Source organism: Kitasatospora sp. NPDC096204 (assembly GCF_044763205.1).
In the GTDB taxonomy this organism is placed as follows: domain Bacteria; phylum Actinomycetota; class Actinomycetes; order Streptomycetales; family Streptomycetaceae; genus Kitasatospora.
Genome location: NZ_JBIWFT010000036.1, coordinates 1 through 57,213, shown reverse-complemented (window position 1 = coordinate 57,213; position 57,213 = coordinate 1). Strand labels below are relative to the sequence as shown.

The window sequence follows — 57,213 nt, the reverse complement described above, 5'->3', positions numbered from 1 at the left end:
GCCGACGTGCCGGGCCGCGGTGTCGCCGACCAGGGCGCCGACCGTCGCGTAGAGCAGGGTGGAGGCGACCGCCGCGCCGCCGACCACGAGCAGCGAGCCGGCCACCGAGCGCTGGCGGCCGTGGTCGGGGCGCAGCAGTCCGGCGGCGTAGCCCATCAGGCAGAGCACCAGCGCGTAGCGGCCGATCGCGTGGTCGGAGGGCGGCGCGAGGTCGGCCAGCAGGCCTCCGAAGAAGCCGACCAGGCAGCCGCCGGTGGGCCCGTAGACCATGGCGAGGCCGACCACGACGAGCAGCAGTATGTCCGGGGTGGCTCCCGGGAGCTGGAGCCGGCCGAAGACGCTGACCTGGAGGATCAGGCCGAACAGGACGAGGCCGGCGGAGACGGGGATGCGGGCGAGGCGCATGGCTCAGTTCCCCCCAGTGGGCTGTGCGGGCGGGGCGGCGGGCGCGACGGCCGGGGCCTGGCCGGGGAGCGCGGCCGGGACCTGGCCCGGCGCGGCGGCCGGCTGGCCCGGGGCGGGCGCCGGCGGCAGGACGGCGTCGCGCGGGTCGGTGCGCGGCGGCACGACCACCACGCCGACCAGGTCCAGCCGGGTGAACTGGACGAAGGGCTCGACCAGGACGGTCTTGGTCAGCTGGCCGGCGTTGGCCTGGACCTCGGTGACCTTGCCGACCGGGACGCCGGGCACGAACGGACGGCCGCTCTGCGAGCCGAAGGTGACCAGCCGGTCGCCGGCCTTGACCTGGGCCTTGCCGTTGAGCAGGGAGACCTTCATCGGGCTGTCGCCGCCGCCGGAGGCGAAGCCGATCTCGCCGGTGCCCTCCAGCCGGGTGCCGGCCGAGAAGCCGGGGTCGGAGGCGAGCAGCACGGTGGCGGTGGTCGGGGCGACGGTGGTGATCCGGCCGACCAGGCCCTGGCCGTTGATCACCGTCATGTCGCGGGTGAGGCCGTCGTCGCTGCCGGCGTCGATGGTGATGGTCCAGGAGAAGCCCTGGGCCGGGCCGATCGCGATGACCTGGGCGGCCTTGACGGTGTAGCCGCCGGAGCCGGCGGTGCGCAGCAGGTCGTCCAGTTGCTTGGTGCGCCCGGTGGCCATGTCGGAGGAGGCGAGCTTCTGCCGCAGTTCGGTGTTCTCGCGGGCGAGCTGGTCGGTGCGGCCGCTGTCGGTGGCCGCGTCCCGGAAGGCGCGGACGGTGTCGGCGACCGGGTCGACGACGGTGGCGGCGCCGCGCTCGACCGGTCCGAGGACGCCGGCGGCGGCGTGCCGGGCCGGGCCGAGCGGGGAGTCCTCACCGCCCTTGATGTCCACGGTGATCAGCGCGAAGGCGACGGCCACCAGCAGGATCAGCAGCAGCCGGCTCTCTCGTGTGTCCCTCACGGTGCTGGTACTGCCCCTTCGTACCCGGTCGCCGCCCGGGGCTGTGGGGCCCGGGCGGCGACCCGTTCAGTCGAGTGTCGGATGTGACGCGTGGTACCGGTGGTGCGGCGGCCTGTCAACGACGCGGCGAGGCGTCGAGTACCTGCTGGAGCGCCTCGAACTCCTCGACGCACTTGCCGGAGCCGAGCGCGACGGAGTCGAGCGGGTTCTCCGCGATGTGGATCGGCATGCCGGTCTCGCGGCGCAGCCGCTCGTCCAGTCCGCGCAGCAGGGCGCCGCCGCCGGTGAGCACGATGCCCCGGTCCATGACGTCGCCGGCCAGCTCGGGCGGGCACTGGTCGAGGGTGGTCTTGACCGCGTCGATGATCGCGTTGACCGGCTCGTCGATGGCCTCGCGGACCTCGGCGGCGGAGATGACGACGGTCTTGGGCAGGCCGCTGACCAGGTCGCGGCCGCGGATCTCGGCGTGCTCGTCCTTCTCGCCTTCGAGGCCGAAGGCGCTGCCGATGCTCATCTTGATCTGCTCGGCGCTGCGCTCGCCGAGGAGCAGCGAGTATTCCTTCTTGATGTGCTGGACGATCGCGTTGTCCAGTTCGTCGCCGGCCACCCGGATGGACTGGGCGGTGACGATGCCGCCGAGGGAGATCACGGCGACCTCGGTGGTGCCGCCGCCGATGTCGACGACCATGTTGCCGGTGGCCTCGTGGACGGGCAGGCCGGCGCCGATGGCGGCGGCCATCGGCTCCTCGATGATGTGCACCTGGCGGGCGCCGGCCTGGGAGGAGGCCTCGATGACGGCGCGGCGCTCGACGCCGGTGATGCCGGAGGGCACGCAGACCACGACGCGGGGGCGGGCGAGGTAGCGGCGGCGGTGGATCTTGAGGATGAAGTACCGCAGCATCCGCTCGGTGATCTCGAAGTCGGCGATCACGCCGTCCTTGAGCGGACGGATGGCGACGATGTTGCCCGGGGTCCGGCCGATCATCTTCTTGGCCTCGGCGCCGACGGCGAGGATCCCGCCGGTGTTGGTGTTCACCGCGACGACGGACGGCTCGTTCAGGACGATGCCCTTGCCCCTGACGTACACCAGCGTGTTGGCTGTTCCGAGGTCGATCGCCAAGTCGCGGCCGATGAACGACAGGTTGCTCGCCATGGGGTGTGGGTGCCTTCCCGGGCTCGGAGTTCATGGGGGGGTGGACGAATGCGCGCCCACGCTTGGGCGGAGACCAGCTGAGCTGCCTTACCGGGCCCTTGAGTCGCGTCCATCGTAGTCACGCCGCGCGGTACGGACGTCGACGTGGGGCATACCGTCCATTGTCCGGGGCCTGATCGCTTCTCCGAGGATTGGGACGCCGTGTCGGCGCTGCCAGTTCCCTATTTCACGATAAGAATGCCCCGGCCGGGCCAATGGTCCCGACCGGGGCGGTACTAACGTCCCCCCGGGCGTGTCGCCCGGTTCCGGCTCGCCGGATCAGGCGTGCGCGGGGAAGAAGATCTTGATCTCGCGCTCGGCGGACTCCGGGGAGTCGGAGGCGTGGATCAGGTTCTCGCGGGTGATCGTCGCGTAGTCGCCGCGGATGGTGCCGGCCCCGGCCTCCAGCGGGTTGGTGGCGCCGGCCAGCATGCGGATGCCCTTGACGACCTCCTCGCCCTCGACGATCAGCGCGATCGACGGACCGGAGGTCATGAACTCCAGCAGCGGCTCGTAGAACGGGCGGCCGACGTGCTCCGCGTAGTGCTGCTCCAGCGTCGCCCGGTCGAAGGTGCGCAGCTCGATGGCGGCGAAGCGCCAGCCGGCCTTGCGCTCGATGCGGCTGATGATCTCGCCGGCCAGGCCGCGGCGGACGGCGTCGGGCTTGAGCAGGACGAGAGTGCGCTGGGACACGGTGCGTCTCCTGGGGATTCGGTTCGGCAGACAGTCGGGTCGACAAGCGGTGCCGACAGGGCAGAGGTTACCTTGCGTACACGGCGTGTCGGTCGGCCGGTCCGGGCCTCAGGCGTGTACGGCGGCGGCCTCGGCGGCGGCCCGGGCGGCCTTGAAGTCGTCCACCTTGCGGCCGTAGTGAACGGAGCACCACCACAGGCCGGCGAAGACCACACCGAGGCCGAACATGGTCGGCAGGATGAAGCCGGCGGCGATCAGTCCGATCTGCAGCGCCCAGCCGATCTGCACCGCGCCGGGGCGGTTGATCATGCCGCAGAGCGCGATGCACAGGGCCATCGCGATGCCGCTGACCGTCCAGATCTCCCCGGTGGAGACGTCGGAGAGCCGCATCGCGACCAGCGCCGCGAACATGATCAGGAGCGCTTCGCCGATCAGCGTCGAGGAGCAGAGCGTCCTCATGTCACTTCCTCCCGAGCAGCAGGCGGGCCTCGCCCACCGTGATGACCGAACCGGTGACCAGCACCCCGGCGCCACCGAGGTCGCCCTCCTCCTCGGCGAGGGTGACGGCGGCGGCGATGGCGTCGTCGAGCCGGGGCTCGACCTGGACGCGGTCCTCGCCGAAGACCTCGACGGCCAGGGCGGCGAGCGCGTCGACGTCCATCGCGCGGTGGGTGGAGTTCTGGGTGATGACGACCTCGGCCAGGATCGGCTCGAAGGCCTCCAGCACGCCGGCCACGTCCTTGTCCCCGGAGGTGCCGATCACGCCGACGAGCCGGGTGAAGCCGAAGGACTCGGTGAGCGCGGCCACGGTGGCGCGGGCTCCGTGCGGGTTGTGGGCGGCGTCCAGGACGATCGTGGGGCTGCGGCGGACGACCTCCAGGCGGCCCGGCGAGGAGACGCCGGAGAAGGCCTGGCGGACCTTCTCCACGTCCAGCTGTCCGCCGCGCGCGCCGCCGACGCCGAAGAAGGCCTCGACCGCGGCGAGTGCGAGGACCGCGTTGTGCGCCTGGTACTCGCCGTGCAGCGGGATGAAGACGTCCTCGTACTCCTCGCCGCCGAGTCCGCGCAGCGTCACCAGCTGGCCGCCGACGGCGAGTTCGCGGCGGATCACGCCGAACTCCATGCCCTCGCGGGCGACCGTGGCGTCCACCTCGACGGCGCGGCGCAGGATGGTCTGGGCGGCGTCCAGCTGCTGCTGGGCGACGACGGCGACGGAGCCGGACTTGATGATCCCGGACTTCTCGCCCGCGATCTCGCCGGTGGTCTCGCCGAGCTTGTCGGTGTGGTCCAGTCCGATCGGGGTGATCACCGCGACGGCGGCGTCGATGACGTTGGTGGCGTCCCAGGAGCCGCCCATGCCGACCTCGACCACGGCGACGTCCACCGGGGCGTCGGCGAAGGCCGCGTAGGCCATGCCGGTCAGCACCTCGAAGAAGGACATCGGCACCGGCTGGGCCGCGTCGACCATCTGCACGTAGGGCTCGATGTCGCGGTAGACCTCGACGAAGCGCTCGGGGGTGATCGGGGCGCCGTCCAGGCTGATCCGCTCGGTGACGGACTCCACGTGCGGGCTGGTGTAACGGCCGGTGCGCAGCTCGAAGGTGTTGAGCAGCTGCTCGATCATCCGGGCGGTGGAGGTCTTGCCGTTGGTGCCGGTGATGTGGATGGAGGGGAAGGACCGCTGGGGCTGGCCCAGGATGTCCATCAGCGCCTCGATCCGGTCGAGCGAGGGCTCCAGCTTGTTCTCCGGCCAGCGCTCGGAGAGCTCCACCTCGACGTCGCGCAGGGCGTCGCCGGTGCCGCCGTCGGCGGGGCGGATGGTGTACGGGTTCGGGTCGGCCTTGTCGCTCACGACCACAGTCTACGGAGCGCCGACGGATCCTCCTCACGGGGTGAGAACGACCACTTTGCCCGTTCTTTCCCCTGATCATCTAGTTTCGCCCCTTTACTATTGATTTAGCGACTCGACCCGCAATGAGGCATCGATTTGCAGCCAATAGGGGCTTTTGGCCTTTGTTTGCGAGGAGCACCTCGCCACGGGTCGCCGGACTGATCCCACCGACCTCGTCGGCCATCCCGAGCCCGTACGGCGACAGCCCGGCTCGGCCCGGATCGCCGCGCCGACCGCGCCGACCGCCGCGCCGGAATGGGCCGAGGTCGAGCCGGCGGCCGCCCGGGTCCTCTTGACAGCGGAATTGGTCTACTCCACCTTGTGAGGCAAGTCTCCGTTCCCGACCGGGACTTGAGTTGTCGGTAGCTCCCGCAAGCGCACCATCGACACCCCGGACGGCGTTCCTCCCCCACGAGGCGCCGCCGGGCCTCCCCCACTGGAGATGGAGTCATGCCACCTGCCCGACACCGGCGCACCCGCGCCGTCCACTCGCTGCTCGCCGGTGCGAGCGCCCTCGCCGTCGGCCTGAGCGGGCTCGTGCTCGCCGGCGGCACCGGAGCCCACGCCGCCGACACCGACCTGATCACCAACGGCGGCTTCGAGACCGGGAACCTGTCCGGCTGGACCTGTTCGAGCGGCACGGTCCAGAGCACCACCACCCACTCCGGCGCGTACGCCCTGCAGTCCACCCCGGGCGGCGGCGACACCGGCGAGTGCACCCAGACCGTCCCGGTGAAGCCCTCCTCCTCGTACACCCTGAGCTCCTGGGTCCAGGGCTCGTACGTCTACCTGGGCGCCCGCGGCACCGGCGGCACCGACCCGAGCACCTGGACCCCCGGCGGCACCGGCTGGACCCAACTGAGCACGAGCTTCAGCACCGGCCCGAACACCACCAGCGTCACCGTCTACCTGCACGGCTGGTACGGGCAGCCGGCCTTCGCCGACGACGACGTCTCACTGCTCGGGCCCGGCGGACCGCAGCCGTCCCCGAGCCCGACCGCCACCGCCTCGCCCAGCCCGACGCCCACCGCCACGGGCACCGGCAGCCCCTCCCCCACCGCCACGTCCACCGGAAGGCCGCCGAACCTGCCCAAGCACATCCTCACCGGCTACTGGCAGAACTTCGACAACGGCGCCACCGTCCAGCGGATCAGCGACGTCCCGGCCGCCTACGACATCATCGCGGTCTCCTTCGCGGACGCCACCGCCACCCGCGGCGGCCTGAGCTTCACCCTCGACCCCACCCTCTCCTCCCGCCTCGGCGGCTACACCGACGCCCAGTTCAAGGCCGACATCGCGGCCAAGCGGGCGGCCGGGAAACGTGTGGTGCTCTCCATCGGCGGGCAGAACGGCACGGTCTGGGTGGGCGATTCCGCCTCCGCCGCGAACTTCACCAGCACCGCCTGGACGCTGATGCAGAGTTACGGCTTCGACGGGATCGACATCGACCTGGAGAACGGCATCAGCTCCACCTACATGGGCCAGGCCCTGCACGCCCTGGCGGCAAAGGCGGGGAGCGGGTTCATCCTCACCATGGCCCCGCAGACGATCGACATGCAGTCGACCGGCATGGAGTACTTCAAGCTGGCGCTGAACGTGAAGGACATCCTCACCATCGTCAACATGCAGTACTACAACTCCGGTGCGATGAACGGCTGTGACGGGAACGTCTACTCGCAGGGCACCGAGAACTTCCTCACCGCGCTGGCCTGCATCCAACTCAAGGGCGGGTTGCGGCCCGACCAGGTGGGCCTCGGGGTGCCGGCCTCCACCAGCGCCGCGGGCGGCGGGTACCTCGCCGCCGGCACGGTCAACAGCGCGCTGGACTGCCTCGCCTCCGGCACCAACTGCGGCAGCTACAAGCCGGACACCACCTGGCCGGGCATCGGCGGCGCGATGACCTGGTCGACCAACTGGGACGCCAAGGCGGGCAACCCGGTCGCGAACACCGTCGGTTCGCACCTGCACGCCATGCCGTAACCGGCGCGACCGGCCTGCCGGAGGCCCGGGGTCAGACCCCGGCCCGGGCCTCCGGCACGTGCGCGGAACCGCCGTGCCGACGGCGCAACTCGGCTGTGATCTCGGCCAGTTCACCGTCGGGCAGCAGCGGCAGCATCATCGCGACGCCCTGCAGCAGACCGCCCAGCAGGAAGGTGGTGTCGGGCGTCGCCGCCACCAGGCCGCGGACCTCGGCCACCTCGCCGGCCGCCACCGCCTCGATCAACTGGGCGGCGTTCGCGGTCTCCTCGTCCACCTCGACCGCGCCGGTGTCCTCGGGGGCGCGCCGGGCCATCGCCCGCAGCACCTTGTCGCCGACCTCGGGGGCGTACGCCTTGCGGACGGCCTCGGCGGCGATCCAGGCGAGCAGGGTGGCCACCTCGCGCTCGGCGTGCTCGGCGAACAGCAGGTCCAGCTCGTGGTCGAACGCGACCTGGTTGCCGTGCCGGAACGCGAGCAGCAGGGTCGCCGCCCTGGCCTTGGCCTCCTCGACCGCCTCGGCAGGCAGTTCGTCGGCCAACTCCTCGGTCACCACCACGCCGTGCCCTCCCGTCCGTCGCTCAGCAGGAACGCTCAGCGGAAACGCCCATTCGGAAACTCCGTGCACACGGTACACAGCTGACCTGCAAACTTCCGCGAACGCGCGCGGGCAAGACCGGAATCAATTCGCTCGGAATAGGACCTCACCCGGTCGCAGGATGATAATTCGCCGGAAGGGAGCAATGTTGCTGGGCTATTAGGCGTAGTGAAAGCGCCCCGGAAGGCGGCCTCGGAAGGCGGCCCCGGAAAACGCCGGGGGCCGCACCCCGCGCGTCGCGGAGTACGGCCCCTTCGGCGGAACCGGCGGCTCAGCCCTGCGGCAGCGCCGCGAGCTGGGCGGTGATCCGGGCGATGTCGGCCTCGGCGGCCTCCTGACGGCCCCGGATCTTGGCGACCACCTCGTCCGGCGCCTTGGCGAGGAACGCCTCGTTGCCGAGCTTGGCGGTGGTCTGGGCCTTCTCCTTCTCGGCGGCCGCGAGGTCCTTGGCCAGGCGCTTGCGCTCGGCCGCGACGTCGATCGTGCCGGAGAGGTCCAGCGCGACGGTGGCGCCGGCCACCGGCAGCGAGGCGGTGGCCGCGAAGCCCTCCTCCGGGACGGTCAGCCGCAGCAGCGAGCGGATCGCGTCCTCGTGGACGGCCAGCACGGTGCCCGCCAGCTCCAGCCGGGCCGGGACGCGCTGGCCCGGCTTGAGGCCCTGGTCCGAACGGAACCGGCGGACCTCGGTGACCACCTGCTGCAGCGTGGCGATCTCGGCCTCGGCCGCGGCGTCACGGTAGCCGCTGTCCTGCGGCCAGTCGGCGATGACCACCGACTCGGCGCCGGTCAGCGTGGTCCACAGGGTCTCGGTGACGAACGGCACGATCGGGTGCAGCAGGCGCAGCGTGACGTCCAGGACCTCGCCGAGCACCCGGCGCGCGGCGTCGGCCTGGGGGCCGCCCTTGGCCAGGGTGGTCTTGGAGAGCTCGACGTACCAGTCGAAGACCTCGTCCCAGGCGAAGTGGTACAGCGCCTCGGAGAGCTTGGAGAACTGGTAGTCCTCGTACAGCGCGTCCACCTCGGCGACGGTGCTGTTGAGGCGCGACAGGATCCAGCGGTCGGTCGCGGTCAGCTCCTCCGGCGCGGGCAGCGGGCCCTCGACGGTGGCACCGTTCATCAGTGCGAAGCGAGTGGCGTTCCAGATCTTGTTGGCGAAGTTGCGGGCCGCCTGGACCCAGTCCTCGCCGATCGGCACGTCGACACCCGGGTTGGCACCGCGCGCCAGCGTGAAGCGCAGCGCGTCGGAGCCGTACTTGTCCATCCAGTCCAGCGGGTTCACCACGTTGCCGAAGGACTTCGACATCTTCTTGCCGTTCTGGTCACGGACCATGCCGTGCAGCGCGATGGTGTGGAACGGCGGGGTGCCGTCCATCGCGTAGAGGCCGAACATCATCATCCGGGCGACCCAGAAGAACAGGATGTCGTAGCCGGTGACCAGGACGGAGTTCGGGTAGAACTTCGCGAGGCTCTCGGTCTGCTCCGGCCAGCCGAGCGTGGAGAACGGCCACAGGCCGGAGGAGAACCAGGTGTCGAGGACGTCGGTGTCCTGGTGCCAGCCCTCGCCGGTCGGCGGCTGCTCGTCGGGGCCGACGCAGACGATCTCGCCGTTCGGGCCGTACCAGACCGGGATGCGGTGGCCCCACCACAGCTGGCGCGAGATGCACCAGTCGTGGAGGTTGTCGACCCAGTCGAAGTACCGCTTCTCCATCTCCTGCGGGTGGATCTTGACCTTGCCGTCGCGGACCGCGTCGCCGGCGGCCTGGGCCAGCGGGCCGACCTTGACCCACCACTGCATGGACAGCCGCGGCTCGATGGTGGTCTTGCAGCGCGAGCAGTGGCCCACCGAGTGGACGTACGGGCGCTTCTCGGCGACGATCCGGCCCTCGGCGCGCAGCGCGGCGACGATCGCCGAGCGGGCCTCCAGGCGGTCCAGGCCGAGGAACGGGCCGTGCACGGTGATGACGGCGTGCTCGTCCATGACGGCGATGTTCGGCAGGTTGTGCCGCTGGCCGATCTCGAAGTCGTTCGGGTCGTGCGCGGGCGTCACCTTGACGGCGCCGGTGCCGAACTCCGGGTCGACGTGGGCGTCGGCGACGATCGGGATCCGGCGGCCGGTCAGCGGCAGCTCGATCTCGGTGCCGACCATGTGCTTGTAGCGCTCGTCCTCCGGGTGGACGGCGACGGCGGTGTCGCCGAGCATCGTCTCGGCACGCGTGGTGGCGACGACGATGGAGTTCTCCCCCTCGCCGTAGCGGATCGAGACCAGCTCGCCGTCGTCGTCCTGGTACTCCACCTCGATGTCCGAGATGGCGGTCAGGCAGCGCGGGCACCAGTTGATGATGCGCTCGGCGCGGTAGATCAGCTCGTCGTCGTAGAGCTTCTTGAAGATGGTCTGGACGGCCTGGGACAGGCCCTCGTCCATGGTGAAGCGCTCGCGGGACCAGTCCACGCCGTCGCCCAGGCGCCGCATCTGGCCGGAGATCTGGCCGCCGGACTCCGCCTTCCACTTCCAGACGCGCTCGACGAAGGCCTGGCGGCCCAGGTCGTGGCGGGACTTGCCCTCCTTGGCGAGCTCGCGCTCGACCACGTTCTGGGTGGCGATGCCGGCGTGGTCCATGCCGGGCTGCCACAGGGCCTCGTAGCCCTGCATGCGCTTGCGGCGGACCAGGCCGTCGATCAGCGTGTGCTCGAAGGCGTGGCCCAGGTGCAGGCTGCCGGTGACGTTCGGCGGGGGGATGACGATGGTGAACGGCGGCTTGTCGCTCTTCGCGTCCGCGGCGAAGTACCCACGCTCCACCCAGCGCTCGTACAGCTCGCCCTCTACGTCCGCGGGGGTGTAGGTCGTCGGGAGGGTTGCTGCTTCGTCCCCGGCAGAGGTGCTCACGGGGCGCTGGTTCGTCGTGTCGGTCACGACGCACAGTTTACGTAACGGGGGGGAGGGTGACGAAACGGCTTTCGGCGCGCCCGGGCGGGCCGCCGCCGGACGGCCCCCGCCCGGCACCCGTGCGGTAGCGTGCCCGAAAACCCGTCCGGTGGACCGGACGGGTCCGGAACGACCGGACACCACGACAGGCCGCGGGTGCGGCGGGGGAGCACGAACGCAGATGTACGGCCAGGGACAGCAGTACCCGCAGGGACAGCCGCAGCCTTACGGCGGTCAGCCGCCGCAGTACGGGGGGCAGCCGCCCCAGTACGGTCAGCCGCCCCAGCAGGCCTACGGCGCACCCCAACAGCCGTACGGCCAGCCGCAGTACGGTCAGCCGCCGCAGCAGCCCTACGGCGCGCCCCAGCAGCCGTACGGTGTGCCGCCGCAGGCGCCGTACGGCCAGCCGGGCTACCCGCCGCCGCCCCAGCAGCCCAAGGGCAAGGGCGGCCTGGTGATCGGGCTGGTGGTCGGCGCGCTGGTGCTGGGCGGCGGCGGCTTCGCCGCCTGGAAGTTCCTCGGCGGCTCCGGCGGCAGCGACTCCGGCGGCAGCTACAAGATCTCCACCCCGCAGAACCTCCCGGAGGGCTACGTCCAGAAGACCGCCAAGGAGGAGGCCGTCGACCCGTCCAAGCCCGACGCGAAGGACGCCGACAAGTACGGCAGCAACCTCAACGTCGTGGTCGCCACCTACAACAAGGGCGGCGACCCGACGGACGGCATCTCGGTGGCCGGCCTGTACGGAACGATCAACGACCCCGACCAGATCATCGAGGACTCCAAGAAGGGCGGCTCGGGCCTCTCCTGGAGCACTCCGCTGGCCGACTTCCCGGCCCAGGACGGCCACGCCTCCAACGGCCGGCTCTCCTGCGGCGTCTACACGCTGCAGGCCCTCAAGACCCAGTCCACGGTCTGCATCTGGGCGGACAAGTCGACCTACGCCCGGGTGACCTTCACCAAGGTCTCCGCCGGCGGGGGCGCCCAGGCCCTCACCGTCACCCAGGCCGCCGAGCGGACCCGGGCGATCCGGGACGCCATGAAGGTCGCCAGGTAGCGCCCGCGCGCACGAGGAGGGGCCCCACACCGGATCCGGTGCGGGGCCCCTCTCGTCTGCGGGTCTTCGGGTCAGGCGCTCTTCTCCCGGCGCTCGCGCTTGATCATGTCGCGCGGCACCAGGGTGGGGATGGCGTGCTTGGAGACCACGTCACCGGTGACCACCACGCGGGCGACGTCCTGGCGCGAGGGGACCTCGTACATCACGGACATCAGCACCTCCTCCATGATGGCCCGCAGACCGCGCGCGCCGGTGCCGCGCAGGATCGCCTGGTCGGCGATCGCCTCCAGCGCGTCCCGGGAGAACTCCAGCTCCACGCCGTCCAGTTCGAACAGCTTGCGGTACTGCTTGACCAGCGCGTTGCGCGGCTCGGTGAGGATCTGGAGCAGCGCCTCGCGGTCCAGGTTGTGCACGCTGGTGATCACCGGCAGACGGCCGATGAACTCGGGGATCATGCCGAACTTCACCAGGTCCTCGGGCATCACCTGGCGGAAGTGGTCGCTGGCGTCCGACTCCCGCTTGGAGCGGATGTTGGCGCCGAAGCCGATGCCCTTGGCACCCGCGCGGCCCTCGATGATCCGCTCCAGGCCGGCGAACGCGCCGCCGACGATGAACAGCACGTTGGTGGTGTCGATCTGGATGAACTCCTGGTGCGGGTGCTTGCGCCCGCCCTGCGGCGGCACCGAGGCGGTGGTGCCCTCCAGGATCTTCAGCAGGGCCTGCTGCACGCCCTCGCCGGAGACGTCCCGGGTGATCGACGGGTTCTCGCTCTTGCGCGCGACCTTGTCGATCTCGTCGATGTAGATGATCCCGGTCTCGGCCTTCTTGACGTCGTAGTCGGCCGCCTGGATCAGCTTGAGCAGGATGTTCTCGACGTCCTCGCCGACGTAGCCGGCCTCGGTCAGCGCGGTGGCGTCCGCGATCGCGAACGGCACGTTCAGCATCCGGGCCAGGGTCTGCGCCAGCAGCGTCTTGCCGGAGCCGGTGGGGCCCAGCAGCAGGATGTTGGACTTGGCCAGCTCGATGGCGTCCTCGCGGCCGTTGCCACCGCTGCGGCCCGCCTCACCGGCCTGGACGCGCTTGTAGTGGTTGTAGACGGCGACCGACAGCGCCTTCTTGGCGAGGTCCTGGCCGACCACGTACTGGTCCAGGAACTCGTAGATCTCGCGCGGCTTCGGGAGTTCCTCGAAGCGCACCTCGGAGGTCTCGGCGAGTTCCTCCTCGATGATCTCGTTGCACAGGTCGATGCACTCGTCGCAGATGTACACGCCTGGGCCGGCGATCAGCTTCTTCACCTGCTTCTGCGACTTGCCGCAGAACGAGCACTTGAGCAGGTCGCCACCGTCTCCGATGCGTGCCACGAGGTGCTTCCCCTTCGCCAGGGGCCCCGCAGGGTTCCGGGGCCTGGTGCTGTGGACCGTCAACGCCGACGGCGCTCGGTCTCGCTATCCGACGGTACTCTGCCGGGCCCGTGATTCCGTCCTCTTCGCCAGGTCTGCCCTACGCCCTGGGCGAATTGATACCGAACAGATGCCGTCGCACGGGCCCGAGGATGGGCCGGGGCGGGGTGCGCACCCGGGTGCGCACCCCGCCCCGACGCGCCCCTCCCGACCCGCTCGCGGGCCGGGAGGGAGCCGACCTCAGGAGGTCAGCGAGGTCTTGCGGGTGGAGATGATCTGGTCGACCAGACCGTACTCGACGGCCTCCTCGGCGGTCAGGATCTTGTCGCGCTCGATGTCGTCGCGCACCTGCTCCGCCGACCGGTTGGAGTGCTTGGAGAGCATCTCCTCCAGCTGCTCGCGCATCCGGAAGATCTCCTTGGCCTGGATCTCCAGGTCGGACACCTGGCCGCGGCCGGTCTCGGTGTACGGCTGGTGGATCAGGATGCGGGCGTTCGGCAGCGCCATCCGCTTGCCGGGGGTGCCGGCGGCGAGAAGCACGGCCGCGGCGGAGGCCGCCTGGCCCATGCAGACCGTGGTGATGTCCGGCTTCACGTACTGCATGGTGTCGTAGATGGCCGTCAGGGCCGTGAACGAGCCGCCGGGCGAGTTGATGTACATCTGGATCTCGCGGTCCGGGTCCATCGACTCCAGGCACAGCAGCTGCGCCATGATGTCGTTCGCCGAGACGTCGTCGACCTGCGAGCCGAGGAAGATGATGCGCTCCTCGAACAGCTTGGCGTACGGGTCGTACTCGCGGATGCCCTGCGTGGTGCGCTCGACGAAGCGCGGGACGATGTAGCGGCCCTCGGCGCGCATGTCCTCGACGCGGGCCTGGGCGGCCGACAGGCTGGGGATGTTCATGGGGGTCCTTGTCCTCCGGGGCGTTGGGGCTGTGGTGTCGCGGGCCGGGCCGAGGCTCAGGCAGCGCCCGTGCCGCCGCCGCCGGGGACGTCCGCGGCGCTGTGCATGATCGCGTCGATGAGGCCGTACTCCAGGGCCTCCTCCGGGGTGAACCAGCGGTCGCGGTCGGAGTCGGCGGTGATCTGGTCGAAGGACTGGCCGCTGTGGTGGGCGATCAGCTCGGACATCCGCTTCTTGGTGCGGAGCAGCTGCTCGGCCTGGATGCGGATGTCGGTGGCGGAGCCGCCGAGGCCCGCGGAGGGCTGGTGCATCAGGATGGTCGAGTTGGGCAGCGAGAAGCGCTTGCCCGGGGCACCCGCGGTCAGCAGGAACTGGCCCATCGAGGCCGCCATGCCCATCGCGATGGTGACGACGTCGTTCTTGATGTACTGCATGGTGTCGTAGATCGCCATGCCGGCCGAGATCGAGCCGCCCGGGGAGTTGATGTAGAGGAAGATGTCCTTGTCCGGGTCCGCGGCCAGCAGCAGCAGCTGCGCGGTGATCTTGTTGGCGATGTCGTCGTCGACCGCCTGGCCGAGGAAGATGATCCGCTCGTTGAGCAGCCGGTTGTAGACCTGGTCGCCAAGGCCGCCGAGCACGTCACCAGCGGCGGCGTGCGGCGCCATCGGGCCAGGCATCTGCATCTGCGGGAACGTCACTTAGCCACCTGCTCAGTCGGGTTGGACGGTCGCTCCACGGCCGTCACGGTGTCGCACAGCTTCCGGGTATCACGTCGTGATTGTTGCTGTCCAAGGACCCTAACGCGCAGGCCGGGCCGCAGAATCCCTCACGCAGAACTGTTCGCTGTGAGCGCAGGGTCGCGGCGGCCGCGGGTGGGACGACAGCGGGCCCGGACACCGTACGGCGTCCGGGCCCGCTGCGGCCTGGAGGGGCTACCGGGGCGCTCAGGCCTCGGTCTTCTCCTCGGCGGCGTCAGCCTCGGCCTCGACGGTCTCAGCCGACTGCGACTCGTCGGCCTCGTCATCGTCGAAGTTGATCTCGTTGCCCTCGGTGTCGACGACCTTGGCGGCCTCGACCACGGTGGCCAGCGCCTTGCCGCGGGCGACCTCGCCGACCAGCAGCGGAACCTGGCCGCCCTGGACGACCTGCTGGGCGAACTGGTCCGGGGTGAGGCCAGAGCCGGCGGCGCGGCGGATGAGGTGCTCGGTCAGCTCCTCCTGGTTAACACCCAGCTCCTCGTTGGCGACGATCTGGTCCAGGACGAACTGGGTCTTGATGCCCTTCTTCGCCTGCTCCTCGATCTCCGCGTCCCACTCCTCGCGGGTCTTGCCCTGGGTCTCCAGGAAGGCGTCGAGGGTGAGGCCCATCGGCTGGAGCTGGTGGTGCTCCACGTTGTGCTTGCGGGTCTCGACCTCGTCCTTGAGGAGCTTCTCGGGGTACTCGATCTCAACCAGGGCGAGCAGCGCGTCCAGGACCTTCTCCTGGGCCTGGGTGGCCTGGTCGTACTCCTTCATGCGCTCGAGGCGCTTGCGGGAGTCGGCGCGCAGGTCCTCCAGGGTGTCGAACTCGCTGGCCAGCTGGGCGAACTCGTCGTCCAGCTCGGGCAGCTCCTTCTCCTGGACGGCGGTGACGGTGACGGTGACCTCGGAGGTCTTGCCCGCCTGGGTGCCACCCTTGAGCTCGGTCTCGAAGGTCTTCTCATCGCCGGCCGACAGGCCGATGACGGCCTCGTCGATGCCGTCGATCAGGCGGCCCGAGCCGATCTCGTAGCTGACGCCGTTGGCGGTGCCGTCCTCCGGCACCTCGCCGTCGACCTTGGCGACCAGGTCCACGACCACGATGTCGTCGGCCGTGGCGGCGCGCTCGACGTCCTTGACCGAGGAGAAGCGCTCGCGCAGCTGCTCCAGCGACTTCTCGATGTCCTCGTCGGAGACGGCGATCGGGTCGACGGTCACCTCGATGGAGGAGAACTCCGGCAGGGTGATCTCCGGGCGGACGTCCACCTCGGCGGTGAACTTCAGGTCGCCGCCGTCGGCGATCTTCTCGACACCCTCGATGTTGGTGATGTCGGGCTGGCCGAGGACCTCGATCTTGACCTCGTCGACGGCCTGCGTGTAGAAGCGCGGCAGGGCGTCGTTGACGGCCTCCTCCAGCACGGCACCACGGCCGAAGCGCTGGTCGATGACCCGGTTCGGGATCTTGCCCTTGCGGAAGCCCGGGACCGAGACCTGCTGGTTGATCTTCTTGTACGCCGCGTCGAGGCTGGGCTTGAGCTCCTCGAAGGGCACCTCGACGGTGAGTCGAACCCGGGTCGGGTTCAGAGTCTCGACGGCGCTCTTCACGGTTAGGTCTCCTATGGGCTTGCGGGCGGGTTGTCTCCGCCCGTCCCCGTCACCCGGCCGGAGCCGGAAGGGGTCGGACGAGACGGGCGATGGGCGGTTGGAGCTGCATCTCCCGTGGGGTGGACGGTGAGCTTGACTCCTCGCCCTCGTGCGGTTGACCTGGGTTGACGCCACAGGGACTACCGCCAGCGCCCCATCCTACCGGTACCACGAAAGGCGGACGCCAGACGCCACCGTACCGCCGCCGTGCAGCTCCGATACAGAACAGGGCCCCGCCCCGGTGGGCGAGACCCTGCCGCACTGTCGGGGTGACCGGATTCGAACCGACGGCCTTCCGCTCCCAAAGCGGACGCGCTACCAAACTGCGCCACACCCCGTGGTGCCGAGAGGAAGCGTACACGCCGGGCCTGCACGGCTCGCCGAGTTGTTCAGCTTGTTCCGCGCGGGCGCGACGCGCCCGAACCGCGCGGGCGCGCAGGGGCGGCGTGCGCGATGGGGTGTGCACTCGGGCGCCCGGACCAGGTAGGCTGTCCCCCGAACTTCCGGCCGGTGACGGCTGGGAGCGTCGTGCGGGCGTAGCTCAATGGTAGAGCCCTAGTCTTCCAAACTAGTCACGCGAGTTCGATTCTCGTCGCCCGCTCTCCGGTCCGGCCCCGGTGTGCTCAGCACACCGGGGCCGTCGGCGTTTGCGGGCCCGGCGGGCGTCCGAAGCCCGGAGCGCGTTCAGAGCCCGAGCCGGGCGGCCCGGGCGGCGGCCCGGTCCAGCAGCCGGTGGACGTCGCCCTCCCGGGTGGTGGGGCGGTCGTTGTACTCGTCAGGGGAACGCGCCGGCCGGCCGGTGGCGTGCAGCACCTCCATCAGCTGGACCCGGGCGGTGCGCACGGTGGCCTGGGTGCCGTAGCCGTGCGCCAGGACGGCGGCCTGCGCGCCCAGCAGGCAGACCCGGCCGGCCTCGTCCCACATCGCGCCCTGGAGCCAGCCGTGCGCCCCGATGTAGCGGGAGGCGAGCCTGAGGTGGTCGGCCGCGCTGACCGGGACGGGGCGCGCGGGGCGGCCCAGCGCCCGGTCGAGCAGGGTGGCCCTGGGCTCGGGGTGGCCGGCCTGCCAGGGCCGCGGGGTGCTGCCGTACGGGCAGACGTACGGCACCGGGGTGCGCGCGGGGGCGGGCAGCGAGGCGAGGTAGGCCTCGATCTCGGCGACCAGCCCGGAGCCCGCGGGGCCGGACGGCGCCGGCCCGGGGGCGAGGAGGACGGGTGGCGGCGGGGCGGTGGTGCGGGGCATGCGGGTCCTCCGGGCGGACGGCCTTCAGGTTCCGCTGCCCAAAGTGGGGCATACAGCACATTTCCGCGACCGGAGGACCGCGCGGTCCGCGTGGTTTCCCGGTGGGCTGTCGGGCCGATAGCCTCGGCGCGTTCGAGCGCAGTTCGAGCGCGACCCCAACCGCCGCGCTCCCCGAGGTGGAGGAGTCCCGGTGCGTCCACAGGAGCGACTGGCCGTCATTCAGCGCTGTGTGGTCCGGGAGATGGCGCGACTGGGCCAGGTGTTCCGCCCGGACGGCGAGGTGGTCCGCGGGCCCGGCACCACGGCGGTGGCGGTCCGCGAGCACCCCGGGGACGACGGCGCCGGGCACGTGGACCTCGGCTTCGTGCTGCACCTGGGCCGGGCGGACGCCCCGGTGGTGTGGGACTGCGCGGCCGGCCTCGGCAAGACCGAGGAGGAGAAGCTCGCCAACGCGGTGAAGATGTGGGCGACCACCACCGCGTCGGTGCTGGTCGGGTTCGCGGACGGCCGCGGGGGGCACGCCGACCGTCCGGACCTGCCCGGCCTCCCGGGCTGGCGCGCGGTGCAGGGGCCGGCCGCGGTGTTCGGCTTCGGCAACGAGCACCTGGCGGGCTGGCTGGCCGAGCACCGGGTGCTGCCCGCGCTGGCGCCCGCGCTGCGCGCGGAGTTGACCGGCCCTGGGCCGGTGGGCGTCAAGCTCTTCCTGGGCGGGAAGGCGGGGGACGACGTCGCCGAGGTCCGGGTGGGCGGCGAGGTGTCGGAGGCGGCGTCGGCGGCGCTGCGCGCGCTGGACTGGCCGCGGGGTGAACGGCTGTGCTGGGCGCGGCTGTTCGTCCTGCTGACGGCCGAGTCCACGGCAGCGGGGCAGCACACGTCGGCGGGTGCCGTGACACCCGCACCGATGCGTGTCCCGGCCCCGGCGGCGGCGCGCCCCCGGGGACTGTTCGCCCGCTGGCGGGAAGCCAGACGGGCCGGCCGGTGACGGTGGCTCGCCCGATCGCCTCCGGGCGTGCCGACACCGGTGGTCGGCCCGGCCGGATCAGCCGCCGGTGATGCCGGAGATGCTGTGCGCCAGGTTGGCCAGCAGCGAGTTGATGGAGCCCGCGACCGTGGTCTCGTGCAGCATGAAGCCGAACAGGGCGGCGACGATCGCGTGCGGGATCTTCATCTGCTTGTTGCGGATGAAGATGATGCACAGGATCGCGAACAGGACCAGTGCGGAGACGGAGAGTGCCACCCGGACTCACTTCCTCGTTTTCATAGCGGGGTGCCACCGCCCGGCGGCACCTGCGAAAGCCGGACCCCGGCCTGTCCGACGGTCCCGAGGCGGAATCGCGGACCGTCCGGCACGCCGCCGGCGAGGGAGCCCACAGTCGACCGCTGTCTGTCGTGCCGCACGTGACGCCCCCCATCCCCCGAATCCTGAACAGTCCCGCCCGGACTCAGTGTGGTCGACCGTGCCGATTGCGTAAAGGTCTGAAAGTCAGTCCAACGCCGATATCCTGCGGTGCGAGACGACTTTCCGCCGACCGGGACGATAGCGGAGCCATCCTGACGAATCGTCGGCGGGGCCGGGCTGAGCGGCCGGAAAACGGCCGGGGGCGGGTAGCGGAAGCCACTGGTCCGGTCAGTCGACGGGCCTTCCGATTTGGCTGAAGATCAGCTGCCAGGCTTGACAGCGGCGGGTGCCCTCGCCCTGTGCCCCGTGGCGGGTGTCAGTCCCGCCAGAGCAGCAGCACGGCGCGGTCGTCGTTGATGTCCCGGGCGACCGTCTCGATCAGCGCGGCCGCGGCGCCGGTGCCCGTGCCGGGTCCGGCGCCGGGCACCAGCCGGTCCGCCTCCCCCATCAGCCGGTCCATGCCCTCCGTGAGGTCCCGGCCCGGCGCCTCGACCATGCCGTCGGTGCACAGCATCAGCACGTCGCCGCGGTTCAGCCGGCCGCGCACGCCGTCGAACTTGGCGCCGTCGTAGATCCCGAGCAGCGGGCCCTCGGCCTGCTTGACCTCCCAGCGGCCCTCCCCGGCCAGCCGCTGCATGCCCGGCAGGTGCCCGGCCGAGAGCAGTTCGTACTCCCCGGTGTCCAGGTCCAGCACCAGGTGGACGGCGGTGGCGAAGCCCTCCTCCCAGGACTGGCGCAGCAGGTAGCCGTTGGCGGCGGGCAGGAAGTCGTGCGCGGGCAGCGAGCCGACCAGGCCGCCGAAGGCGCCGGAGAGCAGCAGCGCCCGGGAGCCGGCGTCCATGCCCTTGCCGGAGACGTCCGCGAGGACCACCTCCAGCAGCCGCTGGCCGGGGCCGGTGCGCGCGGCGACCACGAAGTCCCCGGAGAAGGACTGGCCGCCGGCCGGGCGCAGCGCCATGTCCGCGTGCCAGCCGTCCGGCAGCTCGGGCACCCGGCTCTGCACCCGCAGCCGCTCGCGCAGGTCGAACAGCATGGTGGAGCCGCCCCACCAGGGCACGCCGACCCGGGCCCGGAACTGGGCGAGCAGCAGGCCGCCCACCCCGGCGGCGCCGACCACCAGGGCCGCGCCCGGGGTCACGCCGTAGAGGTAGGCCTCGGGGTTGTCGCTGGCGACCCGCTGGCCGGTGTGGATCACGGACTCGGAGGAGAGGCCGAGCGCGGCCAGCGCGTAGAGCACGACCAGGCTGCCGGGGCGCAGCAGCAGTGCGCCGGCCAGGATCGGCAGGACCAGGGAGGTGGGCGGGGCCCAGTCGGGCATCCAGATGTTGAGCAGGATCAGCAGCGGTACGAGCAGGGCGAGCGCGCAGAGCACCGGCCAGTCGGCGGCGCCGCCGCGGAAGTAGTCCACACCGGCTGTGCGCAGCCTTCGGCGGACCCGGCGGACCCTCTTGCGCAACCGGGCCGTCACGGACTCGGACGCCGGGGCGGCGCCGGGCCTCGTCGCAGTCGTCTGGGGCGGTGTGCCCGGCGCTCTGCCAGCCATGGGGCACGACCCTATCCACGGGCACCGCCCGGCGTCGACGGGCCGGGGGCGGGCACGGGTGCCGGAGCGCGGGGCGCCCAGTGGGTTTCGGCCGATCGGCGGGGTTGCGGGCGCGCCGTCAGGAGGCGTACGCGGGTTGGGCGTACGAACCGCGCGGGCGGCGCGTGCGCCCCGCGTGCGGGGGTGTCGGCGAGCGGTGGCCTGTGGCCGATCCCACAGGCGGCGCGGGGTCGTCCCGGGCGCGTCACGCGGTTTCCGGGGGCGCCCGTCCCGCGGTTTCCGGGGTGTCCGCAGACGGCGGCGGCCGGTCGCACGGGAGCGTGCGGCCGGCCGTCCGGGGAGGGTGGGTGGTGGGATCAGCCCTGGGGGTGGTGGGCCGGGATCGGCGGGAGCTCGCCGGTGGTCTCGTACTCGCTCAGCATCTCGATCCGGCGGGTGTGCCGGGGCTCGCCGCTGTACGGGGTCTTGAGGAAGACCTCGACGAACTCGGTGGCCTCCTCCTGGGTGTGCATGCGGCCGCCGATGGAGATCACGTTGGCGTTGTTGTGCTGACGGCCGAGCTCGGCGGTCTGCACGCTCCAGGCCAGCGCGGCCCGGACGCCCTTGACCTTGTTGGCGGCGATCGCCTCGCCGTTGCCCGAGCCGCCGATCACGATGCCCAGGGCGTCCTCGTCGGCGGCGGTGCGCTCGGCGGCACGCAGGCAGAACGGCGGGTAGTCGTCCTCGGCGTCGTAGATGTGCGGCCCGCAGTCGACCGGCTCGTGGCCGGCCCCCTTGAGCCACTCCACGAGGTGGTTCTTCAGTTCGTATCCGGCATGGTCGGAGCCCAGGTACACGCGCATGCCATGAGTGTGGCATGCGGGTGCGCCCGGGCCCGACCACGGGTGGGCCGACCGGGGTGGCCGGTGGAGCCGGCCGGTGGGTCGGCGCGGGCCGGGCGGGTCAGCGCCGGCCGACCAGCTTCCAGGCCAGCGGCAGGGCGCCGGCGGCGAGGGCGGCCTTGAGGGCGTCGCCGACCAGGTACGGGTAGAGGCCGAGCTCGGCGGCCCGGGCGAGCGGCACGTGCAGCGACAGGGCGAGGTACGGGACGCCGACCGCGTAGATGGCGAGGCTGCCGAGGACCATGGTGACCGCGGTGTTGACCGGGGTGCGGTCGGCGCCGCGGCGGGCCAGCGCGCCGGTCAGGGCGGCGGCCAGGACGAAGCCGAGCACGTAGCCGAAGGAGGCCGTCGCCCAGCCGGAGGTGCCCTCGGCGAACCAGGGCAGGCCCGCCATGCCGGCCAGCAGGTACAGCACGAGCGAGGCGACGCCGCGGCGGGCGCCGAGCGCGGTGCCGACCAGCAGGGCGGCGAAGGTCTGGCCGGTGACCGGCACCGGCGAGCCGGGGACGTTCACCGACAGCTGGGCTGCCACGCCGGTCAGCGCGGCGCCGCCGACCACCAGGGCCAGGTCGCGGGCCTGGGCGCCGAGCCGGGTGGAGGCGGCGGGCAGCAGGTCGGCGAGGACGGCGCGGCGCGGTATCGGGGTGGTGGCAGTGGCCATCGGGGCTCCTCCGTGAGGTCCAGGTGAGTGAACACCTGTGAACCTACGCGGTGATCCACTGCGCGAACGGCACGGTTTCGGACAAACCCGGGCCGTCGGGTGTTGTCGGAACCGGCCCCGGACGACTCCTGGTCACAACATGATCACGTTAGGTTTCGACATGGTCCGCATCGTGAGCCCGAAGCGATCATCTTTGGCATGGACAGGGGCGCCGCCGGATATTGGACAGCTCATGTCGCATACCGCACAGTCTGGAACCACCCCTATGGCCCCCACCTCCGCCCCTACGGCGACCGGGACCCCCGCCGGCATCCGCCCGGCCGCCGACCCGGCGTCTGGTGGCCAGCAGCTCACCCACGGGCTGAAGCAGCGCCACCTGTCCATGATCGCCCTCGGCGGCGTGATCGGCGCCGGCCTCTTCGTCGGCTCCGGCGCCGGCATCGCGGCCGCCGGCCCGGCGATCATCCTGGCGTTCGTGCTCTCCGGCCTCCTGGTCATGCTGATCATGAGAATGCTCGGTGAGATGTCCGCCGCCCGCCCGGCCTCCGGATCGTTCTCGGTGCACGCCGAGAAGGAGATCGGCCCCTGGGCCGGGATCACGGCCGGCTGGATGTACTGGGTGATGCTCTGCTGCGGCGTGGCCGCCGAGGCCACCGCCGCCGGGAAGATCGTCAACGGCTGGATACCCGGCGTCTCCGCCTGGGTCTGGGTCGCCCTGTTCATGGTGTTCTTCTGTGCCAGCAACCTCACCGCGGTGAAGAACTTCGGCGAGTTCGAGTTCTGGTTCGCCGCGATCAAGGTCGCCGCCATCGTCACCTTCCTGGTCCTCGGCGGGCTCGGCATCGCCGGCGTGATCGGCCCCGGCGCCCCCGGCACCGCGAACCTCACCGGCCACGGCGGCTTCCTGCCCAACGGCATGGACGGACTGATCGTCGGCCTGCTCGCCTCGGTCTTCGCGTACGGCGGTCTGGAGACCGTCACCATCGCCGCCGCCGAGTCCGACGACCCCAAGAAGAACGTCGCCAACGCCGTGCGCACCGCGGTGTGGCGGATCGGGATCTTCTACATCGGCTCGATGGCCCTGGTCGTCACCCTGGTCTCCTGGCAGGACCCGAAGGTCGTCTCCGACGGCCCGTACGTCACCGTGCTGAGCCACCTCGGGGTGCCCGCCGCCGGGACGATCATGCAGGTGGTGGTGCTGGTCGCGCTGCTGTCCGCGATGAACGCCAACATCTACGGCGCCTCCCGGATGGCGTACTCGCTGGTCGGCCGCGGCCAGGGCCCCAAGTCGCTGGCCAAGGTCAGCGGCGGGGTGCCGCGCAGAGCCGTACTGGTCTCCTGCCTGTTCGGCTTCGGCGCCGTGCTGGCCGCCAAGTTCTGGCCGGACACCGTGTTCACCTGGCTGATGAACACCACCGGTGTGGCGATCCTGGTGGTCTGGCTGTTCATCTGCGTGGTCCAGCTGCGGATGCGCCGCCGGCTGCAGCGCGAGGCGCCCGAGCTGCTCACCGTGAAGATGTGGGGCTACCCGTACCTGACCTGGATCGCGATGGCCGCGGTGGTCGGCATCCTCGCCCTGATGACCACCACCGAGGGCAACCGCGACCAGCTGTACGCGGCCGGCGTGCTGGTCGCCGGACTCGCCGTCGCCGGGCTGCTCAAGCAGCGCCGGGACGCCGCCGCCCTGCGCTGACCCACCCGGACGCGCAAACGGCGAGGGCCCGGTACCGAGGGGTACCGGGCCCTGCCGCGTCCTACGCCGCGCTCACGCGTTCCGCGCGGTGCTCACGCGTTCCGTGCCGTGCTCACTCGAAGGAGGGGCCGGCCGTCCGGGTGCGCTTGATCTCGTAGAAGCCCGGGGTGGAGGCCACCAGCAGGGTGCCGTCCCACAGCCGGGCCGCGGCCTCGCCCTTCGGGGCGGGGGTGACCACCGGGCCGAAGAAGGCCACCCGCTCGCCGTCCGCGCCCTCGACCGCGATCACCGGGGTGCCGACGTCCTCGCCGACCAGGCCGATGCCCTCCTTGTGCGAGGCGCGCAGGGCCTCGTCGTACGCGTCGGTGCCGGCCGCGTCGGCCAGCTCGACCGGCAGGCCCGCGGCCACCAGGGCGGCCTCGATGGTCTCCCGGTTCTGCGGCAGGCCCTGGTTGTGGAAGCGCAGGCCCAGCTCGGTGTAGAGCCGGCCGAGGACCTCGGGGCCGTGCTGCTGCTCGGCGGCGATGCAGACCCGCACCGCGCCCCAGGCGTTGTCCAGCAGCTCCCGGTAGCTCTCCGGGAGGTCCCGGTGCTCGTTGAGCACCGAAAGGCTCATCACGTGCCAGTGCACGTCGACCGGACGCAGCTGCTGGACCTCGATCAGCCAGCGGGAGGTCATCCACGCCCACGGGCAGGCCGGGTCGAACCAGAAGTCGGCGGTCTTGCGCTCAGCGGCAGTCGTCACTGCGTGTCGTCCTTCGTGAGGTGGTCCGAGGCAGGGAGGGGTTCCGTCCCCGGAACGCCAACACCCGCCCGACGCCGGTGATTCCGGTGCGAACGCGGCGGTCTGTGCAATGGTACTGACGGCGTGGGCCGTGAAAGGATGGCCCCGCGCGCGGAGCACACCCCGCGCCGAGACCGCACCACCCCACAGGCGCACCACCGTGCGAGCCGGACAAAGGAGTACCGCCGTGCCGGGCAAGAACCTCAGCCGCGACGAGGCGCAGCAGCGGGCCAGCATCCTGGCCGTGGACGGCTACCAGGTCCGGCTGGACGTGACCTCGGCCCCGGACCAGGCGGCCGGCACCTTCCGGTCCACCACGACCGTCACCTTCCGCTGCTCCCAGCCCGGTGCGGACACCTTCCTCGACCTGCTCGCCCCCGCCGTCCGCTCGGTCACCCTCAACGGCCGCGCCCTCGACCCGGCCACCGCCTACGACGGCGCCCGGGTGCACGTCGACGGCCTGGCCGCCGAGAACGTGCTGACCGTCGAGGCGGACTGCGCCTACAGCCGCACCGGCGAGGGCCTGCACCGCTTCGTCGACCCGGTGGACGGCGAGACCTACCTCTACACCCACTACGAGCCGGCCGACGCCCGCCGGGTGTTCGCGAACTTCGAGCAGCCCGACCTGAAGGCCCCGTGCACCTTCACCGTGACCGCCCCCGCGGCCTGGGACGTGTGGTCCAACGCCGCCCACGAGAAGGTCGGCGCCGAAGGCGACGCCCGTACCTGGGAGTTCGCGCCGACCAAGCCGATCTCCACCTACCTCACCGCCGTCGTGGCCGGCCCGTACCACGTCGCCCGCGACCACTACCGCCGCGAGCTGGCCGACGGCACCGCGCTGGAGATCCCGCTCTCCGCGATGTGCCGCAAGTCGCTGGCCCCGTACTTCGACGCGGACGAGATCCTCGGCGTCACCAAGCTCGGACTCGACTTCTTCCACGAGGAGTTCGACTACCCGTACCCCTTCGGCAAGTACGACCAGGCCTTCGTCCCCGAGTACAACATCGGCGCGATGGAGAACCCCGGCTGCGTCACCTTCCGTGAGGAGTTCGTCTTCCGCTCGAAGGTCACCGACGCCGCGTACGAGGGCCGGGCCAACGTCATCCTGCACGAGATGGCGCACATGTGGTTCGGCGACCTGGTCACCATGCGCTGGTGGGACGACCTGTGGCTGAAGGAGTCGTTCGCCGACTTCATGGGCTCCTACGGCCTGATCGGCGCCCGCACCCGGTACTCCTCGGCCTGGGTCACCTTCGCCAACCAGCGCAAGGCCTGGGCCTACCGGCAGGACCAGTTCCCCACCACCCACCCGATCACCGCGGACATCCGGGACCTCGAGGACGCCAAGCTCAACTTCGACGGGATCACCTACGCCAAGGGCGCCTCCGTCCTCAAGCAGCTGGTGGCGTACGTCGGCTCGGAGGCCTTCTTCGAGGGCGCCCGCCGCTACTTCAAGCGCCACGCCTTCGGCAACACCGAGCTGGGCGACCTGCTGGAGGTGCTGGAGGAGACCAGCGGCCGCGACCTCAAGGCCTGGGCCGCCGCCTGGCTCCAGACCTCCGGGGTCAACGCGCTCACCCCGCAGGTCACCACCGACGCCGAGGGCCGGATCACCGAGCTGGCCGTGCTCCAGGACGGCACCGCGGACGATTCCGCGACTCCGTCGCGTGGCCTCCGCCCGCACCGGATCGCGGTCGGCCTGTACGACCGGGACGCCGGCGGCGCCCTGGTGCGCACCGGCCGGATCGAGCTGGACGTCACCGGTGCCCGGACCGTCGTCGCCGAGGCCGTCGGGCTGGCCCGCCCGGCGCTGGTGCTGCTCAACGACGACGACCTGACCTACTGCAAGATCCGCTTCGACGAGGAGTCGCTGGAGGCCCTGCGCACCGGCCTCGGCGACATCCGCGACGAGCTGGCCCGCGCGCTGACCTGGTCCGCGGTCTGGAACCTCACCCGGGACGGCCTGATGCCGGCCCGCGACTACGTCGCCCTGGTGCTGCGGTTCGCCGGCCAGGAGGGCAACATCGGCGTGCTCCAGTCGCTGCACGCCCAGGCCAAGACCGCCGTCGACCTGTACGCCGACCCGGCCTGGCGCGGCGAGGGCGGCCGGCTGCTCGCCGACGGCGCCCTGCGCGAGCTGCGCGACGCCGTCCCCGGCAGCGACCACCAGCTGGCCTGGGCCCGCTTCCTCGCCCAGACCGCGGGCGGCGCCGAGCACCTCGGCCTGGTCCGCGGGCTGCTGTCCGGCAGCGCCCGGATCGACGGCCTGGAGGTCGACCAGGACCTGCGCTGGTCGCTGTGGCTGGCGCTCGCCGCGTCCGGCCAGGCCACCGACGAGGAGCTGGCCGCCGAGCTGGCCGCCGACAACACCGCGAGTGGCAAGCGGCACCACACCCAGTGCCTGGCCGCCCGGCCCACCGCGGAGGCCAAGGCCGCCGCCTGGTCGGCCGTGATCGACTCGGACGAGCTGCCGAGCGCCCTGGTCGAGGCCAACACCGCGGGCTTCTCGATCCCCTCCCAGCGCGACCTGAGCGCCCTCTACGCGGCGCCGTACTTCAAGCTGCTGGAGCGGGTCTGGGCCGAGCGGACCATCGAGATCGCGATGCGGATCGTCGGTGGCTTCTTCCCGATCGCCCAGACCGACGAGCAGACCCTGGCCGAGGCCGACGCCTGGCTGGCCGGGCACCCGCAGGCCGCGCCGGCGCTGCGCCGCCTGGTGCTGGAGCGCCGGGACGACCTGGCCCGCGCGCTGCGGGCGCAGGCCTGCGACCGGGCCTGACGGGCAGCGCGCACCGCGACGGCCGCGGGCCGCGCCGGCCGTACGCCGCCGAGACCGGGCCGCCGAGACCGAGGGCCCCGGCCGCTCCCCGGATTCCGGGAGCGGCCGGGGCCCTCGGCCGTGGGAGGCCGGTCAGTCGCGGCGCAGGCCGCGGTCCAGCGCGGCGATCGCGCTGCCCTGGGCGTCGTCGCCGTCCAGCGACCAGACCATCACCCCGGCCAGGTCGTTCCAGCGCGTGTACCGCGCCTTCTGGGTGAGCACGTCGGCGGTGTCGTAGCTGTAGAAGGTGGTGCCGTCGTACTTCCAGGACGCGCCGTGGTCGCGGTCCAGGTAGGCCTTGCCCGGCAGCTCGTTGATCTCCCGGTAGGAGCGGTCGGGCGCGGACGCGGTGGCGCTCTGGAAGAGGCCGCCGCGCTTGCCGGGGGCGACGCCGGTCCAGCCGTGGCCGTACAGCGGGGCGCCGAGGACGAGTTGCTCGGAGGGCATCCCGCGCTCCTGGTAGTGGGTCACGGCGGTGTCGGCGCTGCGCTGCCGCGGGTCCGGGTCGGTCGGGTCGGAGTACAGGTTGGCCTGGTGGTTGGCCGGGCCCTTGCCCTCCCAGGGGCCGTGCAGGTCGTAGGTCATCACGTTCAGCCAGTCCATCGACTCGCTCAGCTGCGGCAGTTCGAGCCGGTCGGCGACGGTCTCGTTGGCGGCCACGGCGGCGGTCAGCAGGTAGTGCTTGCCCTTCCTGCCGCTCAGCGCGTCCAGCTGGTCGCGGAACTCCCGCATCAGCAGCGTGAAGTTGTGCCCGTCCTCGGGGCGGACCACGTTGCCCGCGTCCCCGCCGCCGCCCGGGTACTCCCAGTCGATGTCGATGCCGTCGAAGACGCCCGCGGCCGCGCCCCGGCCGCCCTCCGGGGAGTCCGCCAGGACCGGCAGGTCGCCCTTGAGGTAGAGGTCGATGCAGGAGGAGACGAACTTCCTGCGGGACTCCTCGGTGGCGGCCGCGTCGGAGAAGTACTTGGACCAGGTCCAGCCGCCCAGCGAGATGACCGTGCGCAGCTGGGGGTTCTTCGCCTTGAGCTTGCGCAGCTGGTTGAAGTGGCCCTTCAGCGGCTGGCCCGGGGCGTCGGCCACGCCGTCCACCGACTCGGCGGCGGAGAAGGAGCGCTGGTAGTCGTCCCGGGCGTCGCCCTGGCCGGGCTCGTTGCTCTCGAAGCAGGTGCCGTCGGCGGAGACGTTGCCGAAGGCGTAGTTGATGACGGTGAGCCTGGCCGCCTGGCCGGACTCCTGGACCCGCTTGGCGGAGCTGTCGGTGCCCCACTGGGTGAAGTAGCCGACCCGTTGGCCCTTCAGCTTCGGGCCGTGCCGTCCGTCGGCGGCGTTGGCGGTGGCGGGGGCGGCGAGCAGCGCGGCGACGGTGGCGGCGGCGAGCAGGGCTGAGGCGCGAGTGGGCATACCGGACCTGTTCTCTGAAGCGACGTCAAATGGTCTGGACCAGATGGCACAGAGGTTTAGTCCATCCGCCGTTCACCGCACAAGGGGTCGGCGGCAACCGGCGCAGTATGCAAAAGCCCGGGGCAGCATGCAGAAGCCCGGCGCGGCATGCAGAAGCGGAGAGGGGCCGGACCGCGAAGTGCGGTCCGGCCCCTCTCAGGCCTGTGCCGGGACTCAGCCGATCAGCGAGCGCAGCACGTACTGCAGGATGCCGCCGTTGCGGTAGTAGTCCGCCTCACCGGGGGTGTCGATGCGGACGACCGCGTCGAACTCCTTGTCACCGGCCTTGACCTTGACGGTCTTCGGGGTGCGGCCCTCGTTGAGCTCGGTCACGCCGGTGATGGAGAAGGTCTCCTCGCCGGTCAGGCCGAGGGACTCGGCGTTCTCGCCCTCCGGGAACTGCAGCGGCAGGACGCCCATGCCGATCAGGTTCGAGCGGTGGATGCGCTCGTACGACTCGGCGATGACGGCCTTGACGCCCAGCAGCGCGGTGCCCTTGGCGGCCCAGTCGCGGGACGAGCCGGAGCCGTACTCCTTGCCGGCCAGGACGACCAGCGGGATGCCGGCGGCCTGGTAGTTCTGCGAGGCGTCGTAGATGAACGACACCGGCGCGTCGGCCTGGGTGAAGTCGCGGGTGTAGCCGCCCTCGGTGCCCGGCGCGATCTGGTTGCGCAGGCGGATGTTGGCGAAGGTGCCGCGGATCATCACCTCGTGGTTGCCACGACGGGAACCGTAGGAGTTGAAGTCGCGCTTCTCGACACCGTTGGCGGTCAGGTACTGCGCCGCCGGGGTGCCCGGCTTGATGTTGCCGGCCGGGGAGATGTGGTCGGTGGTGACCGAGTCGCCCAGCTTGGCCAGGACACGGGCGCCGGCGATGTCGGTCACCGGGCTCGGGGTCTTGGCCATGCCCTCGAAGTACGGGGGCTTGCGGACGTAGGTGGACTCGGCGTCCCACTCGAAGGTGTTGCCGGTCGGGACCGGGAGCGACTGCCAGCGGTGGTCACCGGCGAAGACGTCCTGGTAGCCCTTGTCGAACATGGCCTCGTCGATGGAGCCGGCGACGACGTCGGCGACCTCCTGCTCCGACGGCCAGATGTCGGCGAGGAAGACGTCGTTGCCGTCGGCGTCCTGGCCCAGGGCGTCCTTGGTGATGTCGACGTTCATGTTGCCGGCGAGGGCGTAGGCGACCACCAGCGGCGGGGAGGCCAGGTAGTTCATCTTGACGTCGGGGTTGATCCGGCCCTCGAAGTTGCGGTTGCCGGAGAGCACCGAGACGACCGCGAGGTCGGACTCGTTGACGGCGGCCGAGACCTCCTCGGGCAGCGGGCCCGAGTTGCCGATGCAGGTGACGCAGCCGTAGCCGACCAGGTTGAAGCCCAGCTTCTCCATGTACGGGAGCAGGCCGGCCTTCTCGTAGTAGTCCATGACGACCTTGGAGCCGGGCGCCAGGGTGGTCTTGACCCAGGGCTTGACGCGCAGGCCCTTCTCCACGGCCTTCTTCGCCAGCAGGGCGGCGCCCAGCATGACGGAGGGGTTGGAGGTGTTGGTGCAGGAGGTGATCGAGGCGATCACGACCGCGCCGTTGTCGATCTCGTAGGCCGAGCCGTCGGGGGCGGTGACGGCGGTCGGCTTCGAGGCCTCGGCGGAGTAGGTCGGCAGCGCCTCGGCGAACCTCTCGGCGGCCTCGGCCAGGATCACGCGGTCCTGCGGGCGCTTCGGGCCGGAGATCGACGGGACGACGGTGGAGACGTCCAGCTCCAGGTACTCGGAGTAGACCGGCTCGTGCGCCGGGTTGTGCCAGAGACCCTGCTCCTTGGCGTACGCCTCGACCAGGGCGAGCTGCTGCGCGTCACGGCCGGTGAGCTTCAGGTAGTTGATGGTCTCGGCGTCGATCGGGAAGATCGCGCAGGTCGAGCCGAACTCCGGCGACATGTTGCCGATGGTGGCGCGGTTGGCCAGCGGGATGGAGCCGATGCCGTCGCCGTAGAACTCGACGAACTTGCCGACCACACCGTGCTTGCGCAGCATCTCGGTGATGGTGAGCACCAGGTCGGTGGCGGTGGTGCCGGCCGGCAGCTCGCCGGTCAGCTTGAAGCCGACGACGCGCGGGATCAGCATGGAGACCGGCTGGCCGAGCATGGCGGCCTCGGCCTCGATGCCGCCGACGCCCCAGCCCAGCACGCCCAGGCCGTTGACCATGGTGGTGTGCGAGTCGGTGCCGACGCAGGTGTCCGGGTAGGCCTGGCCGTTGCGGACCATGACGGTGCGGGCCAGGTGCTCGATGTTCACCTGGTGGACGATGCCGGTGCCCGGCGGGACGACCTTGAACTCGTCGAAGGCGGTCTGGCCCCAGCGCAGGAACTGGTAGCGCTCCTTGTTGCGGCCGTACTCGATCTCGACGTTCTGGGTGAACGCGTCCTTGGTGCCGAACTTGTCGGCGATGACCGAGTGGTCGATGACCAGCTCGGCCGGGGCCAGCGGGTTGATCTTCGCCGGGTCGCCGCCCAGCTCCTTGACGGCCTCACGCATGGTGGCGAGGTCGACCACGCACGGCACGCCGGTGAAGTCCTGCATGATCACGCGGGCCGGGGTGAACTGGATCTCCTGGCTCGGCTGGGCGTTCTCGTCCCAGTTGCCGAGGGCGCGGATGTGGTCGGCGGTGATGTTCGCGCCGTCCTCCGTGCGGAGCAGGTTCTCCAGCAGCACCTTGAGGCTGTACGGCAGCCGCTCGGAACCCTCGACGGCGGAGAGCTTGAAGATCTCGTACGACTCGTCGCCCACCTGCAGCGAGCTGCGGGCGTCGAAGCTGTTCGCGGACACGACTGACTCCTTCTGGGTGCTTCGTGCGATATCCGGCCGTCACACGGTGGTAAGGTCAGCCTTACTTAGGCCTACCTTGCCCGCATCGCCGGCGAGCGCCTCTCGGCAAGTATCTTGATGTCGAGATATATCGTAAGGGGCAGTTATCTCGATGTCGAGATAAACCATAGTGCATGCCGTGACTCACCGGTCGTCCGGGCCGCGCCGCTTGCGCTCCAGCCTGATCAGCCAGACCGCACCCGCCACGACGGCGGCCGCCATCAGCAGCACCACCACAAGCTCACCACCGGATCCGCCGGTCGGCGAGGGGGCGATGTCGGCCAGCAGGGTCGTCGTCACTCTTCGTCCTCCGTTCGCGCCCGGTTCGCTCCCAGGCCCAGAACCAGCATCAACAGCACCGGGAACTCCAGGTACGCGTGGTAACTCGCCAACGCCGCGTACACCGACCGGCCCTGGGCGTAATCCACGGCGAACAACAGGGCCAGCAGCACACCCGCTCCCGCACCCAGCCCCCAGGCCCGCACCCCGCGCAGCCCCGGCACCCGGGCGTCGAAGCGCTCCGCCGCCTCCGGCGCGTAGCGGGGCAGGAACCAGACCCAGACCACGTAGTGCATCGTCTGCAGGAACGCGAACACCGCCAGGAAACGCAGCCCCACCTGCGGCGTCAGCCAGCCGGGCGGGGTGTAGGCGGCGGCCAGCCGGTCCGTCCAGCCGCCGGGGCGCTGCGTCAGCGGGCCGTCCAGCAGACCGCTCAACAACAGCGCCGGAACCAGCAGCACCCAGGCCGACTGCAGCGCCAGGAACGCCGCACGGCCCCGCGCCAGCCGGCGCGACCACTCGGCCAGGAACAGCAGCGGCACCACGTTGTGCAGGTGCGCCAGCACCACGAAGTGGTATCCGGGGAAGGCCAGCGAGGCCGCCCCCGCCGCCGCCAGCAGCACCGCGCCCACCGCCGACAGCCGCCGGCGGCCGCGCAGCCCGTACCGGCAGGCCGCCGCCAGCAGGCCGTACGCCAGCAGGATCTCCGCCGACTGGGCGACCCGGGAGGGTGGCAGCAGGCGGCACAGCACGATGCCGGTCACCAGGACCAGCAGCAGCCGCAGCAGCGGGCCGGCCAGGACGGCCGCGAAACGGCCGGCCACGTAGCGCAGCTCCAGCACGTTGTGCAGCAGGCCGAAGGCGGCCAGACCCAGCACCGCCAGGCCGGTCGGCGCCCGCAGGGCCAGCGCCAGGGCGAGGACGGCCGACAGGGCGAAGCCCGCGAACGGCGCGGCGCCCAGCCGGGCGGCCGGGCCGGGTGCGGGCCAGGCGGTGGCCGCGGGGGCGGGTGGGGCCGCGGGGGCGGGTGCCGTCGTGGATGGGGCCGCGGGGGCGGGTGGGGCCGCGGGGGCGGGTGGGGCCGCGGGGGCGGGTGCCGTCGTGGATGGGGCCGCGGGGGCGGGTGGGGCCGCGGGGGCGGGTGCCGTCGTGGATGGGGCCGCGGGGGCGGGTGCCGTCGTGGATGGGGCCGCGGGGGCGGGTGCCGTCGTGGATGGGGCCGTGGAGGCGGGTGCCGTCGTGGATGGAGCCGCGGGGGCGGGTGCCGTCGTGGATGCGCCCGTGCTCGTCGTCGCCATGTCCCCCCCTTTCCATGGCACGATCCCCGCCGTGCGCTACCCGGTGGCCCTCGCCCTCACCCTGCTGACCGAGACGCCCGTCTACACCGCCGCCCTGGTACGGGTGGGGCGGGCCCGTCCCGGCCGGGCGGCCGTGGCCGCCGTCCTGGTCAACCTGGTGACGCACCCACTGCTCTGGTGGACCCTGCGGCACTGGACCGACGGACCGGCGGCAGCGTACTGGACGGGCTTCGTGCTCGGCGAGGGGGCGGTCTGCGCGACCGAGGCGCTGCTGCTGTGCCCGCTCGCCGGGCTGCGCCCGCGCGACCCGCTGCCCTGGCTCGCCGCCGGCACCGCCAACGCCGCCTCCCTGCTGGCCGGGCTGCTGATCGGGATCTGAGCGCCACCCGTCCCCCGGCCGCAACGTGGCCGCCGGGCCCGGGCGTCCGACCATTCGCGGCGGGCGGAGCCCGCCACGACGGGGTGCGACCGGGAACATCCCGTCCGCCCCGGGCACCCCCGAGCCCGGCTCCGCCGGACGAGGGCCGCCCCGGTACCGTGGCCGGTGAGTTGACGTGCGGGAACGGGCAGGGGCCGACTGATGATCGTGGTGGACGCATCCGCGCTGGTGCTGGCGCTCGCCGACCAGGGCCCGCGCGGGGTCAGGGCCCGCGCGGAACTCGCCTCCGGCGGCGAGTGGGTGGCGCCCGAGCACGTCGTCGTCGAGGTGATGCAGTCGCTGCGCGGGCTCTACCTGGCCAAGGAGCTGACCGCCGAGCGGGTCGCCGAACTCACCGGGGAACTCGCGGCGGTGACGATCCGCAAGGTCGAGGTGGCGCCGCTGCTCGGCCGGATCTGGGAGCTCAAGGACAACCTGACCCCGGACGACGCCGCGTACGTCGCGGTCGCCGAGCGGTACGGGGTGCCGCTGGTCACCGCCGACCTTCGGCTGATGCGGGCCAGCGGGCCGCGCTGCGAGATCCGGGGGATCCGGCGGGACGCGGACTGAGGGCGTCGCCGGCGAGGGAGGGGCCGGGGGTGTCCTGGGAGCCCCGGCCGCGTTAGCAGGGCGACCGTCGCCCCGCCCCCGGAAGGCCCCGCCCCGATGACCGCTCCGCTCGCCGCCGCCCTGCTGCCGCTGGCCCTGCTCGCCCCCGCCGCCTCGCCGGTCTCCGTCACCGAGGCCGCCTTCGACCCGGCCACCGCCTTCGTCCCGCCCGCCGCGATCAGCTACGCGAGCGACCTGGTGCCGTACGGCTCGCACGCCCGGATCGTCACCGACCGCTCGCTGCCCGGGCGGACGGTACTGACCCTGACGGTCTCGGGGCTCGCCCCCGACCACGAGTTCCCGGCGCACCTCCACACCGGCGACTGCGGGGTCGACCCGGCCTCCTCCGGCCCGCACTACCAGAACGTGGTCGACCCGGTGCGGCCGTCCACCGACCCGGTGTACGCCAACGAGGGCAACGAGCTGCGGCTGGTGCTGCGCACCGACCGGCAGGGCGCGGGCAGCGCCGCCACCGCGGTGGCCTGGCAGCCGCGGCCGGGCGAGGCGCGCTCGCTGGTGCTGCACGCGGGCACCCCGGCCGGCCGGCACGCGGCGGGTGACCGGGCGGCCTGCGTCAGGCTGGACGGCTGAGGCCGGCGCCGCCGCGCGGAGCCGCCCGTGGCCCGGGAGCCGTTCGGGCCCGGGAGCCCGTTGGCCCGGGAGCTGGTCGAGCCCGGGGAGTCCTCGCCCCTCGGTCAGGAATCGGAGGCCCGGTGTCAGGCGTCAGGCGTCAGTAATCAGTAGTCAGGAGCCGAGGGTGGCGACCAGCACCGCCTTGATGGTGTGCAGCCGGTTCTCGGCCTGGTCGAACACGATGGAGTGCGCCGACTCGAACAGTTCGTCGGTGCACTCCAGCTCGCTCATGCCGGTCGCCTCGTGCATCTGCCGCCCGACCACCGTGCCGAGGTCGTGGAAGGCGGGCAGGCAGTGCAGGAACTTCACGTCCGGGTTGCCGGTGGCCCGGACGGTGTCCATGGAGACCTGGTACGGCTTGAGCAGCTCGATCCGCTCGGCCCAGACCTCCTTGGGCTCGCCCATCGAGACCCAGACGTCGGTGTAGAGGAAGTCGGCGCCGGCGACGCCCTCGGCCACGTCCTCGGTGAGGGTGATCCTGGCCCCGGTCGTCTCGGCCAGGTCCCGCGCCGACTTCTGCACCTCCTCGGTCGGCCAGAGCGCGCGCGGGGCGACGATCCGGATGTCCATGCCGAGCATGGCGCCGGTGACCAGCAGCGAGTTGCCCATGTTGGAGCGGGCGTCGCCGAGGTAGGCGAGGGCGACCTCGGAAAGCGGCTTGGGCGTGTGCTCGGTGACGGTGAGCACGTCGGCCAGCATCTGGGTGGGGTGCCACTCGTCGGTCAGGCCGTTCCAGACCGGGACGCCGGCGTACTCGGCCAGTTCCTCGACGATCTCCTGGCCGTGGCCGCGGTACTCGATGCCGTCGAACATCCGGCCGAGCACCCGGGCGGAGTCCTTGATGGACTCCTTGTGGCCGATCTGGGAGCCCGTCGGGTCCAGGTAGGTGGTGGTGGCGCCCTGGTCGTGGGCCGCGACCTCGAAGGCGCAGCGGGTGCGGGTGGAGGTCTTCTCGAAGATCAGCGCGATGTTCTTGCCGCGCAGTCTGGGCTGCTCGGTGCCCGCGTACTTCGCCGCCTTGAGCGTGGCGGCGAGGTCCACCAGGAAGCGGAACTCCTGGGGCGTGAAGTCGAGCTCCTTGAGGAAGTGCCTGTTCCGGAGGTTGAAGGCCATGCCGGGCTCCTGGGGTGACGGGACTGAAGGAAGCGGCAAGTCTATACGATACTCGGAATTTCTATACAGAGGCCAGGCCGGGACAGGACTCAGGAGGGGGTTCCGGGGAAGCCCACGAAGAGCCTGCGGACAGCCTGCGGGGAGCCCGCGAAGGGCTCCCCGCCTTCCGGCACCGCGCTCACAGCCGCGGATCGACCGGCTCCGACTCCAATGCGAGCACCGCGAAGACCGGCTCGTGCACCCGCCACAGCGGCTCCCCCGCCGCCAGCCGGTCCAGCGCCTCCAGACCCAGCGCGTACTCGCGCAGCGCCAGCGAGCGCTTGTGGCCCAGCGCGCGCAGGCGCAGCCGGTCGAGGTGCTCGGTGTAGTCCGGGCCGTAGATGATCCGCAGGTACTCCCGGCCGCGCACCTTCACCCCGGGCTGCACCAGGCCGCCCGGCCGGCCCTCGCCGCGCACCGTACGCACCAGCGAGGCCAGCGGCTTGACCACCATGCCCTCGCCGCCCGCCGCGGTCAGCTCCTCCCACCAGGCGGTGGCGGCGGCCATCGAGGCCTCGTCCTCGGTGTCCACCAGGATCCGGCGGGTGCGGTGCAGCACCGGCTCCTTCCGGTGCTGCGGGTGCTGCGGGTGTTCCGGGTACTCCGGGTGCTCCGTGCCGTCGGCGGTGCCGGTCGCGTCGGCGGCCACCAGGCGGTCGATCCAGGCCAGGTGCTCGTCGTGCGGGCGCACCGCCAGGTTCACCCCCTCGGCCGCGAGCAGCTGGAACGGTGCGAGCCGGATGCCCGACAGGCCCTCCGTCGGCCAGCAGTAACGCCGGTACGCCTCGGTGAAAGCCTGCGCGTCGGCCGCGCGCTGCCGCTGGCGGGCGGTCAGGTGGGCGAGGTCCAGGCCCCGCCCGGCCGCCCGCTCCAGCGCGGACAGCACTTCCGGCAGGACGGCGCCCGCCGCCGCGCCGACCGCCGCGTACTGGCGGCGCAGCAGTTCCACCGCCTTCAGCGACCAGGGCATCAGCTCGGCATCCAGCAGCAGCCAGTCGGTGGCCAGCTCCTCGAACAGCCCGGCGCGCTCGGCGGCCTCCCTGACCCTGCCGAGCACGGCGCCGGTCAGCTCCTCGTCGGCGAGGAAGGCGCGGCCGGTCCGGGTCCAGATCGCACCGGGGCCGGCCACACCGAAGCGGCGCTCCAGCGCGGCCTCCTCCCGGGCGACCAGCAGCACCGCGCGCGAGCCCATGTGCTTCTCCTCGCAGACCAGGTGCCGCACCCCGTCGGCCCGGTAGCCGAGGAAGGCCTCCTCCGGGTGCTCCAGGTAGCCGTCCCGGCGGGAGGTGGCGCTCGGCGCCATGGTCGGGGGCAGGTAGGCGAGCAGCCGCGGGTCCAGCGCGAAGCGGCTCATCACCTCCAGCGCCGCGGCCGCGTTCTCCTCCCGAACAGCCACCCGCCCGTGCAGCCCGGTCTCGACGATCCGGCGCCCGGCCACGTCGGCGAGGTCCAGCGGACGGCCCTCGCGGGCGCCCGGCGCGTCGGTGACCAGCGGACGCACCGGGGCGTACCACTCGCGCTCCGCCTCGACGCTCACCAGCTCGCGCTCCGGGTAGCGCAGCGCGGTCAGGCTGCCGCCGAAGACGCAGCCGGTGTCCAGGCAGACGGTGTTGTTGACGAAGCTCGCGGCCGGCACCGGGGTGTGGCCGTAGACCACCAGCGCCCGGCCCCGGTACTCCTCCGCCCACGGGTAGCGCACCGGCAGGCCGTACTCGTCGGTCTCGCCGGTGGTGTCCCCGTACAGCGCGTGCGAGCGGACCCGGCCGGAGTTGCGGCCGTGGTACCTCTCCGGCAGGCCGGCGTGGCAGACCACCAGGGCACCGCCGTCCAGCAGGTAGTGGCTGACCAGGCCGCGCATGAACGCGCGGACCTCGGCCCGGAACTCCTCGGTCTCCCCCGCCAGCTGGTCCAGCGACTCCTGGAGGCCGTAGGCGACGTTGACCTTCTTGCCGTCCATCGCCCGGCCCAGCTTGTTCTCGTGGTTGCCCGGCACGCAGAGCGCGTGGCCGGCCGCCACCATGCCCATCACCAGGCGCAGCACGCCCGGGGTGTCGGGGCCGCGGTCGACCAGGTCGCCGACGAAGACGGCGGTTCGGCCCGCGGGGTGCGCGGCGTCCACCGGGCGGCCCTCGGCGTCCCGGGCGAGCGTGTAGCCGAGCCGGGTCAGCAGGGTCTCCAGCTCGGAGCGGCAGCCGTGGATGTCGCCGACGAGGTCGAACGGGCCGGTGAGGTGGCGCAGGTCGTTGTAGCGCTTCTCCAGCCCGATCTCGGCGGCCGCGACCTCGGCCTCGCCGCGCAGGACGTGCACCTTGCGGAAGCCCTCGCGTTCCAGGCCCCGGAGGGAGCGGCGCAGTTCCCGGTGCTGGCGGGGGATCACGTGGGCCGGCAGCTGACGGTCCGGGCGGGAGCGGTTACGCTCGGCGCACACCCCCGGCGGGACGTCCAGGACGATCGCGATCGGCAGCACGTCGTGCTCGCGGGCGATCGCGACCAGCTGCCGGCGGGCCTCGGGCTGCACGTTGGTGGCGTCCACGACGGTCAGCCGGCCGGCCGCCAGGCGCTTGCCGACGATGTAGTGCAGGACGTCGAAGGCCTCGACGGAGGCGGACTGGTCGTTCTCGTCGTCGGCGACCAGGCCCCGGCAGAAGTCGGAGGAGACCACCTGGGTGGGCAGGAAGTGGCGGCGGGCGAAGGTCGACTTGCCCGCGCCGCTGGTACCGATCAGGACGACGAGGGAGACGTCGGTGACGGGGAGACGGCGGGGGGTGGCGCTCTCCGCACGGTCCTGGTCCCGGCTCTCGCCGGGGGTCTCGGGGGTGTCGGTCGTGTCATCGGTCATCGGGGCTCGCCTCCTTCGGGCGTCGTGGTCGGGGTGGGCGTGGTGGGTGCCGTGGCCGGGGTGGGTGCCGTGGTCGGGGTGGACGTGGTGGGCATGGTGGGCATGGTGAACAGGGCCAGCTGGGTCGGGGCGCCGACCTCCTCGTCCTGTGGACCGACCGGGCGCAGCTCCACGGTGTAGCCGTACGCGGCGGCGACCTTCCCGGTCCAGGCGCGGAACTCGTCCCGGGACCACTCGAAGCGGTGGTCGGCGTGCCGGACGGCGCCTGCCGGCAGGCTGTCCCAGCGGACGTTGTACTCGGCGTTCGGCGTGGTGACCACGACCGTCCTCGGCCGGGCGGCGCCGAACACCGCGTACTCCAGCGCGGGCAGCCGCGGCAGGTCCAGGTGCTCGATCACCTCGCACAGCACCGCCGCGTCGAAGCCCTTGAGCCGGGCGTCGGTGTAGGTGAGCGCTCCCTGCACCAGCGACACCCGGGCCGCCTGACGCTCCGACAACCGCTCCAGGCCCAGCTTACGACTCGCCACCCGCAGCGCCCTGGTGGAGACGTCCACGCCGAGGATCCCGGTGAACCGGGCGTCCTTGAGCAGCTCGCCGATCAACTCGCCCTGGCCGCAGCCGAGATCGGCGACGCGGGCGGCGCCGGTCTCGCGCAGCGCGGTGAGGATCGCGGCGCGGCGCTGCTCGGCGAGCGAGGGCTGCCTGGGCTCCGGCTGTTCCCGCGCCTCGTCCTCGGGCCGGTCGTCGACCGCGTTGTCGATCTCCTCGACCTCGCGGTCGTCGGCCTCCGCCAGCCGGGCCAGCTCCAGTCGCTCCATCGCGGCCCTGGTCAGCGACCAGCGCCGGGCCAGGTAGCGGCGGGTGATCAGGGCGCGCTCCGGATGGGCCGCCAGCCAGCCCTGGCCGGCCGCGAGCAGCTTGTCCACCTCGTCCGGGGCGACCCAGTAGTGCTTGGCACCGTCCAACACCGGCAGCAGCACGTACAGCTGCTGGAGCGCGTCGGCGAGCCGGACCGTGTCGGAGGAGAGCGCGATCCGCACGTGGCGGGACTCGCCCCACTCGGGGAAGGACTCGTCCAGCGCGATCGCCGTCGCCTCGACCCGCCAGCCCAGCGGCTCGAACAGCCGGGCCACCAGGGCCGGGCCACCGCCCTCGCCCGCGCCGTTCGCGGGTACGGCGGGCAGCTCGATCCGCAGCGGGCGGACCCGCCCCGGCAGTTCGGGGCGGGCCGGGCAGGCACCCTTCATGGCGGACCGGAACACCGTCCGCAGCGCCACCGCGAGCAGCGAGGACGCGGCGTACGGGCGGTCGTTGACGTACTGGGAGAGCGCGAAGTCGGGTGAGCCGCCGCGCCCCCTGCCGTCGCCCCGGCCCTTGCGGACCAGTGCGATCGGGTCGATGTCCAGCAGCAGTGCCGCCGTGCAGAGCTCGTCCCCCGCCTCGGGGTAGAAGACGTGGGCCTCACCGTGCGACGTGGTGAATCGCTGGACCTTGCCGGGGTGCTTGTGCAGCAGGAACCCGAGGTCCGTAGCCGGGGCCTCGGCGCTGCCGGTGGTGGAGATCGACATGAACACCCGCTGAAGTATTGCCCAGCACCGGAGCGCCGAGCACCGGGTTTTCCCGCCCCGTGAGCCGCCGACCAGCGCGTCCGCCCGGTGGGCGTGTTCGGCACCGGGGCCCCGCATTGGTTAACGTGCACGGTGTGACTGCTGAATCCACCTCGCTCGAATCCACCTCCGCGGCAACCGGCGCCGTGGCCGCCGGCCTGGCCACCATCGCCGCCGACGGCACCGTCCTCGACACCTGGTTCCCCGCCCCCGCGCTTGCCGCCGAGCCCGGCCCGGCCGGCACCGTCCGGCTGACCGCCGAGCAGGCCGAGGCCGAGCTCGGTGCCGGCGCGGCCGAGGCGCTGCGCGCCGACGCGCGCCGCGGCGTCGAGGTGGTCGCCGTGCGCACCACCATCGCCTCGCTGGACGAGAAGCCGCTCGACACGCACGACGTGTACCTGCGCCTGCACCTGCTGAGCCACCGGCTGGTCAAGCCGCACGGCCAGAACCTGGACGGCATTTTCGGCCTGCTGGCCAACGTCGCCTGGACCAGCATCGGCCCCGTCCCGGTGGACAAGGTCGAGCAGGCCCGCCTGGCCGTGCGCGCCCAGGGCGGCCAGCTGGCCGTGTACGGGATCGACAAGTTCCCGCGGATGACCGACTACGTCGCCCCGACCGGTGTGCGCATCGCCCACGCCGACCGCGTCCGGCTCGGCGCGCACCTGGCCGCCGGCACCACCGTGATGCACGAGGGCTTCGTCAACTTCAACGCCGGCACGCTGGGCACCTCCATGGTCGAGGGCCGGATCAGCGCGGGCGTCGTCGTCGGCGACCACAGCGACATCGGCGGCGGCGCCTCGATCATGGGCACCCTGTCCGGTGGCGGCAAGCAGGTCGTCTCGGTCGGTGAGCGCTGCCTGCTCGGCGCCAACGCGGGCATCGGCATCTCGCTCGGCAGCGACTGCGTGGTCGAGGCCGGCCTGTACGTGACCGCCGGCACCCGGGTCACCACCCCGGACGGCACGGTGGCCAAGGCGGTCGAGCTGTCCGGCCAGGACAACCTGCTGTTCCGCCGCAACTCGCAGAGCGGCGCGGTCGAGGTCATCGCCCGCTCCGGCTCCTGGGGCGGTCTGAACGCCGACCTGCACGCCCACAACTGACCTTCGGGCAGGGGCTGTCGGGGTCCGGCGCCGGGTGGCGCCGGGCCCTGCGCGTTGCCGGGCCCCACGCGTTGCCGGGCCCCACGCGTTTCCCGGGAGCCGCTCGCTCCCCGGGTTCGGCCGCGACCGGGGCCCGTCGTGGTCCGGGCGCGGCCCGTGGCCCGGCTGCGGTTCGTGGCCCGGGCGCGGCTCAGGGCCCGTTGTGCGTGGACTCGCCCGCGCGGGCGTCAGGGCTTGCGGTGGCGCCCAGGCGCCTTCCTCGGCCGCCGGGCCTGACGCCCGGGCCGCGGCGCTCCCGCACCCTCGATCCCGTACAGGATCCGCTGGGCGGTGGCGTAGTCCTCGGCCACCGTCTCCGGCAGCCACTGGTAGCCGTCCCAGCGCACGATCAGCCTCGGTTCACCCGGCGTCACATGGGCGCCCCGCTGTCGCCCGCCCGTGAGTCGTACGGCCCGCAACTGCCCGACCGGCCGTAGCCGTTGCGCCCGCCTGGCCGCCCACGACGCCAGCGGTTCCTCCTCGTCCATCGCCCCAGTCTGGCCTCCCGCCGCCGTCGCCCGACACCCGCGTCACCCGACCGGGCGAGGCGCGTTTCAGCCCCTTCGCTCCCTCCTTCCACACCCCGCTCCCTCCGCCGCTCGCCGCCCAACGCCGTCTCCTCACGTGCTCCTGAGAACCACCAGCCGTTGCGTCGCCCTGGTCATCGCGACGTAGCGGTCGACGGCTCCCTCGACGCCGCCGCCGAACGCCTCCGGGTCGACCAGGACGACCAGGTCGAACTCGAGCCCCTTGGACAGCTCCGGGGTCAGCGACCGGACCCGCGGCCGCGCCTCGAAACCGGGGGCACCGATCACACAGGCGATCCCCTCGGCGTGCTCGGCGAGCCAGTCGTCCAGGACGGCGTCCAGCTCCGCCACCGACCCGTGCGCGACGGGGATGCCGCTGCTGCGGACGGAGGTCGGCACGTTGGCGTCGGGCAGCGCGGCCCGGATCGCGGGCTCGGCCTCGGCCATGACCTCCTCCGGCGTCCGGTAGTTGATGCTCAGCGAGGCCACCGTGCTCCGGTCGAGCCCGATCCGCTCCAGCCGCTCCCGCCAGGACTCCGTGAAACCGTGCCTGGCCTGCGCCCGGTCCCCGACGATGGTGAAGCTCCGGGACGGGCAGCGCAGCAGCAGCATCTGCCACTCAGCGTCGGTCAGCTCCTGGGCCTCGTCCACCACGATGTGCGCGAACGGCCCGGCGAGCGGTTCCGGGTCGGCGACGGGCAGGGCCGTCTCGTCGACCAGGGTGTCCTGGAGGTCGCGCCCGCGCAGCATCGTCACCGCGCCCTCGCCGTCGTCGTCGGCCTGCAGGAGGTCGCCGATGACGTCGGCCATCCGTTCGCGCTCGGCGGCGGCCGCGGCCTCTCGCCGACGCCGGCGCAGGTCCGCCTCGGGATCGCCGAGCCGCTGCCTGGCCGCGTCCAGCAGCGGCAGGTCGGAGACCGTCCAAACCTGGGGCGCGTCCTTGCGCTGGAGCCTGCGGACCTCCTCGGGCGCCAGCCAGGGCGCGCACATCCGCAGGTAGGCGGGCACCGACCAGAGGTCGCCGACCAGGTCGGCCGCGTCGAGCAGCGGCCAGGCCCGGTTGAGTGTCTCGACCAGCTCGCGGTCCTGCCGCAGCGACCGGCGGAACAGCTCAGGCGAGACGCCCTCGTCCTCGTCCAGCTTGTCCATCAGGATCGTGGCCAGCTCCTCCCAGATCTGCTCGCGGGCCTCGTTGTGCGGGGTGCCCGGGTCCGGCGCGGCGAATGCGTCGGACCAGTCCTCGGCGCTCAGCCAGAGGTCGGCCCAGTGGGTGGTGACCTCCATGCCCTCGGTCGGCGGCTCCTCGTACAGCCGGACGGCCTTCTCGATCGCCTTCACCATGTCGACCGAGGACTTCAGGCGGGCCACCTCCTCGCCGAGGCTGGGCAGGACGTCGGCGACGTAGGCCAGGTAGGGCTGATGCGGGCCGACGAACAACACACCGCCGCGCCGGTGGCCGAGCCTGGGGTCGGAGTAGAGCAGGTACGCGGAGCGGTGCAGCGCGACGACCGTCTTCCCGGTGCCGGGGCCGCCGTCCACCACCAGGGCGCCCCGGGACCCGGCCCGGATGACGGCGTCCTGGTCCGCCTGGATGGTGGCCAGCACGTCCCGCATCCGGGCCGACCGGTTGCCGCCCAGGCTGGCGATGAACGCGGACTGGTCGTCCAGCGCGGCGTGCCCCTCCAGGGCCTCGGCGGTGAACACCTCGTCCCAGTAGTCGCCGATCCGGCCGCCCGTCCAGCGGTACCTGCGCCGGCTCGCCAGGCCCATCGGGTCGGCGTGGGTGGCCGCGAAGAACGGCTCGGCGGCGGGCGAGCGCCAGTCGACCAGCAGTCGGCGCCCCTCACTGTCGGTGAGGCCGAGCCGCCCGACGTACACCGGCTCCGGGTCGTCCGCGAGGACGACCCGGCCCAGGCACAGGTCCAGCCCGAAGCGGCGCAGGGCACGCAGCCGACCGGTCAGCTTGTGCACCTCGATGTCCCGGTCCATCGCCTCCCGCCCGAGGCCGCCCGGCGCGCGGCGCAGCGCGTCCAGGCGGTCGGACAGCTCGGCGATCGACTGCTCCAGGCTCTCCGCGACGGCCGCGAAGTGCCGCTCGTCCTCGCCGATCAGCTCGGGATCGGCCTTGGCGGCGAGGCGGGCGGGAAGGTCGAACGCGCTGGTGGTCCGGCTGTTCATGGCATCAGCTCCGATCTGAGGCCTGCGATTGTGCGCCACCACGGGGGCCTTGCCGCAAGGCCCCCCATGCGCTATACGTTGAGAGTGGCAAGGGGTGGGTTCTCCCCCGAGCCTCCTCCGCCTCACCTTCGGTCTCCTCTCCGGGCATGTCCGCCGACGCCCCGCTCCGCGTCGCCGACCATCACCCCGCTCCGCGTCACCAGCCACCGTCCCGCTCCGTGCCCCGAGCCGCTCCGCGCCTAGCCGAGGCAGCGCCGCGACGGCAACCCCGGCTCACCCGGGAGGCTTACCGCACGCCGGAGTTGGACCGCATCGGGTGGTGTCCGGGTGACGACATCCGGAGCGGTTCGTTGGGTGCAACGGCGGGGTGGGTGCCCCGGTGGCGGGCAACTGCCGCCTCCCGCCGTGCGGCCGAGCCACCGTCGGCCGCTCCATGCCGCACCACCGATCCGAAGAGGTCCCGTGATGTCCGAACCATCTGCCACGCCGCAGTTCCCGAGCAGCCCGACGGGCTCGGCCGACGGCACCTCGGCCGGACCCGCCACCCCCAAGAGCCTGCTGGAGCAGATGCAGGAACTGCTCGCCTCCGTCACCGCGGACCTCGACGAACTCCAGGGCTCCGTCCCCGGGAGCGGCGACTCCACCGCCTATCCGACCGGCACGGACACCTCCGAGGTCTCGGACGCCCCGGGCACCCGGTAGCCCGCCGACCGTTCCTCCTCGACCGGCCCGCCCGCCCCGGGCGGGCCACCACCGCCCGGCGGGCCACTGCCGAAGGGCGAGCCGCGGCCGCTCGCCGCGCCGTCACCGAGCGGCGGACCGGCCTCGCCCGGCGGGCCGAGCCGGACCACCAGCATCGACGCCCCGCCACCGGCCCGCTCCCGTTCCCGTTCCGCCCCGCCGAGCGCCACGGGCTGCGCCTCTCCGGACCCGACCGCCACCTCGCGCAGCCGCGCGGTGAGGTCCTTGCACTCCGACACCGCGTCCACGCCGTCGATGCACGTCCAGTAGAGGCTCTCGGTGTCCGCCCCGCAGGCCAGCACCACCAGCGTCTCGCCGACCTCCTGGAGCAGCCCGTCGAGCGCTCCGAGAGCGGGCTCCAAGTCCCCGAGGTCGGTGAGCCGCGCGGCCCGGCCGCCGCTCACCAGGGCGGCGCGGACCACGGAGCGGTCCAGGCAGACCGCCGCGTGCGCCCCGGCCTCGGACAGCTGTTGCCCCAGCCCGGTGAGCTCCTCGTCCTCCGACTCCGCCAGCCTGGCGCCCACCGCCTCGGTGAGCAGCGCGGCCTGCCGCGCCTCGGCCAGGACGTCCGGTACGTGCCTGGCCTCGGCCAGGGCGTGCCGGGCCGTCTTGATCAGTCGCAGCGCCTCCATGGCCACCGCTCCCCTCGCTCGCTGTCGCCGTCGCCCCGGCCGCCGGGAGGGCGGTCCGCGTGGTGACGGCTGGTCACGGCGAAAGCGTGCGAGGAAGAGCGCGAGCGCGCATCCACATGGTCAGAAGCTGTGGACAAGTCGGGGGTTGTGGATAACTCCCATCCCTCACAAGGGTTGGTCGTCCACCTCCGAGTTGACGCCGGCCACACTTTCACCTGGCTCGGCCGCGTCCGCCGGCACCGGGAAGCGGAGCTCGTTCCGCTCGATCTTGGCCGCCAGGGCCTCCAGCGGATCCACCCCGACCGCCGTACAGAACTGCAGCAGGTAGGCCAACACGTCCGCGACCTCGTCGTGCACCCGGTGCGCGCGCTCCGGGTCGGACATCACCGACGCCGCCTCCTCGGGCGTCAGCCACTGGAAGATCTCCAGCAGCTCCCCCGCCTCCACGCTCAGCGCCGCCGCCAGGTTCTTCGGGGTGTGGAAGGGCTCCCACCGCCGGGCCGCCGCGAATTCCACCAACCGCTGCCGCAGGGCCGCCACGGTGGGCTCCGCCGGCCCCGTCACTCGTTCGCTCACCCCTCCAGGTCTACCGCATCGCGGCCCGCCGCCCCAGCGCCCGCCGTGGACGCCCCACCGCCCACCGGGGATCCGGCCGCCCCCGCCCGCTCCGCCGACCACTCACCCGACGGCTCGTCCGACCGGTCCTCATCCGCTGCCGCGCCCCCTGCCGGCACCCCGTCGAACGGGTCCGCCGCATCCCCGGCCGCCTCCCCGCGTCCGCCCTGGACCGGCACCCGCGCCGTCTCCGGCCGCAGCACGGTGAACCCGGAGTCCGGATCCCGTCGGCACTCGACCAGCACCATCCCGCCCCCGGGCGCGCCACCCAGCACCTCCCGCGCCGCCGCCGGCTCCTGCAGGGCCGCGACCACCCGCAGCTGGCTGCGGTCCGCCATGTCCCGCGCCAGCCGCAGCAGCGTGGCGGTCTGCTCGCCGGAGAGCCCCGCTCCCAGGTCCTCGGCCAGCACGGTGAGCTGCCGGTGCGCCCAGGGCACCTCGGCGGCCACGTCGAGGTCGAGCACCCCTGCCCCGGTCAGCAGCACCGCGGCAAAGGCGAGGTGGCGCAGCATGCCGTCGGAGGCCTGGTCCACGCCGGTGCGCCCGAGGACGCCCTCGTCGAAGACGGCGAGGACCCGCCGCACGCCCGCGCTCTCGCGCTCGGCGAGGGTGAGCCCGAGCAGCGGGTGCGGTGCGGCGGACTGCACGGCGCGCAGCAGCTGCCCGTACCGGCGCGGGCACTCGTTGCTCAGCCGGGCGACGACGGCGGAGATGTTGGCGGCGTTGCTGCGCAGCCGGGCCTGCGGGTCGGCCCGCGCCCAGCCGCGCATCAGCGCGGGGACGGGGTGCAGCGGGAAGACCTCGCGCAGGGCGGTGAGCAGGTCCTCGGTGGCGGCGAGGACGAGGCACTCCCCGGCCGACGAGCCCGCGACCCGCAGCGGCAGCTGGGCGGTGATCATCGTGCCGCTGGGGAACGGCGCGCGGATGTCGCCCTGGCGGGTGTCGTTGTGCCAGCAGACGTTGACCCGCCGGTTGCGGACGTCCTGTTCGCCGGTGTCCATCAGGGTCCGGCCGTCGAGGGTCAGCGACTCCCGGGCGATCCGGACCGGGCCGTCGGTGCGGACCACCACGTCGAGCCGGATCAGGCCGTGCGGTGAGCGGACGGTGCAGCCGAGGATGATCGCGTCCCGCCCGTGCGGGACGCACCCGTCCAGGCCACCCCGGACGGGCGCGGCGAGCGGGCCGGTGCGTTCGGGCAGCCCGTCCAGCGAGTCGGCGATCTCCTCGCCGAGGGCCAGCCGGGACAGCACCGCCAGTGCGTCGAGCGCGTTGGACTTGCCGACCCCGGCGGGCCCGTGCAGCACCGTGAGGGGCGCGAGCGGCAACACTGCGCGCCGGTAGGACTTGAACGAGGTGAGCCGGAGCTCCTCGACGGTGGGGCGCGGCACGGGCGGCCGGTCGGGCCCCGGGGCGCCCGGTCGGAGCTGGGACGGCCTTGCGGGCCTGGTGGCGTCGCGGTTCACCCGTCGGACGTTAGCCGCAGGCCGAGCGGCAGAAACGTGCCTGCGCGGCAGATTCATCCCAACGTGGCGCTCGACGGCGGTGCGCGGCCGGCGTCGCACGCGGGGGGCGGGGCGTGTCGGCGCTCAACGCCGGCACGCGGCACGCGTCGGCGCCCAGCGCCGGCACCCGGCACGCGTCGATGCTCAGCGCCGGTACGCGGCCACTGTCACCGAGGCCGTCACCTCGACCGGCTCCGGCAGTTCCGCGAGCGCGGCGCCGAGCCGCTCCGGGTCGGTGTGCCAGGCGCTCGGTCCCATGCCGACGACGGTGCGCACGTCCTGCGGGCCCAGCCGCAGGGTGAACTCGACCTCCTGCCGCCCCGCGGGCTCCAGGTACGGCCCGAGCTTCTCGTCGATCCGCCGCTGCTTCTCCTCGTCCACCGACAGCAGCCCCAGCGCGTCGACGAGTTCGCGCAGGTGGCGGGCGGTCGGCGAGACCAGCAGCAGGGTGCCGCCGGGGCGCAGCACCCGGCGGATCTCGGGCCCGTTGCGCGGGGCGAAGACATTGAGCATCAGCTCGGCCGAGGCGTCCCGCAACGGCAGCGGGCGCCAGGCGTCGCACACCACGGCGCCGATCCGGGGGTGCGCCTTGGCGGCGCGGCGCAGCGCGAACTTGGAGATGTCGAGGGCCGCGCCGACGGTGCCGGGCAGGGCGTCCAGGACGTGCGCCAGGTAGTGGCCGGTGCCGGCGCCGAGGTCGGCGACCAGGCCGTCGGACCCGCCGGCGACCACGGCGGAGGCGGTCTGCGCCAGCGCCTCGGCGATCGGCCGGTAGTGCCCGGCGGCGAGGAAGTCCGCGCGGGCCGCGACCATCTCGGCGGTGTCGCCGGTGCCGGTGTGGGCGTCGCCGGCGAGGAGGCTGACGTAGCCCTGCTTGGCGAGGTCGAAGCTGTGCCCGGCCGGGCAGCTCAGGCTGCGGTCGTGCCGGGTGAGGGCCTGCGCGCAGTGCGGGCAGGCCAGGTAGCGCTCGATGTCCTGGAGCAAGGTTCCGTCTTCTCTCGCCGTACGCCCCGGCCGGTCGGGGCGCCAGCCAGCCTAACGACCTCGGCGGGCCGGCGCCCCGGGCCGCCGACCCGGCCCCGGCGAAGGGGCCCACCGCGCTCCCCCGGCCCGGCGGAGGGCCCCGTCACGCACCCCGGCCCGGCGGAGGGCCCCGTCACGCACCCCGGCCCGGCGGAGGGCCCCATCACGCACCCCGGCCCCGGCGGAGGGCCCCACCCCCAGCCACCCGCCGCGCGCCCTACCGCACACCCCTCCCGGGCCCGCCCCCGAGCCCGGCGAGCGCCTGCCCCCGCTCCTCCCCCGCCCGCAGCGCGAGCGCCACGAGCGCCTCCGGCGCGCCGGGCCGGCCGCGGACCCCGGGGAAGGCGTTGACGTCCACGATGACCGGCTCCGCGGGCCCGTCGAGCAGGTCGACCCCGTACACGTCGAGCCCGAACACCTCGCCCACGCGCAGCGCCAGCGCGGCCCGCGCGGCGGACGGTTCCCACTCCTCCGCCCTCCCCGACTTCCCCGTGCCGGTGGCGAGTTCGGACTGCCGCCGGGCCGCGAACACCTGCCCGTCGACCACCCACAGCTTCTGGTCCCAGCCCGTCCCCGGGACGAACGCCTGGGTGACGACCGGCTCGTCGGGCCAGCGCTCGGCGAGTTCGCGCAGCCGGGCCGGCCCGTCCACCCGGGCGACCAGGTCGTGCCGCCTGCTGCGCCGGCTCTTGACCACGAACGGGTAGGCCGGATCGACGAGTTCACCCAGCCGTCCGACCGCCTCGGTGGCCGCGAAGGGCAACCCGGCGGCGCGGGCGAGATCGGCCATCCGCACCCGGTCCTGGCACAGCCCGGTGGCCGCCGCCGAGTTGACCACCGGCGCGCCCCGCCGCTCCAACTCCTCCGCCAGCGCCAGCGCCTGCGGCGTACGGGCCTTGAGCAGGTACACGTCTGCCGGCCCGGTCACAGGCCCGGTCACCGGCCCGGTGGGCGGGACGACCTCGACCTCGTGCCCCTGCCGCACCAGCAGCTCGGCCGCGGCCGCCAGCACCGGGTGGCCCGGGTCGCCGGTGATCAGCCCGATCTTCATCGCAACTCCCCCTCACCGAAGCCGAGTTGCCCGTACGGGTCGCCACCGGCGGGCACCAGTTCGGCGGGCCCGCCGGGCAGCGACACGGCCGTCCCGCTGCGCGCGAGCCGGAGCACCGCCCGGGCGACCCTGGCCACCGCGTCCGGTACCTGCCGGAAGCTCGGGAAGTCGTTGACGTCCACCACCACCGGCCCGTCCGGCCCCAGCAGCACGTCCACCCCGTACAGGTCCAGCCCGTACACCTCGCCGACCTGCGCCACGATCCGCGCGACGCTCCCCGGCAGCGGCACCTGCCGCTCGCGCACGCCCTGCCCGGGGTGCAGCGGGGAGGAACGTTCCGTCGCGAAGAGCTCGCCGTCGACGCAGTACACCTTGAGGTCGGTCCCTGAGTTGGGCACGTACGGCTGCGCGATCAGCAGCCCCTCCCCCGCCAGCTCGGGCCCGACCTCCAGCAGCTGGTCGGGGCTGCGCACCAGCCGGACGGCACGCCCGGAGCTGCCGTCGGCGGGCTTGACCACCAGCGGGTACTCGGTGGCCGGGATCTCCGCCAGCCGCTCCCAGCGCGCGGCCGCGTACGTCACCGGGACGGGCAGGCCGCGGGTACGGCCGATGACCGCGGCGAGCGCCTTGTCCCTGACCCCACGGATCGAACGCACGTCGTTCACCGTGGTGAGGCCGACGGCGGCGGCCGACTCCAGCAGGGTCAGCCCGGGTCCGCCGGAGACGGTCTTGAGCACCCAGGCGTCGTGACTGCCGGCCCGGACCTCCTCGGAGATCGCCAGCAGCGAGTCCCCGGGGCGCAGCACGTCCACCCGGTGCCCCCACGCCGTGAGTTGGCGCGCCACGTCGAGCGGCATGCCGTCGTGCCGGTAGTGTTCCTCCACCAGAAAGCAGAGCCTCATCGGCCTGTCTTCCCCCTTGCCTCGCCTAGTGCAGACGTCCGCCGTCCCCCTCGGCAGAGCTGTAAAGGCTTCAGCATGCACGCCGTGTCCGCACAAGATCGCTGCGAGCGGGTAAGCGTTCGGCAACAATCGGCCCGGAGCGACGGCGGCGGACCCCGGGTCGACGGCGGCGGACCCTGCACCCCCGACCGGAGCAGACCGCGCGCCCCCGACAAATCGGTGGCATCGCAGCACCGCCCCTGCTTGGATGCACGCCGTGACCTCTGCCGATCATGCTCCCGACCGCCCCCTGCTCGACGAGCTCGAGCGCTACTACGACACCGTTCCGCGCGGCGCCGCCCGCACCGAGGACTTCGGACCGCTGACCCTGTTCGTCCGCGAGGACGCCGGCTGGCCGTACTACGCCCGCCCGACCCTCGACCACACCGGCCCGGCCGCCACCGCCGAGGACGTCCGCCGGGTGCTGGAGCGGCAGCGGGAGCTGGGCGTGCCGGAGGCCTTCGAGTGGGTGGCCGAGCAGACCCCTGGGCTGCGCGCGGCGGTCGAGGCGGCGGGCCTGACGGTGCACGAGCACCCGCTGCTGGTGCTGGGCCCGCAGGACGAAGCGGCCCCGGTGCCCGAGCTGCCGGAGCGGGTGGAGGTCCGGGTGCTGGCGCCGGACGCGCCGGAGCTGGCGGCCGCCATCGCCGTCCCGAACCTGGCCTTCGGCGATCCGGGCACCGCCATCGGGTCGGCCGGTGCGGCCGAACTCGCCGAGTCCGCGGCGAAGTTGGCGGCCGATGGCACGGCGGAGCGGATCGCCGGGCGGATCACCGCCGGGGCCACCGTGCTGGCCGCGGCCTTCGAGGACGGTACGGCTCTGTGCGCGGGCCAGCACAACCCGGTGGGCCCGGTCACCGAGGTGGCCGGGGTGGGCACGCTGCCGTCCGCACGCCGGCGCGGGCTGGGCCTGGCGGTCACCGCGGCCCTGGTCGCCCACGCCCGGGCGAACGGGGTGCGGACGGTGTTCCTGTCCGCCGCCGACGAGGACGTCGCCCGGATCTACCGCCGGATCGGCTTCCGCGCCTTCGCGACCGCCCTGATAGCGGAGCCCGCCACCCGGCAGTAACCGGCCGACCAACAGTAACCGGCCGACCGGCAGTAACCGGCCGACCAGCAGACCGGCAGACCCCGGCCGACCGGCCGGAGCCCGCCGCGCAGCAGCACCCCGGGAGCCCCGACGGGGACGGGGACGGCGCCGGTCAGTCGTCGTCCCCGTCCTCCTCGTCCGCTCCGGCGACCCCCTCCCCCTCCGCCTCGTCGACCACCCAGGCCGCCAGCCGCTCGGCCACACCCGACACCCCGAGCCGCCCCTCACGGATGGCCCGGGAGAGGCTGCGCACCTCGCGCGCGGTGGTGGCGACGGTGCAGCCGCTGGCGACCAGGTAGGCGTAGGCGACGGCGGTCGCGAAGAGTTCGTTGGTCTTCTCCAGCGCGGGCACCCGGATCAGCTGGTGCATCAGCGCCGCGGCGCGGTCCGGTGGTTCGGGGTAGACCGCGATGTCGAATATCTCTGCCTGGTGGCGGGTGACGGCCGCGAGCAGTGAGCCGTAGTCGGTGACCTGTGGGTCACCGGGGGTGTACTGCTCGGCGGTCATGAGCAACCACGAGAGGTCGACCTCCAGCTTCAACGGCGCACGTCCTGGAGGTCGCCCGGCTCCGCGAACTCGGCGAGGAAGGCCGACTCGTACTCCTTCATGAACTGCGCGGCCGCGTCCACGAAGGCCCGCCCGGACTCGCCCATGTCCTGTTGGACCAGGCGCTCGATGTACTGGTTCATGGAGATCCCCTGCTGCTCCGCCCGTTCCCGGGCCATCTCGGCGGTCGTGGCGTCGACCCGCACGTTCAGCTGCTTCTTACCCATGCCGTTCAAGCTAGCGCTCAAGTGCTAGCACAACAAGGGCGCACGCACACCGCCCGCACACCTGCGGCACGCCCCCGCGCAACCTCCCCGTCACCGGAACGCGGAAAACCGGGGAACACCGGAACACCGAACACCGGAGTGCCAGGACACCGGAACACCGGACGGCCGGGCCCGCGGCTGCTGCCACGGACCCGGCCCAGCGCCCGGAGGACGGCGCACGGTGGACGGCGGATCAGAACTGGGTGCTGACGGTCACCCCGCTGAAGTCGGTGTTCGCGTAGAGGCTCACGTACCGGTAGCCGGCCGTCGGGTTGGTCACCGTGATGCTCTGGGTGGTGCCCGGGTTGGTGGACGAGGCGGTGTACGCGCTCGGCGAGGCCCAGGTGTTCTCGTTGTAGTACAGGGAGGCGGTGCCGGTGCCCCCGGAGGCGGTGATCTTCAGGGTGCTGGTGCCGGCCGGCAGGTAGACGTACAGGTAGTCCAGGTTGCCGGCGGTGGCGGAGAGGTTGGCGCGCGAGCAGTTCTGGCCGAGCGCGTCGGTGCGCGGGTCGGTGCAGGCCGGCGGGGTGGTGGGGCCGCCTCCGCCGGTGGTCACGGTGACGGAGGCGGGGGTGCTGGCGGTCCTGCCGGTGTCGTCGGTGACGGTCAGCGCGACGGTGTAGGTGCCGGCGGCCGCGTAGGTGTGGGTCGGGTTCTGCTGGTCGGAGGAGCCGCCGTCGCCGAAGGTCCAGTGCCAGGCGGTGATCCGGCCGGACCCGGTCTGGACGGACTTGTCGGTCAGGGTGACGGTCGGGCCGCTCACGGTCTGGCCGAACAGCGCGGTGGGGCCGGCCGCGTAGCAGGCGCCGCCGGCGCAGGTGTCGAGCCAGGCGTCGAAGTCGGCGTCGTAGCCGGTGCCGATGCCGTTGTAGACCGCGTAGCCGCCCTGGTAGTCGCCGGTGCGGAAGTGCCCGAGCATGGCGTCGACGTCCGCCGGGTGCTTCTCGAACATGTACCGGACCGCCAGGTAGCCCCACGGGTAGGTGCGCACGGTGTTCGAGTTGCCGTACGTGCTCTGGAAGAGCGTGCTCAGCTTGTACGTGTGCTTGGCGGCCTCGGCCATCGCCTGGGTGTCGGTGGTGCCGCGGTAGGCGTAGGACTCGTACTCGGCGACGCCCTCGATCCACCAGATGTCCGGGACGGAGATCTCGGTGGAGAAGTTGCCCTTGAGGTCGTAGATGTTGTCCAGGTAGTGCGTGTACTCGTGGTTGAGGTTCCACACGTTGGCGGTGAAGCCGTCGTTCCAGGACTTCTGGTACATCACGCACACGGCCCGGTTGTTCGGGTCGGTCGGGTCCATGACGGTCTGTCCGCCGTTGTCGGTGGAGTTGTTGAAGATCGCCCAGGAGTAGGTCAGGTAGTCGGCCTGGTTGGCGAAGACCGCGAGGGTCAGCTCCTTGTCGTACTGGCCGGGGATCGGGCCGCTGTCCTTGACCAGCTTGTGGAAGAAGGCGTCCTCGCCGCGCAGGCTGGCGCAGACCGCGGACAGGTCTGCGGGCGAGAGCTTCTCGGTCTGGATGGTGCGGTTGTCGCAGACCAGCTGGTTCGGCAGCACCGCGGCGGTCAGCTTGGCCGGCAGGTCGCAGGTGCCGTAGTAGGAGCACTGGCCGGGGTCGAAGCTGTTGGCCTGGTACGCGGTGTGGACGTACAGCGGGCCGGTGGCGCCGGTGATCTGCGCGCCGTCGAGGACGGCCTTGACCTTGCCCTTGACCGCGGCCTCGACCGTCGGGCCGTCGCCGGCCATCCGGCCGAGGTCGTTGCCCGCGTTGACGTCCAGGTAGGCGTTGGCCGTGCCGAGCAGGTCCTTGTGGTTCAGCGCGAAGTCGCCCAGGGTGGCGCCGATGCTCGGGTCGGCGCCGACCGCGCTGACGAAGTCGGGGTTCCAGTTGCCCCGCCACAGCGGCGCGGAGAGCACCGCGTTGACCGCCTTGAGCATCTTCGGGAAGGCGTTGTACGAGTTGTCGTACGCCGTCAGGACCTGCTTGTAGACGCCCAGGTAGCTGCCCTGGAGGTTGGCGCTGTCGGTGAGCACCAGCACCTCGTTGAGCACGGTGCCGTTGGCGTCGCTGACGTCGGTGCGGTGCGCACTAGCGAAGAAGGCGTCGAGGGCGGCCTTGGAGGCGCCGGTGAGCGCCGCGTCGTACGGGCCCACCGCGTTCGCGTTGTTCGACTGCACGTACCAGCCGGCCCGCTGGAAGAGCACCAGCTGCAGGATGCCGGTCGAGTTGTCGCCGGTGTAGCCGCCCGCCGCGGCCTGGAAGGCGTTGGCGACGGCGAGCATCTTCGACTCCTTGAAGATGCTGCCCGCGTCCGCGCCGGTGACGTTGAACAGGGTGTTGACGCAGTCCGGGGTCGAGGCCTCCAGGAAGGAGACCAGCTCGGCCCCACTGCGACTGCCGAAGTCGGCCGGGGTGCAGCTCTGCCCGGCAGCGGCCACACCGGCGGCACCGCGGGCGGCGAGGGCCGCCTTGGCCTGGGCGGCGGCCTTCGGCTCGGCCGGGCGCGGCGCGGTCTGCACGACGGTACCGGCCGGCTGGCCCATCACGACCTGGCCGAGCAGGGCCGGGGGCAGCGGCTTGGCGACGGGGGCGGGTTCCTCGGCCGCGCGGGCCTGCTCGGCCTGGTCGACCGTGAGGAAGGCGCCGAGCGGCTTCGGCAGGACGGATCCCGGGTCGGCCGAGGGGGCACCGACCGCCGGCCGGGCGGCCGCACCGGCGGCGGAGGAACCGGAAGTGGCGGCACCGGAAGTGGCGGAAGCGGCGGAGGCGGTGGCCGGCAGCAGCGTGGCGGCGGCGCAGCAGCCGGCGACGAGGCCGGCCAGCAGGGTGGGGAGGGATATCCGTGGGCGCACTGGTGGGTCCTTCTCCTGTGGGGGAGGCGCTGGGAGGACTGCCGAGACGGTGGGGGAACGCGTCATGATCCTGCCAGCGACGGAAGGTCAGAACAATGTCACAGGTCATATGACATAGCCTTGTCCGGCCATAACACCCGGCCCTGACCCGGCCCTGACGGCCCTGACCCGGTCCCGCTACGGCCGGTACGTCCGCGCCGCCCACGCCTGGAAGCCCGGCGCGGCCGCGATCAGGTCCCGGTACGCCGCGACCGCCGCCCCGAACAGCGTCTCCACGACCTCCCCGTCCACCCCGGCCGGCCGCCAGACCAGCAGCTGGCGGACCCAGATCGGCGTCCCGGCGAGCGGCTTGACCAGCACCTCGGCGAGCGGCCGGGTGGTGGCCCGGACGACGGACACGCCGAGCCCGGCGGCGACCATCTCCTGGAGCTCCAGCCGGCCGCCGAGGAACTCGTGCACGGTCGCCGGGGTGAAACCCGCGGCGGCGCAGGCCCCGTGGAACACGCCGTGCCAGCCGGCCCCGTCGTCGGGGGCCAGGAGCCACTCCTCCTCCGCGAGGTCCGCCAGGGCCACCTCGGCGTGGTGCCGCAGCCGGTGGCCGGCCGGCAGCGCGACGAAGACGGGCTCGGTGACGATGCCGCGGTGCGCGACCGACGGCGAGCGGCCCAGCTCCCGGCCCGGGTAGTCCACAGCCACCGCGGCGTCCGCCTCGCCCAGCTCCAGCAACTCGACGGCGTCCGAGGGGCGGTGGACCGACGTCACGGTGAAGCGCCGCCCGGGCCGCTGGTGCCGGACCCTGGCGACCAGCCCGGGCAGGATCGGCTCGTTGGCCGCCGCCAGCCGCAACTCGCGCGGGGCGGGCCCGGCCTGGGCCTCCGGGCGGCGCCCCAGACTGTCGGCGCGGGCGAGCAGCTCCCGGGCTGCGGCCAGCACCTCCGCCCCGAAGCCGGTCGGCGCGACCCCGGCGGCGGTGCGTTCGAACAGCGGGGCGCCCAGGTGGCGCTCGATCCGGCGCAGCTGGGTGCTGGTCGCCGGCTGCGAGGCGCCGAGCAGGGCGGCGGCCCGGCCGACGCTCCCGGTGTCGGCGATGGCGCACAGCACCCGCAGGTGCCGAAGCTCCAACTCCATGACGCTCCCCCTCACGCCCCGGCCGGCCCCGGCCGGCGGCGTGGGGTGGCTGCCACCACGGGCGGTGCAACAGCACACATCACATGTCAGTGGCTCACCTTCACCCCGGCGAATTGCCTCGTCAAGCCCCCTCCCGGGGTCGAACCGCCGTAACCGCGCCATCTTTTACCAGCGCATTGCCGACGCCTAATGGGAGCTACCGGGTTGTAGAAGACTCGGTGCCGTAGCCGCCAGCAGGTGAGCACTCTCGACGCCGGAGCCGTTCGAGCTCTGAGGTCAGACCGTGCCCCTACTGGTCGGCCGGGAGGCCAGACCGCTGATGGGGTGGCGTGCCCGCCCCCGAGGGCGTGAGCACTGGATCCATTAGGCCGCGCGCCGCGCCTTCCGCAGGCTGCTCGACGAAGTGAACGACCTGACAGGGAGGGCATGTTGCTG

At 72.6% G+C, this 57,213-nt stretch carries 48 protein-coding genes and 2 tRNA genes (1 of these 50 only partly in view); 12 read left to right on the top strand and 38 right to left on the bottom strand.

Features of this window, described 5'->3' with window-relative positions; all coding sequences use genetic code 11:
- The 6 genes from mreD to ACIQ87_RS31240 form a co-directional block, all read right to left on the bottom strand.
- Positions 1–405, bottom strand: partial view of a rod shape-determining protein MreD gene (gene mreD, locus ACIQ87_RS31265; RefSeq protein ID WP_402413232.1) — the 5' portion only. 237 nt of this gene lie to the left of the window's left edge; the window shows 405 of its 642 coding nt (coding positions 1–405); its start codon is at positions 403–405; its stop codon lies beyond the left edge, outside the window.
- A gap of 3 nt (positions 406–408) precedes the next feature.
- On the bottom strand, positions 409–1,380 hold the full coding sequence (gene mreC, locus ACIQ87_RS31260) for a rod shape-determining protein MreC (protein WP_402413229.1): 972 nt from the start codon (positions 1,378–1,380) through the stop codon (positions 409–411).
- A gap of 115 nt (positions 1,381–1,495) precedes the next feature.
- The gene (locus ACIQ87_RS31255; RefSeq protein WP_049648984.1) at positions 1,496–2,521 is read right to left on the bottom strand and encodes a rod shape-determining protein; all 1,026 of its coding nucleotides are present in this window, start codon (positions 2,519–2,521) and stop codon (positions 1,496–1,498) included.
- Positions 2,522–2,851: 330 nt separating this feature from the next.
- The gene (gene ndk / locus ACIQ87_RS31250; RefSeq protein ID WP_224277488.1) at positions 2,852–3,265 is read right to left on the bottom strand and encodes a nucleoside-diphosphate kinase; all 414 of its coding nucleotides are present in this window, start codon (positions 3,263–3,265) and stop codon (positions 2,852–2,854) included.
- A 108-nt stretch (positions 3,266–3,373) separates the two neighbouring features.
- Positions 3,374–3,724, bottom strand: a complete 351-nt coding sequence (locus ACIQ87_RS31245; RefSeq protein WP_402413226.1) for a DUF4233 domain-containing protein — start codon at positions 3,722–3,724, stop codon at positions 3,374–3,376.
- A gap of 1 nt (position 3,725) precedes the next feature.
- Positions 3,726–5,117 (bottom strand): bifunctional folylpolyglutamate synthase/dihydrofolate synthase, encoded by a 1,392-nt coding sequence (locus ACIQ87_RS31240; RefSeq protein ID WP_402413224.1) that lies wholly within the window; start codon positions 5,115–5,117, stop codon positions 3,726–3,728.
- 489 nt (positions 5,118–5,606) lie between these two features.
- On the opposite strand from ACIQ87_RS31240, the gene ACIQ87_RS31235 reads away from it, so the two are divergent.
- Positions 5,607–7,136 (top strand): chitinase, encoded by a 1,530-nt coding sequence (locus ACIQ87_RS31235; RefSeq protein ID WP_402413221.1) that lies wholly within the window; start codon positions 5,607–5,609, stop codon positions 7,134–7,136.
- Between the two features lie 31 nt (positions 7,137–7,167).
- Here the strand turns inward: ACIQ87_RS31235 and ACIQ87_RS31230 are convergent, their stop codons facing one another.
- Entirely contained in the window at positions 7,168–7,692 is a 525-nt protein-coding gene (locus tag ACIQ87_RS31230; protein ID WP_402413218.1) for a hypothetical protein, read from the bottom strand.
- A 310-nt stretch (positions 7,693–8,002) separates the two neighbouring features.
- Positions 8,003–10,642 carry a valine--tRNA ligase gene (locus ACIQ87_RS31225; protein ID WP_402413214.1) on the bottom strand — a complete coding sequence of 880 codons (2,640 nt, stop codon included), beginning with the start codon at positions 10,640–10,642 and terminating at the stop codon, positions 8,003–8,005.
- Positions 10,643–10,835: 193 nt separating this feature from the next.
- On the opposite strand from ACIQ87_RS31225, the gene ACIQ87_RS31220 reads away from it, so the two are divergent.
- Positions 10,836–11,708, top strand: a complete 873-nt coding sequence (locus tag ACIQ87_RS31220) for a hypothetical protein (RefSeq protein ID WP_402413211.1) — start codon at positions 10,836–10,838, stop codon at positions 11,706–11,708.
- Between the two features lie 71 nt (positions 11,709–11,779).
- Here the strand turns inward: ACIQ87_RS31220 and clpX are convergent, their stop codons facing one another.
- From clpX to ACIQ87_RS31195, 5 genes are all read right to left on the bottom strand, one after another.
- The gene (clpX, locus tag ACIQ87_RS31215) at positions 11,780–13,069 is read right to left on the bottom strand and encodes an ATP-dependent Clp protease ATP-binding subunit ClpX (protein ID WP_045696864.1); all 1,290 of its coding nucleotides are present in this window, start codon (positions 13,067–13,069) and stop codon (positions 11,780–11,782) included.
- Positions 13,070–13,348: 279 nt separating this feature from the next.
- Positions 13,349–14,011: an ATP-dependent Clp protease proteolytic subunit gene (locus ACIQ87_RS31210; RefSeq protein ID WP_392884317.1), complete on the bottom strand. Its 663-nt coding sequence runs from the start codon at positions 14,009–14,011 to the stop codon at positions 13,349–13,351.
- Between the two features lie 56 nt (positions 14,012–14,067).
- Entirely contained in the window at positions 14,068–14,688 is a 621-nt protein-coding gene (locus ACIQ87_RS31205) for an ATP-dependent Clp protease proteolytic subunit (protein WP_392884367.1), read from the bottom strand.
- A gap of 267 nt (positions 14,689–14,955) precedes the next feature.
- Positions 14,956–16,353, bottom strand: coding sequence for a trigger factor (tig, locus tag ACIQ87_RS31200; RefSeq protein ID WP_402413207.1), 1,398 nt, complete (start codon positions 16,351–16,353; stop codon positions 14,956–14,958).
- Positions 16,354–16,656: 303 nt separating this feature from the next.
- Positions 16,657–16,730 (bottom strand) — tRNA-Pro (locus tag ACIQ87_RS31195).
- Between the two features lie 192 nt (positions 16,731–16,922).
- Between ACIQ87_RS31195 and ACIQ87_RS31190 the strand changes: the two genes are divergently transcribed.
- A tRNA-Gly gene (locus ACIQ87_RS31190) sits at positions 16,923–16,993 on the top strand.
- Positions 16,994–17,076: 83 nt separating this feature from the next.
- On the opposite strand, the gene ACIQ87_RS31185 is transcribed toward ACIQ87_RS31190, so the two are convergent.
- Positions 17,077–17,634 (bottom strand): hypothetical protein, encoded by a 558-nt coding sequence (locus ACIQ87_RS31185; protein WP_402413204.1) that lies wholly within the window; start codon positions 17,632–17,634, stop codon positions 17,077–17,079.
- Between the two features lie 190 nt (positions 17,635–17,824).
- Between ACIQ87_RS31185 and ACIQ87_RS31180 the strand changes: the two genes are divergently transcribed.
- Positions 17,825–18,616, top strand: a complete 792-nt coding sequence (locus tag ACIQ87_RS31180) for a DUF6348 family protein (RefSeq protein ID WP_402413201.1) — start codon at positions 17,825–17,827, stop codon at positions 18,614–18,616.
- 57 nt (positions 18,617–18,673) lie between these two features.
- Here the strand turns inward: ACIQ87_RS31180 and ACIQ87_RS31175 are convergent, their stop codons facing one another.
- From ACIQ87_RS31175 to ACIQ87_RS31160, 4 genes are all read right to left on the bottom strand, one after another.
- Positions 18,674–18,871, bottom strand: coding sequence for a hypothetical protein (locus ACIQ87_RS31175; RefSeq protein WP_359914825.1), 198 nt, complete (start codon positions 18,869–18,871; stop codon positions 18,674–18,676).
- A gap of 478 nt (positions 18,872–19,349) precedes the next feature.
- On the bottom strand, positions 19,350–20,576 hold the full coding sequence (locus ACIQ87_RS31170) for a PP2C family protein-serine/threonine phosphatase (protein ID WP_402413197.1): 1,227 nt from the start codon (positions 20,574–20,576) through the stop codon (positions 19,350–19,352).
- Between the two features lie 356 nt (positions 20,577–20,932).
- Complete coding sequence (locus ACIQ87_RS31165) at positions 20,933–21,418, bottom strand: ribose-5-phosphate isomerase (protein ID WP_359914820.1); 486 nt, start codon at positions 21,416–21,418, stop codon at positions 20,933–20,935.
- Positions 21,419–21,518: 100 nt separating this feature from the next.
- On the bottom strand, positions 21,519–22,118 hold the full coding sequence (locus ACIQ87_RS31160; protein ID WP_402413194.1) for a biotin transporter BioY: 600 nt from the start codon (positions 22,116–22,118) through the stop codon (positions 21,519–21,521).
- 265 nt (positions 22,119–22,383) lie between these two features.
- Between ACIQ87_RS31160 and ACIQ87_RS31155 the strand changes: the two genes are divergently transcribed.
- Positions 22,384–23,811 (top strand): amino acid permease, encoded by a 1,428-nt coding sequence (locus tag ACIQ87_RS31155; RefSeq protein ID WP_402413191.1) that lies wholly within the window; start codon positions 22,384–22,386, stop codon positions 23,809–23,811.
- A 112-nt stretch (positions 23,812–23,923) separates the two neighbouring features.
- On the opposite strand, the gene ACIQ87_RS31150 is transcribed toward ACIQ87_RS31155, so the two are convergent.
- Positions 23,924–24,556, bottom strand: coding sequence for a disulfide bond formation protein DsbA (locus ACIQ87_RS31150; RefSeq protein ID WP_402413188.1), 633 nt, complete (start codon positions 24,554–24,556; stop codon positions 23,924–23,926).
- A gap of 226 nt (positions 24,557–24,782) precedes the next feature.
- Here ACIQ87_RS31150 and pepN point away from each other — a divergent pair, with 226 nt between their 5' ends.
- The gene (gene pepN, locus ACIQ87_RS31145; RefSeq protein WP_402413185.1) at positions 24,783–27,374 is read left to right on the top strand and encodes an aminopeptidase N; all 2,592 of its coding nucleotides are present in this window, start codon (positions 24,783–24,785) and stop codon (positions 27,372–27,374) included.
- A gap of 132 nt (positions 27,375–27,506) precedes the next feature.
- Here the strand turns inward: pepN and ACIQ87_RS31140 are convergent, their stop codons facing one another.
- The 4 genes from ACIQ87_RS31140 to ACIQ87_RS31125 form a co-directional block, all read right to left on the bottom strand.
- On the bottom strand, positions 27,507–28,814 hold the full coding sequence (locus tag ACIQ87_RS31140; RefSeq protein WP_402413182.1) for a glycoside hydrolase family 18 protein: 1,308 nt from the start codon (positions 28,812–28,814) through the stop codon (positions 27,507–27,509).
- Positions 28,815–29,027: 213 nt separating this feature from the next.
- Complete coding sequence (gene acnA, locus ACIQ87_RS31135; protein ID WP_402413180.1) at positions 29,028–31,673, bottom strand: aconitate hydratase AcnA; 2,646 nt, start codon at positions 31,671–31,673, stop codon at positions 29,028–29,030.
- 183 nt (positions 31,674–31,856) lie between these two features.
- Positions 31,857–32,012 carry a hypothetical protein gene (locus ACIQ87_RS31130; RefSeq protein ID WP_392884332.1) on the bottom strand — a complete coding sequence of 52 codons (156 nt, stop codon included), beginning with the start codon at positions 32,010–32,012 and terminating at the stop codon, positions 31,857–31,859.
- Positions 32,009–32,869, bottom strand: coding sequence for a hypothetical protein (locus ACIQ87_RS31125; RefSeq protein WP_402413176.1), 861 nt, complete (start codon positions 32,867–32,869; stop codon positions 32,009–32,011). Before ACIQ87_RS31125 ends, ACIQ87_RS31130 begins: the two co-directional genes overlap by 4 nt.
- A 451-nt stretch (positions 32,870–33,320) precedes the next feature.
- On the opposite strand from ACIQ87_RS31125, the gene ACIQ87_RS31120 reads away from it, so the two are divergent.
- The 3 genes from ACIQ87_RS31120 (at position 33,321) to ACIQ87_RS31110 (ending at position 34,907) form a co-directional block, all read left to right on the top strand.
- Positions 33,321–33,668 (top strand): hypothetical protein, encoded by a 348-nt coding sequence (locus ACIQ87_RS31120; protein ID WP_402413174.1) that lies wholly within the window; start codon positions 33,321–33,323, stop codon positions 33,666–33,668.
- A 201-nt stretch (positions 33,669–33,869) separates the two neighbouring features.
- A complete protein-coding gene (locus ACIQ87_RS31115) occupies positions 33,870–34,277 on the top strand; it encodes a type II toxin-antitoxin system VapC family toxin (protein ID WP_402413171.1) in 408 nt (135 codons plus the stop codon).
- 96 nt (positions 34,278–34,373) lie between these two features.
- Entirely contained in the window at positions 34,374–34,907 is a 534-nt protein-coding gene (locus tag ACIQ87_RS31110; RefSeq protein WP_402413168.1) for a superoxide dismutase family protein, read from the top strand.
- A 153-nt stretch (positions 34,908–35,060) separates the two neighbouring features.
- Here ACIQ87_RS31110 and argF read toward each other — a convergent pair whose 3' ends face one another.
- The 3 genes from argF to ACIQ87_RS31095 form a co-directional block, all read right to left on the bottom strand.
- Positions 35,061–36,062 (bottom strand): ornithine carbamoyltransferase, encoded by a 1,002-nt coding sequence (gene argF, locus ACIQ87_RS31105; protein ID WP_402413165.1) that lies wholly within the window; start codon positions 36,060–36,062, stop codon positions 35,061–35,063.
- 178 nt (positions 36,063–36,240) lie between these two features.
- On the bottom strand, positions 36,241–38,940 hold the full coding sequence (locus tag ACIQ87_RS31100) for a polynucleotide kinase-phosphatase (RefSeq protein WP_402413162.1): 2,700 nt from the start codon (positions 38,938–38,940) through the stop codon (positions 36,241–36,243).
- Entirely contained in the window at positions 38,937–40,514 is a 1,578-nt protein-coding gene (locus tag ACIQ87_RS31095; RefSeq protein ID WP_402413159.1) for a 3' terminal RNA ribose 2'-O-methyltransferase Hen1, read from the bottom strand. The genes ACIQ87_RS31100 and ACIQ87_RS31095 overlap by 4 nt, the downstream gene beginning before the upstream one ends.
- Before the next feature lie 128 nt (positions 40,515–40,642).
- On the opposite strand from ACIQ87_RS31095, the gene dapD reads away from it, so the two are divergent.
- Positions 40,643–41,647 carry a 2,3,4,5-tetrahydropyridine-2,6-dicarboxylate N-succinyltransferase gene (gene dapD, locus ACIQ87_RS31090; RefSeq protein ID WP_392924388.1) on the top strand — a complete coding sequence of 335 codons (1,005 nt, stop codon included), beginning with the start codon at positions 40,643–40,645 and terminating at the stop codon, positions 41,645–41,647.
- A 227-nt stretch (positions 41,648–41,874) separates the two neighbouring features.
- Here the strand turns inward: dapD and ACIQ87_RS31085 are convergent, their stop codons facing one another.
- Together ACIQ87_RS31085 and ACIQ87_RS31080 are read right to left on the bottom strand one after the other, a co-directional pair.
- Complete coding sequence (locus tag ACIQ87_RS31085) at positions 41,875–42,174, bottom strand: DUF6087 family protein (RefSeq protein WP_392884343.1); 300 nt, start codon at positions 42,172–42,174, stop codon at positions 41,875–41,877.
- 132 nt (positions 42,175–42,306) lie between these two features.
- Positions 42,307–44,391 carry a HelD family protein gene (locus ACIQ87_RS31080; RefSeq protein WP_402413156.1) on the bottom strand — a complete coding sequence of 695 codons (2,085 nt, stop codon included), beginning with the start codon at positions 44,389–44,391 and terminating at the stop codon, positions 42,307–42,309.
- A 465-nt stretch (positions 44,392–44,856) separates the two neighbouring features.
- Here ACIQ87_RS31080 and ACIQ87_RS31075 point away from each other — a divergent pair, with 465 nt between their 5' ends.
- Entirely contained in the window at positions 44,857–45,093 is a 237-nt protein-coding gene (locus tag ACIQ87_RS31075; RefSeq protein WP_402413153.1) for a hypothetical protein, read from the top strand.
- Here the strand turns inward: ACIQ87_RS31075 and ACIQ87_RS31070 are convergent.
- The 6 genes from ACIQ87_RS31070 to ACIQ87_RS31045 all read right to left on the bottom strand — a co-directional run bounded on the left by ACIQ87_RS31070 (position 45,039) and on the right by ACIQ87_RS31045 (position 50,857).
- Positions 45,039–45,764 carry a DUF6099 family protein gene (locus ACIQ87_RS31070; RefSeq protein ID WP_402413151.1) on the bottom strand — a complete coding sequence of 242 codons (726 nt, stop codon included), beginning with the start codon at positions 45,762–45,764 and terminating at the stop codon, positions 45,039–45,041. The two genes, ACIQ87_RS31075 and ACIQ87_RS31070, sit on opposite strands and share 55 nt — an antisense overlap.
- A gap of 165 nt (positions 45,765–45,929) precedes the next feature.
- The gene (locus ACIQ87_RS31065; RefSeq protein ID WP_402413331.1) at positions 45,930–46,304 is read right to left on the bottom strand and encodes a nucleotide pyrophosphohydrolase; all 375 of its coding nucleotides are present in this window, start codon (positions 46,302–46,304) and stop codon (positions 45,930–45,932) included.
- Between the two features lie 32 nt (positions 46,305–46,336).
- Entirely contained in the window at positions 46,337–47,842 is a 1,506-nt protein-coding gene (locus tag ACIQ87_RS31060) for an AAA family ATPase (RefSeq protein WP_402413148.1), read from the bottom strand.
- Between the two features lie 183 nt (positions 47,843–48,025).
- Positions 48,026–48,865, bottom strand: a complete 840-nt coding sequence (locus ACIQ87_RS31055; protein ID WP_402413146.1) for a putative RNA methyltransferase — start codon at positions 48,863–48,865, stop codon at positions 48,026–48,028.
- 256 nt (positions 48,866–49,121) lie between these two features.
- Entirely contained in the window at positions 49,122–49,955 is an 834-nt protein-coding gene (locus ACIQ87_RS31050; protein WP_402413143.1) for a RimK family alpha-L-glutamate ligase, read from the bottom strand.
- Complete coding sequence (locus ACIQ87_RS31045) at positions 49,952–50,857, bottom strand: RimK family alpha-L-glutamate ligase (protein ID WP_402413140.1); 906 nt, start codon at positions 50,855–50,857, stop codon at positions 49,952–49,954. The genes ACIQ87_RS31050 and ACIQ87_RS31045 overlap by 4 nt, the downstream gene beginning before the upstream one ends.
- A gap of 256 nt (positions 50,858–51,113) precedes the next feature.
- On the opposite strand from ACIQ87_RS31045, the gene ACIQ87_RS31040 reads away from it, so the two are divergent.
- Entirely contained in the window at positions 51,114–51,965 is an 852-nt protein-coding gene (locus ACIQ87_RS31040) for a GNAT family N-acetyltransferase (RefSeq protein WP_402413138.1), read from the top strand.
- A gap of 133 nt (positions 51,966–52,098) precedes the next feature.
- On the opposite strand, the gene ACIQ87_RS31035 is transcribed toward ACIQ87_RS31040, so the two are convergent.
- The 4 genes from ACIQ87_RS31035 to ACIQ87_RS31020 all read right to left on the bottom strand — a co-directional run bounded on the left by ACIQ87_RS31035 (position 52,099) and on the right by ACIQ87_RS31020 (position 56,778).
- Positions 52,099–52,494: a fic family toxin-antitoxin system, toxin component gene (locus ACIQ87_RS31035; protein ID WP_402413328.1), complete on the bottom strand. Its 396-nt coding sequence runs from the start codon at positions 52,492–52,494 to the stop codon at positions 52,099–52,101.
- 29 nt (positions 52,495–52,523) lie between these two features.
- Positions 52,524–52,760, bottom strand: a complete 237-nt coding sequence (locus ACIQ87_RS31030) for a toxin-antitoxin system HicB family antitoxin (protein ID WP_355260484.1) — start codon at positions 52,758–52,760, stop codon at positions 52,524–52,526.
- Between the two features lie 232 nt (positions 52,761–52,992).
- Positions 52,993–55,650, bottom strand: a complete 2,658-nt coding sequence (locus ACIQ87_RS31025; protein ID WP_402413135.1) for a collagenase — start codon at positions 55,648–55,650, stop codon at positions 52,993–52,995.
- Positions 55,651–55,827: 177 nt separating this feature from the next.
- Positions 55,828–56,778 carry a LysR family transcriptional regulator gene (locus ACIQ87_RS31020; protein ID WP_402413132.1) on the bottom strand — a complete coding sequence of 317 codons (951 nt, stop codon included), beginning with the start codon at positions 56,776–56,778 and terminating at the stop codon, positions 55,828–55,830.
- Positions 56,779–57,213 lie beyond the last annotated feature (435 nt).

Coding starts and splice junctions, on each gene's coding strand:
- ACIQ87_RS31035 (WP_402413328.1), bottom strand. CDS start 52,494: ATGACCGCCGAGCAGTACACCCCCGGTGACCCACAGGTCACCGACTAC.
- ACIQ87_RS31140 (WP_402413182.1), bottom strand. CDS start 28,814: ATGCCCACTCGCGCCTCAGCCCTGCTCGCCGCCGCCACCGTCGCCGCG.
- ACIQ87_RS31245 (WP_402413226.1), bottom strand. CDS start 3,724: ATGAGGACGCTCTGCTCCTCGACGCTGATCGGCGAAGCGCTCCTGATC.
- ACIQ87_RS31115 (WP_402413171.1), top strand. CDS start 33,870: ATGATCGTGGTGGACGCATCCGCGCTGGTGCTGGCGCTCGCCGACCAG.
- ACIQ87_RS31045 (WP_402413140.1), bottom strand. CDS start 50,857: ATGAGGCTCTGCTTTCTGGTGGAGGAACACTACCGGCACGACGGCATG.
- ACIQ87_RS31165 (WP_359914820.1), bottom strand. CDS start 21,418: ATGCGCGTGTACCTGGGCTCCGACCATGCCGGATACGAACTGAAGAAC.
- ACIQ87_RS31080 (WP_402413156.1), bottom strand. CDS start 44,391: ATGAACAGCCGGACCACCAGCGCGTTCGACCTTCCCGCCCGCCTCGCC.
- ACIQ87_RS31020 (WP_402413132.1), bottom strand. CDS start 56,778: ATGGAGTTGGAGCTTCGGCACCTGCGGGTGCTGTGCGCCATCGCCGAC.
- argF (WP_402413165.1), bottom strand. CDS start 36,062: ATGGCCTTCAACCTCCGGAACAGGCACTTCCTCAAGGAGCTCGACTTC.
- ACIQ87_RS31210 (WP_392884317.1), bottom strand. CDS start 14,011: ATGAACATCCCCAGCCTGTCGGCCGCCCAGGCCCGCGTCGAGGACATG.
- ACIQ87_RS31155 (WP_402413191.1), top strand. CDS start 22,384: ATGGCCCCCACCTCCGCCCCTACGGCGACCGGGACCCCCGCCGGCATC.
- ACIQ87_RS31050 (WP_402413143.1), bottom strand. CDS start 49,955: ATGAAGATCGGGCTGATCACCGGCGACCCGGGCCACCCGGTGCTGGCG.
- ACIQ87_RS31185 (WP_402413204.1), bottom strand. CDS start 17,634: ATGCCCCGCACCACCGCCCCGCCGCCACCCGTCCTCCTCGCCCCCGGG.
- ACIQ87_RS31110 (WP_402413168.1), top strand. CDS start 34,374: ATGACCGCTCCGCTCGCCGCCGCCCTGCTGCCGCTGGCCCTGCTCGCC.
- ACIQ87_RS31075 (WP_402413153.1), top strand. CDS start 44,857: ATGTCCGAACCATCTGCCACGCCGCAGTTCCCGAGCAGCCCGACGGGC.
- ACIQ87_RS31160 (WP_402413194.1), bottom strand. CDS start 22,118: ATGGCCACTGCCACCACCCCGATACCGCGCCGCGCCGTCCTCGCCGAC.
- ACIQ87_RS31100 (WP_402413162.1), bottom strand. CDS start 38,940: ATGACCGATGACACGACCGACACCCCCGAGACCCCCGGCGAGAGCCGG.
- ACIQ87_RS31220 (WP_402413211.1), top strand. CDS start 10,836: ATGTACGGCCAGGGACAGCAGTACCCGCAGGGACAGCCGCAGCCTTAC.
- ACIQ87_RS31085 (WP_392884343.1), bottom strand. CDS start 42,174: ATGGACGAGGAGGAACCGCTGGCGTCGTGGGCGGCCAGGCGGGCGCAA.
- ACIQ87_RS31205 (WP_392884367.1), bottom strand. CDS start 14,688: ATGCCTGGCCCGATGGCGCCGCACGCCGCCGCTGGTGACGTGCTCGGC.
- ACIQ87_RS31235 (WP_402413221.1), top strand. CDS start 5,607: ATGCCACCTGCCCGACACCGGCGCACCCGCGCCGTCCACTCGCTGCTC.
- ACIQ87_RS31070 (WP_402413151.1), bottom strand. CDS start 45,764: ATGGAGGCGCTGCGACTGATCAAGACGGCCCGGCACGCCCTGGCCGAG.
- ACIQ87_RS31030 (WP_355260484.1), bottom strand. CDS start 52,760: ATGGGTAAGAAGCAGCTGAACGTGCGGGTCGACGCCACGACCGCCGAG.
- ACIQ87_RS31170 (WP_402413197.1), bottom strand. CDS start 20,576: ATGGCTGGCAGAGCGCCGGGCACACCGCCCCAGACGACTGCGACGAGG.